Source organism: Streptococcus sp. Marseille-Q8145, from assembly GCF_965112035.1.
Genome location: NZ_CBCOPQ010000003.1, coordinates 57,672 through 115,342 on the forward strand (window position 1 = coordinate 57,672; position 57,671 = coordinate 115,342).

Below are 57,671 nucleotides of genomic sequence, written 5' to 3' on the forward strand. Positions count from 1 at the left end.
GATTGACCATCCAAATGTGATTCAAGATGAGGAAAATCCAAATCTTGAGCGCTATATTCGAATCGAAAATGACCCTGCAATTGGTTGGTCTGTCGTCGGATCTGGTACTCGTCATAAATACCTTCTGTATTTCAATGGTCAGTTCCCATTTGTTCACCAAAACTTTGTTAGCTTGAACCTAGGAAACTCTTACCCTACTTATGCTAATACACCTGTACTTCAGGTTATCTCGCAAGGGCAAGGTCAGACTAAATCATCAGAAGTTCAATTCCCAACTGGTAAGAAAACTTCTTCCGTCAATATTTACTCTCGGACTTACAAGACACCAAGTAAGGCTGACTCTCAGGATATTGCCAAGTATGGTAAGGGAGATGCCTATACTGCAACTAAGAACAACTATCAAAATCCATCAATGATCACCAGTTCAGCTATTATTGGTCTGATTGGTGTAGCTCTTTCTTATTTGATTGCGGTCCCACTTGGATCATATATGGCTCGTTTGAAAAATACTTGGTTTGATAGTATTTCAACAGCTGCCTTGACCTTTATGATGTCCCTACCAACGATTGCCCTTGTCTACATCGTTCGTCTGGCTGGTTCTACTCTAGGTCTTCCGGACTCCTTCCCAATTTTGGGAGCAAGTGATTGGCGTTCTTATGTTCTACCATCTCTTATCCTTGGTCTTTTAAGCGCGCCGTGGACAGCTGTCTGGATCCGTCGTTATATGATCGACTTGCAATCTCAAGACTTTGTCCGCTTTGCCCGTGCTAAAGGTCTTTCTGAGAAAGAAATTTCTAACAAACATATTTTCAAAAATGCCATGGTACCATTGGTATCTAGTATTCCAGCCTCTATCGTTGGTGTCATTGCCGGTGCGACTCTGACAGAAACTGTCTTTGCCTTTCCTGGTATGGGTAAAATGCTGATTGATTCTGTTAAGGCATCAAATAACTCAATGGTAGTTGGTCTTGTATTCATTTTCACCTGTCTTTCAATTTTTGCCCTCTTAGTTGGTGATATCTTGATGACAATGCTTGACCCACGTATTAAATTAACATCTAAAGGAGGTAAATAATGGCTACAATTGATAAAAGTAAATTCCAATTTGTCAAACGTGACGATTTTGCCTCTGAAACGATTGATGCTCCGGCTTATTCATACTGGCGCTCTGTTATGCGTCAATTCTTGAAAAAGAAATCAACGACGGTCATGTTAGGGATTCTGATTGCCATCGTTTTGATGAGTTTCATTTATCCAATGTTCTCGAATTTCGATTTCAATGATGTCAGCAAGGTAAATGACTTTAGTATGCGTTATATCAAACCAAATGCTGAACACTGGTTTGGTACAGACAGTAATGGTAAATCTTTGTTTGACGGTGTTTGGTTTGGTGCTCGGAATTCTATTCTGATTTCGATTATCGCAACACTCATTAACCTGATTATCGGAATTATTATTGGTGCTATCTGGGGAATTTCCAAAGCGGTTGACCGTGTTATGATGGAAGTCTACAATGTTATTTCAAATATTCCAGCACTCTTGATTGTCATTGTCTTGACTTACTCTATCGGTGCTGGTTTCTGGAACTTGATCTTCGCCATGACCATCACTGGCTGGGTAGGGATTGCGTATACGATCCGTATTCAAATTATGCGTTACCGTGATTTGGAGTATAACTTGGCATCGCGTACCTTGGGGACACCGACATATAAGATTGTGACCAAGAATATCATGCCCCAGTTGGTATCTGTTATCGTGACGACAACTTCTCAAATGCTTCCAAACTTTATCTCTTACGAGGCCTTCCTATCCTTCTTTGGACTTGGTCTTCCTGTAACAGTACCAAGTTTGGGACGCTTGATTTCCGACTATTCACAAAACGTAACAACCAACGCTTACCTTTTCTGGATTCCATTGACAACCCTGATCTTGGTATCCCTGTCCTTCTTCGTAGTTGGTCAAAACTTAGCCGATGCAAGTGATCCACGGACACATAGATAGGAGTAAATATGACAAAAAATAAAAATGTAATATTGACTGCTCGCGATATTGTCGTGGAATTTGACGTTCGTGACAGAGTATTGACTGCCATTCGAGGCGTTTCCCTTGACCTAGTTGAAGGTGAGGTTCTGGCTCTGGTTGGAGAATCTGGCTCTGGTAAATCTGTTTTGACAAAAACATTTACTGGAATGTTGGAAGAAAATGGCCGTGTAGCTCAAGGAACGATTGATTACCGAGGAACCGATTTGACTGCTCTAAAGAGCAACAAAGACTGGGAACCCATCCGTGGTGCTAAAATTGCGACTATTTTCCAAGATCCGATGACTAGTCTAGATCCGATTAATACAATCGGAAGTCAAATTACCGAAGTTATCATCAAACACCAAGGAAAAACAAGTAAAGAAGCCAAAGAAATGGCAATTGACTACATGACTAAAGTTGGAATTCCAGACGCTGAAAAACGTTTTGAAGAGTATCCATTCCAATATTCTGGTGGGATGCGCCAACGGATTGTTATCGCGATCGCCTTGGCTTGTCGTCCAGATATTCTGATCTGCGATGAGCCAACAACGGCCCTCGATGTGACGATTCAAGCCCAAATCATTGACTTGCTCAAGTCATTGCAGGCAGAATACCATTTTACGACTGTCTTTATCACCCACGACCTTGGTGTTGTAGCAAGTATTGCTGATAAAGTGGCGGTTATGTATGCTGGTGAAATCGTTGAATATGGAACAGTTGAGGAAATCTTCTACGATCCAAAACATCCATATACATGGAGCCTGCTGTCTAGCTTGCCGCAGTTAGCTGAAGCAAATGGTGAACTCTACTCGATTCCAGGTACACCACCGTCGCTATATACTAGCATTAAAGGGGATGCTTTTGCACTTCGTTCGGACTATGCAATGGCTATTGATTTCGAAGAAAAGCCTCCTGCCTTTCAGGTTTCCGATACGCATTGGGCTAAGACCTGGCTCTTGCACGAAGATGCACCAAGAGTTGAGAAGCCAGCTATTATCGAAAACCTTCATGATAAAATTCGTTCAAAAATGGGCTTCAATCACTTAGAAGCTTAGGAGGAAGGAAATGACTGAAAAATTAGTTGAAATTAAAGATTTAGAAATTTCCTTCGGCGAAGGAAGTAAGAAATTTGTAGCTGTAAAAAATGCAAATTTCTTTATCAATAAAGGAGAAACTTTTTCCCTAGTAGGTGAATCTGGTTCTGGTAAGACAACCATCGGCCGTGCTATCATCGGCTTGAACGATACCAGTGCAGGGGACATCTTATACGAAGGTAAAAAGATCAACGGGAAGCAATCTAAAGCTGAGGAAGCTGAATTGATCCGTAAGATTCAAATGATTTTCCAAGACCCAGCTGCCAGTTTAAATGAGCGTGCGACGGTTGACTATATCATTTCAGAAGGTCTTTATAACTATCATCTTTTTGAAAATGAAGAAGACCGTCAGCAAAAGGTTAAGAATATCATTCGTGAAGTTGGTCTTTTAGCTGAGCATTTGACACGCTATCCCCACGAATTTTCTGGTGGTCAACGTCAGCGGATTGGGATTGCTCGTGCCCTAGTCATGGAGCCAGATTTCGTTATTGCGGATGAGCCAATCTCTGCCTTGGACGTTTCCGTCCGTGCGCAAGTCTTGAATCTTTTGAAAAAATTCCAAAAAGAACTTGGCTTGACCTATCTCTTTATCGCCCACGACCTATCAGTAGTTCGCTTTATTTCAGATCGAATCGCTGTTATCTATAAAGGGGTTATCGTTGAGGTGGCAGAGACAGAAGAACTGTTTAATAATCCAATTCACCCGTATACGCAGTCCCTTTTGTCTGCTGTGCCGATTCCAGACCCAATTTTGGAGCGCAAAAAGGTCTTAAAGGTTTACGATCCAGAGCAGCATGACTACTCAGTGGATCAACCTAGCATGGTTGAGATCCGGCCTGGTCACTATGTCTGGGCTAATCAGGCAGAAGCTGACCGCTATAAAAAAGAATATAAATAAAAAAGAAGCTGTAGAAACATAGAATTGAATGTTTCTCGGCTTTTTTATTGTCATTTCAGCAAATTTATGGAAATATACGCAATCGCTTGCATACTAAAATTTCACCTTATTCTATATATTATTCCACTAAATATAGGAAAAAGTTCCAAAATAATTTTTATAAAAGCCTTTACAAAATTAAAAATAGTGGTATAATAGTATTATTCAATGCAAACGATTTCATCAAGGGGTGGTTTGTGAAAATATAAGGAGGTCTGGATGATGAAAGATTCATTCAAAAACATTTTTAGCTTTGAATTTTGGCAAAAATTCGGTAAAGCTTTGATGGTGGTTATTGCGGTTATGCCCGCAGCAGGTTTGATGATCAGTATTGGTAAGTCAATTCCGATGATCAACCCTGAACTAGGTTTTCTAGTGACTACTGGTGGCGTTTTAGAACAAATTGGTTGGGGGATTATCGGAAACCTGCATATCCTCTTTGCTCTCGCTATTGGAGGTAGCTGGGCGAAAGAACGTGCTGGTGGTGCCTTTGCGGCAGGTTTATCCTTCATTTTGATTAACCGTATCACTGGGGTTATGTTCGGTGTATCAAGCGATATGCTGAAAGATTCTAAAGCAGTGGTTAGCACTCTCTTAGGAGGAAGCATCAAGGTTTCTGACTACTTTATCAGTGTCCTTGAGTCTCCTGCTTTGAATATGGGGGTTTTCGTCGGAATTATCGCTGGTTTTGTCGGAGCAACAGCTTATAACAAATACTACAACTTCCGTAAATTGCCAGATGCTTTGTCATTCTTCAATGGTAAGCGTTTTGTACCGTTCGTTGTTATCTTGCGTTCAGTAATCGTAGCAATTGTTTTGTCATTTGTATGGCCAGTTGTTCAAACAGGTATCAACAACTTTGGTATTTGGATTGCTAACTCACAAGATACTGCTCCAATCTTGGCACCGTTCTTGTACGGTACTTTAGAACGTCTCTTGCTTCCATTCGGTTTGCACCACATGTTGACGATCCCAATGAACTACACACAACTTGGTGGTACTTATGAAGTATTGACTGGTGCTGCTAAAGGTACTCAAGTATTTGGTCAAGATCCACTCTGGTTGGCTTGGGTAAATGACTTGGTTGGTACTAAGACAGCTGATCCTACTGCTTACCAAAACTTGCTTGATACAGTTCACCCAGCTCGTTTCAAAGTTGGACAAATGATCGGTTCATTTGGTATCCTTATGGGTGTTGCCGCAGCTATTTACCGCAATGTTGATGCTGACAAGAAACATCAATACAAAGGTATGATGATTGCGACTGCTTTGGCAACCTTCTTGACAGGGGTTACTGAACCAATCGAATACATGTTCATGTTCGTGGCAACTCCACTTTACTTGATTTACTCATTTGTACAAGGTGCTGCCTTTGCTATGGCGGACATTGTTAACCTTCGTGTGCACTCATTCGGGTCTATCGAATTCTTGACTCGTACTCCAATGGCTATCAATGCTGGTTTGGGTATGGATATCATTAACTTTATCTGGGTAACAGTTCTCTTTGCAGTAATCATGTACTTCATTGCGAACTTCATGATTCAAAAATTCAATTATGCAACTCCAGGACGTAACGGTAACTATGAAACAGCTGAAGGTTCAGAAGCTGCTTCATCAGAACAAGGTGGTGCAAAAGTAGCTGCTTCTTCTCAAGCAGTGAATGTCATTAACTTGCTAGGTGGCCGTGCTAATATCGTTGATGTTGATGCATGTATGACTCGTCTCCGTGTGACTGTTAAGGACGCAACAAAAGTTGGTTCTGAAGAAGAATGGAAAGCTGAAGGCGCTATGGGCTTGGTTATGAAAGGTCAAGGCGTTCAAGCAATCTACGGACCAAAAGCTGACGTTCTTAAATCTGATATTCAAGACTTGTTGGATTCAGGAGAAGTGATCCCTGAAACTTTGCCAAGTCAAAAAGCTGAGTCTGCAGCTGCAGCAGTTAGCTACAAGGGTGTGACAGAAGCAATCGAAACAGTTGCTGATGGTGAAGTTGTTAAGTTGGAAGATGTTAAAGATCCAGTCTTCTCACAAAAAATGATGGGTGACGGATTTGCAGTTGAACCAGCAAATGGCAAGATCTATTCTCCAGTAGCTGGTAAAGTGACAAGCGTCTTCCCTACAAAACATGCTCTTGGTCTTTTGACTGAAGCTGGTCTTGAAGTGCTTGTTCATATCGGTCTTGATACTGTTAGCCTTGAAGGCAAACCTTTTGAAGTACATGTAGCAGAAGGACAAACAGTTGCTGCAGGTGATCTTTTGGTAACAGCAGATTTGGCGGCTATTAAAGAAGCGGGTCGTGAAACAACCACTATCGTTGTCTTTACAAATGCTCCAGCAATCAAATCAGTAGCAGTTGAGAAATTCGGTAAAGTCGCTGCTAAGACAGTTGTGGCTAAAGTAGAATTGTAAGATAGAAAAGAGAAATCATGGCAAAATTCCTGACTTTAAATACTCATAGTTGGATGGAAGAAGAGCAAGAAAGCAAGCTAAATCAGCTAGCTGAGCGGATTCTTCAAGAAAAATATGATGTCATTTGCCTGCAGGAAGTCAATCAATTAGTGGAGTCTGAACAGGTTGTTCAGGCTCCATTTTATTATGCGGTAGATGGCGCCATTCCGATTCACCAGGACCACTATGCCCTACGTCTGGTTGAAAAGCTAGCTGAGGCAGGTCTGGACTATTACTGGTCTTGGGCTTATAACCATATTGGATTTGATATTTATAATGAAGGGGTTGCAATTCTGTCCAGAAAGCCCCTGAAGGCAAGAGAGCTCTTGGTATCTGATGTCAATGATCCAAGTGACTACCATACGCGTAAAGTCTTACTGGCAGAAACAGAGCTTGATGGTCAACTCATCACGGTTGCTTCTTGTCACTTGTCTTGGTGGGATAAAGGTTTCCAAGGAGAGTGGGCTAAGTTTGAATCTGAACTCTTGCAAGTTGAGACTCCGCTAGTTCTCATGGGTGATTTTAACAATCCCGTTGATTACGAAGGCTATCAACACATTATCCAAAGTCCACTTGCTCTCCAGGATAGCCATAAGGTGGCTGACCAAACAATTGGTACAGCGACAGTTGAAGGCGATATTGCTGGATGGGCAGGAAACAAAGATGCTCTAAAAATTGATTATATCTTTACAAGTAAAGATTTCAATATTGAAAGATCTGCTGTTGTTTTTGATGGGCAACGTGGTCCAGTCGTTAGTGACCATTTTGGCTTGGAAGCTCAAGCCCATTTCTAAGCTTGTCTGAACAATACAAATAAACTAAAAAATCGTTTTAAATGTTTGTTTTGCTTAAACAGCATTTGAAGCGATTTTTTGCTTTTTAGAGGAAAAGTGCAAAGAAGTCTAGAGCCTAGAAGTTCTGCTGCTAAAGATAGGATAATCTTTCCATTTCATGCCTTAGACGGAGGTTTTTTTGCTTAATTTTGTTACAATAGAGATGTAAGGAAGGGAATAGCTATGTGGAAAGTTCAATTATTCATCTTTGTTGAAGCGATTCTATTATCAATGGCGCTGGTTACCATGCTGGCTGCCGATTTTTCGCGTGTTGTTCTCATCATGCTACTCTTTCTCTTGTTTTTATATTATTATTTCGGCAAGCAGAGAGGCAATTCGCTGTTAGTCGCGACTATGATTGTCTTCTTTTTCATTGTCATGCTCAATCCTTATATTATTGCTGCTGTCCTTTTTGCCTTGATTTACGGCATGATTGTGGCCTATCCTTATCTTTACAAAGAAAATCAAGAGACCCACCTTTTCTTTGAAGATGCGACCGAAGTTCGAGCTGAAAAAAATCGTTGGTTGGGAGATTTACAGCATTTTTCAAAGGATGATTGCCAGTTTCATGATATTAATCTCTTGAGAATGATGGGAAAGGACACTATTCACTTAGAGGATGTCATTGTGGTCAATCATGATAATGTGATTGTGATTCGTAAGGGCTTTGGGGATACCAAGATTGTCATCCCTTTAGATGTAGAAATCCAGCTTCAGATTAACACTTTGTATGGAGATTTGAATTTTTTAAATCATCCACCACGCAAGCTGCGCAATGAAACGATTTCTCTGACGACGCCTGACTATAAGCGCGCCAGCAAAACTGTAAAAATTGTCTTGGTCAGCTTTTTAGGAAATGTGGAGGTTGTTAGAAAGTGAAAAAAACAAGTTATTTGGTCATTTTTCTCTATACCTTCTTCGTTTTAGGGATTATCTTTCATTATATTTTTAATCTTTTTAATTTAGAATGGCAAAAGCTGCTGGATAATCTGGAACTGCTCCAGTCCTTTGCCTTTTTTGTTCTGGTTTTGGGCTTAGCGCTGACTATTTTCTTGGCCGCTGCTGCGCGCTTTCTTCAGCATCTGTCCCTTTCTCAAGTTCAAAAGAATTTAAAAGCTATTTTAGAAGGCAGGGGCATACAAGAAACCGGGCAGGCAGAATTGGATGATTCTTTCGTCCACTTGAAAGAAAAGTTGGATAGTTTAACCGAAAATTTGCAGAAATCTGAGAATCAGGCCTTGCAGGCGGAAGAGAAGATTATTGAAAAAGAACGCAGGCGGATTGCTCGCGATTTGCATGATACGGTCAGTCAGGAGCTATTTGCTGCTAATATGATTCTCTCAGGTGTCGCTGGAAACGTGGAGCGTCTGGATAAAGACAATCTCCAGCAGCAGTTAAAGGGAATTGCAGACATTCTAGAGACAGCGCAAAAAGATTTGCGGATCTTGCTTTTACATTTACGGCCGACAGAGTTGGAAAATCGGACCTTGGTAGAGGGCATGAATGTCTTAATCAAAGAATTGACAGATAAGTCGGACTTGACTGTCCAGTTTAAGCATGAGGTGGTCAGCCTGCCCAAGCAGATAGAGGAGCATATTTTTAGGATTATCCAAGAAATCATCAATAATACCTTGCGCCATGCTCAGGCCAGTCGTCTGGACATCTATCTCTATCAGACGCTAAATAGATTCAAACTCAAGGTTTCTGATGACGGAATCGGTTTTGATCCAGCTAGCTTGGCTGACATGAGTTATGGTTTGAAAAATATTGAAGATCGAGTGCATGATATGGCTGGCACTTTGAAGATTCTGACGGCTCCCAAAAAAGGAGTTTCTATTGAAATCAGTGTTCCATTGTTAGAAGGGGAAAAGGATGAGAATATTACTAGTGGATGACCATCAAATGGTCAGATTGGGCTTGAAAAGCTTTTTTGAATTACAGGACGATATTGAAGAAGTGACAGAGGCTACCAATGGTAGAGAAGGTGTCGAAAAGGCTTTGGAAAGCCGTCCAGATGTGATTATGATGGATATTGTTATGCCAGAGATGAGTGGCATTGATGCTACCTTGGCTATCTTGAAAGAATGGCCAGAGGCAAAGATTTTGATTTTGACATCCTATCTAGACAATGAAAAAATCTATCCGGTGTTGGATGCGGGTGCTCGTGGCTATATGTTGAAGACTTCTAGTGCGGATGAAATTCTCCATGCCGTCAGAAAGGTTGCAAAGGGTGAATTTGCCATTGAAACAGAAGTCAGCAAGAAGGTCGAATACCATCGGAATCATATAGAGCTTCACGAGGATTTGACAGCGCGGGAGCGGGATATTTTGGGGCTTCTAGCCAAGGGCTATGAAAACCAGCGGATTGCTGACGAGCTCTTTATTTCCTTGAAAACGGTCAAGACGCATGTGTCCAATATTTTGTCTAAGCTAGAAGTGAGCGATCGGACCCAGGCAGTTGTCTATGCTTTTCAGCATCACCTTGTTCCGCAAGACGACTTTTAATGATATAATAAAGAAGATTAAATTGAAAGAGGAAGATATGAAGGCAAAATTAAAATATAAGGCGAAAAAGATTAAGATTGTTTTCTTTGATATCGATGATACCTTGCGGGTCAAGGAAACGGGCTTCATCCCAGAATCGATCAAAGTTGTATTTAAGCAACTGAGAGAAAAGGGAATTCTGACAGGAATTGCTTCTGGTCGTGGCATTTTTGGAGTTGTTCCAGAAATTCGTGACTTGGATCCTGATTTTTTTGTTACCTTGAATGGGGCTTATGTTGAAAATAGAAAGGGCGAAGTCATTGCAAAAACGGTCATTCCGCAAGAATGCGTGGAATCCTATATTTCTTGGACCAAGGAAGTGGGAATTGAGTACGGTTTGGTAGGCAGTCACGAAGCGGCTTTGTCTGTTCGTAATCCTATGATTTCGTCAGCAATTGATATCATTTATCCAGATCTGGCTGTCAATCCTGATTTTTACCAAGATCATGAAATCTATCAAATGTGGACTTTTGAGGATGTAGGTGACAGTTTGCAGTTGCCAGAAGATTTGGCCAAATCTCTCCGTATGGTGCGTTGGCATGAGCATTCATCGGATGTCGTACCGAAAGAAGGTTCAAAGGCAGCTGGCGTTGCCAAGGTAGTGGAGCACCTAGGCTTCAAACCAGAAAATGTTTTAGTTTTTGGTGATGGACTTAATGATTTAGAGTTGTTTGACTATGCAGGACTCAGCATTGCTATGGGAGTTTCCGATGAAGAGCTAAAGAAAAAAGCTGATTTCGTCACAAAAACGGTCGAAGAAGACGGCATCTTTGACGCCTTAGAGCAATTGGGCATGGTGGAGAAAGAATTGACCTTCCCACAGCTCCATCTTGATGAGGTTCAAGGCCCAGTTGCAAAGATCAAGACAAATCATGGTGAACTGAAGATTCAACTCTTACCAGACCAAGCACCCAAAACAGTTGCTAACTTCATCGCCTTATCAAAGGATGGCTACTATAACGGAGTAATCTTCCACCGAGTTATCAAAGATTTTATGATTCAAGGTGGCGATCCGACAGGTACTGGTATGGGCGGAGAGTCTATCTACGGCGAACGCTTTGAAGATGAGTTTTCACCGGAACTTTATAACATTCGTGGGGCTCTTTCCATGGCGAATGCTGGACCGAATACCAATGGCAGTCAGTTCTTTATTGTCCAAAATAGTAGTCTTCCTTATTCAACCAAGGAATTGACTCGGGGAGGATGGCCGAAGCCGATCGCTGAAGTTTATGCTAGCAAGGGCGGGACACCACATTTGGACCGCCGACATACTATATTTGGTCAACTGGTGGATGAGCCATCTTATGAAGTTTTGGATAAAATCGCAGCGGTTGAGACAGCTTCAATGGATAAACCGCTTGAGGATGTTGTCATTGAGACGATTGAGGTTATAGACTAATGAAAATCGGAGATAAGTTAAAGGGTAAAATTACAGGGATTCAGCCCTACGGTGCCTTTGTTGAACTAGAAAGCGGTCTGATCGGCCTCATTCATATTTCTGAGATTCGGACGGGCTATATTGACAATATTCATGATATTTTGAAAATCGGGGATCAGGTTCTTGTGCAGGTGGTGGATTATGATGAGTTTTCTGGTAAGGCCAGCCTGTCCATGCGGACTTTAGAGGAAGAAAAACATCGTTTGCCGAGACGGCATCGCTTTTCAAACGATCGTTGCAAAATTGGATTTGCACCTTTAGGTAGGCAATTGCCAATCTGGATAAGGGAAGCCAAAGCTTTTCTGAAAGAACAAAAAGAGTAAAAAATTCCTACCCAAACGGGTAGGAATTTTGTTAACTCTTTTCAGGATTAAGCGTCAAATTCGTAGAGAGCGGTAGATAGGTAACGTTCACCATTATCAGGTGCTAGGGCAAGGACTTTCTTGCCAGCTCCTAGTTTTTTAGCGACTTCAATGGCTGCAAAAATAGCCGCAGCAGATGAAATTCCGACTAGGAAACCTTCCTGACCGCCAATGTAGCGTCCTAATTCTAGCGCTTGATCAGAAGTCACGCGGACAATACCATCATAGGCTGCTGTATCCAAGGTTTCTGGAATGAATCCAGCTGAAAGTCCTTGGATTTTGTGAGGACCTGGTTTCTCACCAGAAAGGATAGCAGATTCGTCTGCTTCAACCGCATAGATTTGGACATTTGGATTCGCTTTTTTAAGAGCATGAGAGACACCAGAGATAGTCCCACCAGTTCCGACACCACCGACAAAAGCGTCCAGTCCAGTTTCACCGAAAGCAGCGATAACTTCTGCTCCTGTTGTTCGTTCGTGAACCTCTGGATTAGCCGGATTGTTGAACTGCAGTGGCAACCAGCCATTTCGCTCTTGGGCAATTTCTTCTGCCTTGGCAATAGCCCCTTTCATTCCTTCGCTACCCGGAGTCAAAACTAGCTCCGCTCCATAGGCTTGAATAATCTTGCGGCGCTCCACACTCATGGTTTCTGGCATGACAATGACAACCTTGTAGCCTTTAGCTGCTCCAACCCATGAAAGGCCAATGCCAGTATTTCCGCTGGTTGCTTCCACGATAGTATCGCCAGGCTTGATAAGGCCATCGCGTTCAGCGGCCTCAATCATACTGAGAGCAATCCGGTCTTTGACAGAAGAGCCAGGGTTGAAGGCTTCTAACTTGACATAAACTTCAGCGGCTCCTTCAGGAACGATATTATTAAGTTTAACAATTGGCGTTCTTCCAACTAATTCTGTGATGTTTTGATAAATGTTTGCCATTTTTTCTACCTCAATACTTTAATGAGACTAGTATAAGCTGAAAGTGGCACTTTGTAAAATATAAAAAAGCTATGACCACGATAAAAATTCTTTATCACTAGGCCTACTGTTAAGATTATTCAACTGTTAAAGGAATTTCAACCTCGCGCAAACCTTGATCATCAATTTGGATTTTGCCATTGAAAAACTCGATTAATTTCTGCTCTAGCGTTTCTTTCTCTTGTTTGTCAATATAGATGGTTGTGGCAACTAGATCTGTGAACTCTGTATCAAATTCGATCAGATCTTCGGCTTTCAAAAAGTTATCGAAATTTTGGTACTGGCTGTAAGACATTTTAAGGCGCAAGCCCGCCTGTTCCTTAATTTCAATGAGACCAATTTCTTTGATTGCCAAGGCAACGCTGCCTGCATAAGCCCGAATGAGCCCACCAGCTCCTAGCTTAATCCCACCAAAATAGCGCGTGACCACAAAGCAGACATTGGTCAGCTGGTGATTTTCCATGACACCGAGCATAGGGACGCCCGCTGTACCGCTGGGCTCGCCGTCATCACTGGTTCGTTTGATCTCACTTTTCTCTCCGACAATAAAAGCAGAGCAATTATGAGTGGCCTTGTAGTGCTCTTTTTTGATGGCAGCAATAAAATCCCGAGCTTCCTCTTCTGAGTAAACGCGCTTGGCGTGGCAAATGAAACGAGATTTTTTAATTTCTTCCTGGGCTTGGCCGTCTTGTCTAATTGTTCTATATTCCATAGTTTTATTGTACACAAAAAAATAGATTTTTCCAAAAGTTTTACGAATAAAAAAGTATGTTAGAAAGAAAAGATTGCCTAGGTAGAATATTTACAGAAGATCAGCTCAGTCCCGAACTGCGTATGCAGGCTCAGCAGCTGCCCAGTATGCGAGAGGAAAGGAAGAAGTTGTTTTGCGGCCGCTGTGGTTCTCAAGTGGACAAGGAGAACTACCAGCTACCTGTCAATGCCTACTATTGTAGGGGATGCGTGATTTTGGGGCGAGTTCGGAGTGATCAAGAACTCTACTATTTTCCACAGGAAGATTTTCCAGAAAATCAGGTACTCAAGTGGCAGGGACAATTAACGACCTTTCAAGAAAAAGTTTCTCAGGGACTGTTAGAGTCAGTTGCTCAAAAGCAGAATAGCCTAGTCCATGCAGTGACGGGGGCGGGCAAAACGGAAATGATTTATCAGGTGATTGCAGAAGTGATTGATCGCGGAGGTGCCGTTTGCCTAGCCAGCCCTCGGATTGATGTCTGTTTGGAGCTTTATCGCCGGCTCAAGCTGGATTTTGCCTGCCCTATTTCACTTTTGCATGGGGAATCCGAGCCATATTTTCGCAGTCCCTTGGTCATTGCTACTACCCATCAGCTTCTTAAATTTTATCAAGCCTTTGATTTGCTGATTGTGGACGAGGTAGATGCTTTTCCTTATGTGGACAATCCTGTGCTCTATCATGCTGTGGAGCAGTCGGTCAAGGAGGAGGGAACCATTATCTTCTTAACTGCCACTTCGACGGATGAGTTGGATAAAAAAGTCCAAAAAGGAGAATTAAAACGCCTTAGTCTTCCTCGTCGCTTCCATGGCAATCCTTTGATAGTACCCCAAAAAGTTTGGTTGGCAGATTTTCAAAAATATCTAGCGAAAAAGAAACTACCGCCTAAATTGAAGAAGTATATCGAGAGACAGAGAAAAACAGGCTTTCCTTTGCTAATCTTTGCCTCGGAAATCAAAAGAGGTCAGGAATTTGCACAAGTTTTGGAGAAGGTTTTTCCAGGGGAAAGAGTTGGCTTTGTGGCTTCGACAACTGAAAATCGTTTAGAAATCGTTGAAGAGTTTCGCAAGCGAGAAATTACCATTTTGATCACAACGACCATCTTAGAGCGTGGTGTGACCTTTCCCTGTGTAGATGTCTTTGTTCTAGAGGCCAACCATCGTCTCTTTAGCCGTAGCGCCTTGGTGCAGATTTCTGGTCGAGTGGGACGTAGCATGGAGCGACCGACGGGAGATTTATTCTTTTTTCACGACGGCACTACACGTTCAATAGAAAAAGCGATTCGTGAAATCAAACTGATGAACAAGGAGGCCGGCCTATGAGAAATTGCCTGTTATGCAGCCAAGTAGTCGAAGAAAATAGGACCTTTTCTTCCTTGATTTTATTACAAAAAGAGCAAAATACAATTTGTAAACATTGTCGAGCAGGATTTGAAGCGATTTCCTCTATCCATTGCCCACGTTGCTGGAAGGAGGAAGAAACGGAAATTTGCTCGGATTGTCAAACCTGGGAAGCGCAAGGTTACTTGGTGCAGCATCAGGCTTGCTTTCTTTATAATGATTTGATGAAGGATTTCTTCAGCAAATACAAGTTTCAAGGGGATTATCTTCTAAGATTTGTTTTTGCAGAAGTTCTCAAAAAAAGCCTCAGAAACTTCAAAAAATATACTCTGGTTCCTATTCCAGTCAGCCCTGAAAAATACCAAAATCGAGGTTTTAATCAGGTAGAAGGCTTCTTGCAAGCTGCTGGTTTGCCTTATAAACATTTGCTTGAAAAGCAGGATGCGCTTGCCCAATCCAGTAAAAATCGCGAAGAACGATTAAACAGTCAGCAATGTTTCACATTGGTAAAAGATGTCCGTATGCCAGAAAAAATTCTTCTGATAGACGATGTGTATACGACTGGAAAAACCTTACAATTGGCTCGAGAATTATTGCTGGAAGCAGGTGTGAAAGAAGTTTTGACATTTTCACTCGCAAGGTAAGAAAATATTTGCAAAAAAGAAATGAAAGCGTTATAATGATATTGTAAATAAAACATTTATGTTTAGAAAGAAGGTACTTATATGCTTAAATATAGTATCCGTGGTGAAAACCTAGAAGTAACTGATGCTCTCCGTGACTACGTAGTTTCTAAACTTGAGAAGATTGAGAAGTATTTCCAAGCAGAGCAAGAACTTGATGCACGGGTAAATTTGAAAGTGTACCGGGAGAAGACGGCGAAAGTCGAAGTAACGATTCCTCTTGGTTCTATTACCCTTCGGGCAGAAGATGTTTCGCAAGATATGTACGGGTCTATCGACCTAGTTATCGATAAGATTGAACGTCAGATTCGTAAGAATAAGACAAAGATTGAAAAGAAAAACCGGAACAAGGTTGCAACTAGCCAGTTGTTCACTGATGCTTTAGTAGAAGAAGCTGATGCAGCATCTTCAAAAGTAGTACGTTCTAAGCATATTGACTTGAAACCAATGGATCTAGATGAAGCTATTTTGCAAATGGATTTGTTGGGACATGACTTCTTCATCTATACAGATGTTGAAGATAGTACAACGAATGTTATCTATCGTCGTGAAGATGGAGATATCGGTTTGTTAGAAGTAAAATAATGTAAAAGAGCCGTCCAATGGACGGCTTTCTGTTGTAGAGAAAGCTCTCGCTCATTCTACTTCAAAGAATGTTTACGAATAAAGAAATTCTATTTTATTTTTATAGCTGTCCTATGGTATAATAAAGGGATAAATGTTAGGTGGTAGGTATGGCTAAATTAATTCCTGGTAAAATTCGAACGGAAGGAATTGCCCTCTGTGACAGCAAAAAAGTCGAAATTCTTGAAGTTAAGGATTCCTTTTTATACACGCGCGTGGATCAGTACAATCTACGTTATAGTCTAGATGATGATGCAGTTTTCTGCTCCTGTGATTTTTTTCAAAAGAAGAAGTACTGTGCCCATCTGGCTGCCTTGGAATATTTTTTGAAAAATGATTCGGTGGGTAAAGATCTGCTGGCGAAGATGACAGACAAAGAGTCTTCTAGTCAGGAAGCCCAGAAATTGGTTTCTTTTGGTAGCCTTTTTTTGGATAAGATTTTGCTAGATAAATCCAATCAGCAAATCCGTTATGAGCTATCAGCGACTGGACAGGAAGATACTTACACAGGACAATTTTTATGGAGTCTGCGGATTAGCCGGTTGCCGGATGAGCGCTCTTATGTAGTGCGTGATATTTTGTCCTTTTTGAGAACCTTGAATAAGGGTGGGCATTATCAAATCGGTAAGAACTACTATGAGCCTATTCGAATGGAGAATTTTGATGAAGCTAGTCAAGACCTATTAGAATTTTTACGAGGCTTGGTGACGGATTATAAGGGGCAGGACTCTTCGTTGGTCTTTCCCAATGCTGGGCGGCACCTTTATTTTCCAGCCAGTCTTTTTGAGGAAGGCGTGACTCGCTTGATGAATCTCACTTCGTTTCGTTTGGAATATAGCTTTTATGATTATGCTGAGGTATTTTTCCAAGACTTGCATGAAGAAGCGGGGATTTATCAGTTTGAGGTGCAAGAGCGTGAAAACTTTTTTGAGCTGCTGATATCTGAAAAGAATTATAAGCTGCTCTATGGAGGTCAATTTCTTTTTCATAATCAGACCTTCTATCAGCTGACGACTGAGCAGACCAAGTTAATCAAGGCATTACAGGAATTGCCGATTGAGCAAGAGCGCGTCAAGCGCCTGCAGTTTGATGTGTCTGAGCAGTCCAAACTGGCAGTGAGTCTGCTTGAGTTTAAAAAAATTGGCCGTGTGACAGCACCTGAGCGACTGTTCATTCATGATTTTACCGTGGATTTCGATTTTAATTTGGAGGCTGACAAGCAAGTATTGCTGGATCTTGTCTTTGATTATGGTAGTCAGACTGTCACCAGTCGTGAAGAGCTGAGAAACCTACCTTTTGCCAGCAATTTTGAGCGGGAACAGCAAGTTTTTAAAGCAATGCTGGAGGCAGGTTTTGCAGATGATTTTATCAGCCAGCGTCCGCCTTTACGACCCGAAGAAATTTACCGTTTCTTCTCTGTCTTGATTCCACGCTTCAGAGCACTAGGCAATGTCTACTTGTCAGATGAGCTGCAGAGTCTATTACAAACAGCACCTCCGAAGGTTTCCATCAGTATGAATGGTGGGCTCTTAGATATTGGCTTTGATTTTACTGGTATCGACCAGTCTGAGGTAGATGATGTCCTAGATTCGCTGATGAGCCAAAAGGATTACTTTATCAGCAAGACGGGTCAAGTTGTGATTTTTGATGAGAATAGTAAGCGAATCAGCCAGACCTTGCAACAATTGAGAAGCAAACATTCTAAAAATGGGGTTATCCAAACGTATAGCTTGGCTGCCTACCAACTCTCTGAATTGTTCAAAGATCAGGAAAGAGTTGACTTGTCGGAGGATTTTCGCCAGCTGGCTTATGATTTGACCCATCCTGAGGATTTTCCTCTGCCTAAGCTGAAAGTTCAGGCCGAGCTTCGAGATTATCAGGAGACAGGAGTGAAATGGTTATCCATGCTGAATAAATATGGATTTGGCGGTATTCTAGCCGATGACATGGGCTTGGGAAAGACCATTCAGACCATTTCTTTCTTGACTGCTCATTTGACCAAGTCTAAGAAAGTTTTGATTTTGGCGCCGTCGAGTCTAATTTACAACTGGAGTGATGAGTTTACCAAATTTGCTCCAGACTTAGATGTGGCCGTTGTCTATGGACTGAAAAATGCTCGAGATGCTGTGATTGCAGAAGACCATCAGATTACCATTACCAGCTATGCTTCCTTTAGACAAGATGTTGAAGAGTATAAAGGACTTCATTTTGACTATTTGATATTGGACGAAGCACAGGTCATGAAGAATGATCAGAGCAAGATTGCTCAATATCTGAGAGCATTTGAGGTGGAACGGACTTATGCCTTGTCTGGTACACCGATTGAAAATCATCTCGGCGAGCTTTGGTCTATTTTCCAGATTGTCCTTCCGGGCTTATTACCGAGCAAGAAAGCTTTTTTGAAGATGCCGGCAGAAACGGTTGCGCGCTATATCAAACCCTTTGTCATGAGGCGTAAGAAAGAAGAAGTCTTGCAGGAGCTTCCTGATTTGATTGAAGTCTCTTACCGTAATGAACTTGCAGACAGCCAGAAAACGATTTATCTAGCACTGCTCAAGCAAATGCAGGAGCGAATTCTCCATGCAACGGAGGAAGAAATCAATCGTAGCAAAATTGAAATTTTATCAGGTCTTATGCGACTCCGTCAAATTTGTGATACTCCCAAGTTATTCATGGAGGATTACGATGGAGAAAGTGGCAAGCTGGAAAGTTTGCGGGAGCTGTTAGAGCAGATCCAAGACGGTGAACATCGTGTTCTGATATTTTCACAATTCCGTGGCATGCTGGATATTATCGAGCAGGAACTGAGCCAGATGGGAATGGAGTCCTTCAAAATCACAGGCTCAACTCCAGCAAAAGAACGTCAGGAGATGACCAAAGCCTTTAATCAAGGAGAAAGATCAGCCTTTCTGATTTCTCTTAAAGCTGGTGGTGTCGGTCTCAATCTAACTGGTGCAAATACTGTTATTTTAGTGGATCTTTGGTGGAATCCTGCAGTAGAAGCCCAAGCTATTGGTCGGGCTCATCGTATTGGGCAGGAACGGAATGTAAAAGTTTATCGTATGATTACACGGGGAACTATTGAAGAAAAAATTCAGGAATTACAGGATACTAAACGAAATCTGGTTTCAACAATTCTGGATGGCGCTGAGTCTCGCTCCAGTCTTTCGATGGAAGAAATTCGAGAAATTCTTGGAATTTCATCTGAATCGCTTGAAAAATAGTTTGAATAGTTTATAATAATGAAGAGTTGAAAGGACATGCTATGACAAATACTAAATTTCCTATAATTGCTGATGACGAAATCATGTTGACAGAAATGCCACACATGAATTTGTACGATGAGTTGGATCTGATTAGCAACATTAAAGGGGACTATCAGGACCGTAATTATTTAGAATGGATGCCGATTGCTAAGCCAGAAAGTCCTGCTGCTCCTAGTCAAACTGTAAGTAAAGCTAGAAAGAAGCAAGCTCCAGTTACGGACTTTAAAAAGCCAATTGATAAGAAAGATCCAGCTATTCGCTATGCTGAGCAAGCACGAGAGGAAGCTCGGGCTGATCTGAGGAAAAAACGTTCGGCTGCTTATTTGACGAGCAAGCTCCCAAATAAGGTTCGTAGTCGGAAGGTGGCACCTCCTTTTGAGGGGAATCCAGTTAAACCAACAGCCCCTTTCCAAAAGGAAAATCCGGGTGGGTTAACGAAGTTCAGTGATAAGCTAAAGCAAGATAGCTACATATTAGCAGATGTTCAGTCTCAACCTCTCATAGAAGTACCAACGAATCCAGAAAAAAAGAAAAAGAATAACTACGATTTTCTCAAAACCAGCCAAGTCTATAACAAGGGCAAGAAGCGAGAAAAACACAATAAGCATAAAAAGGCACAGGAATTGGACATCACCAAGTTGAGTTCAGATGCCCAAGGGTAATAAGGCTTCAGTTGTTTAAGATTTAAGGAGTAATCATGACGAAAACCTATCATTTTATCGGAATTAAGGGCTCAGGTATGAGCGCTTTGGCTTTGATGTTGCATCAGATGGGCCATAAGGTTCAAGGAAGCGATGTTGATAAATATTATTTCACTCAGCGTGGTCTGGAGCAGGCTGGGATTCCCATTTTGCCTTTCGATGAGAAAAATCTCCAGTCAGATTTTGAAATTATTGCCGGTAATGCCTTCCGTCCAGATAACAATGTGGAAATTGCCTATGCAGATGCCAATGGTATTAGCTACAAGCGCTACCATGAGTTTTTGGGTAGCTTTATGCGTGACTTTGTCAGCTTAGGAGTGGCTGGTGCCCACGGGAAAACTTCTACAACGGGCATTCTTTCTCATGTTCTGTCTAATATCACAGATACTAGCTATCTAATTGGGGATGGTACAGGTCGCGGTTCTGCTAATGCCAAGTATTTTGTCTTTGAATCAGACGAGTACGAACGTCATTTTATGCCTTATCATCCGGAATATTCGATCATCACCAATATTGACTTCGATCATCCGGATTATTTCACAAGCTTGGAAGATGTCTTTAATGCTTTCAATGATTACGCCAAGCAGATTACAAAAGGGCTCTTCGTTTATGGAGAAGACGAGCAACTACGCCGCATTACTTCAAATGCACCGATTTACTACTATGGTTTCAAGGAAGAAGGCAACGACTTTGTTGCTCACGACCTCTTGCGCTCTACCAGTGGTTCAGGATTTAAAGTTTCTTTCCGTGGGCAAGAGCTGGGTGAGTTCCAGATTCCAAGCTTTGGCCGTCACAACATTATGAATGCAACAGCGGTCATCGGTCTCCTCTACATTGCAGGTATTGACTTGAATCTAGTAAGGGAACATCTCAAGACCTTTAGTGGGGTCAAGCGCCGCTTTACAGAAAAGATTGTCAACGACACAGTCATTATTGATGACTTTGCCCATCATCCAACGGAAATTATCGCGACTCTGGATGCAGCTCGTCAGAAGTATCCAAGCAAGGAAATCGTGGCCATCTTCCAGCCGCACACCTTCACTCGGACTATTGCTCTCTTGGACGAATTTGCAGAAGCCCTCAATCAGGCTGACTCAGTCTATTTAGCCCAGATTTACGGATCTGCGCGTGAGGTGGATAAGGGCGATGTCAAAGTCGAAGATTTGGCTGAAAAGATTGTGAAGCGTGCCAAGGTTATTGATGTGGACAATGTTTCTCCGCTTCTTGATCACGATAATGCGGTTTACGTCTTTATGGGAGCTGGTGACATCCAGACCTATGAGTATTCCTTTGAACGTCTCTTGTCCAATCTGACCAGCAACGTTCAGTAGGAGGCGCCTGGATGGAAGCACCGATTCGAATCAGACAGGCTGAATTGAGCGACTGGGAGGAAATTCTTGCAATCGAGCAGCTGAATTTTCCAGCAGCAGAAGCGGTCAGTGCAGAAGTTCTAAAAGAGCGGATTGAACGCATCCCGGATACTTTTTTGCTGGCAGAGCTGCATGGTCAGCTGGCGGGTTATATTGTTGGACCAGCTGTTCAAACGCGATATTTGACAGATGACCTCTTTAGCAAGGTGGGTGCTAATTCTCCAGAAGGTGGCTTCATTGCCGTCCAAAGTCTGTCCGTCCATCCTGATTTTCAGAGGCAGGGAGTCGGAACCTTATTGCTTGCAGCTCTCAAGGAAATAGCTGTTCAGCAAAATCGAGAGGGCATTAGCCTAACCTGTCATGATGAGCCGATACCTTATTATGAGATGAATGGTTTCGTCCACGAAGGGATTTCTGACTCAACTCACGGTGGGACTATCTGGTCAAATATGGTATGGAAAAATCCTGATTTTAAGGAGAAAGAATGATTATCCGTCAAGCTCAAATGGCTGACTTAGATGCCATTTATGCCATCGAATTGGAAAATTTTAGTCCAGAAGAGGCTATTAGTCGTGAAATACTGGCGAAACACATTGAAAAGATTTCCTCAACTTTTTTGGTCGCAGAAAAAAATGGCAAGATTTTGGGCTATTTAGAAGGTCCTGTCCGACCAGAACGCTATTTAAAAGATATCTCCTTTACAGAGGACGTTGAAGATTATAGCTATCTGGCTGGCGGATTTATCTCTGTGACTAGTCTATCTATTTCTAAAGAAGCACAGGGTTTAGGTGTAGGAAAAGCCTTGTTGGACACTATGAAGGAAATTGCGATTGCTGATGAACGCCACGGTATTAATCTCACTTGTCATGATTATTTGATAGCCTATTATGAGAAGCATGGCTTCGGCAATGAAGGACCTTCGTCCTCAACTTATGCAGATGAAGTATGGTTTGATATGGTTTGGGAAAATCCCCAGATATAACTTTCATAAATAATATAGTTTTAAAAGTCGGAGATGATTGCATTTATCTGACTTTTAAGATATAATGTTAGGGATTATGGAAGAAGGAGATCAAGTTTTTGACTGAAAATTCACAGGATAACGAAAAGACGCTGAGTTTTAAAGAGAAGATTTTGAATGAGTTGGCAGCAGCCAATGGTACCCAAAATCACTCAGTTCAGGAAGAAGCGCAGCCTCTTTTAGGTAAAGAAATGGAATTGGCGGAGAGCTTGGAATCTCTCGTTTCTGCTGTTGAAAAATCTCATGAGGTTCTAGAGAAGGATACTTCAGTAGAGGAAGAACCTAGTAAGATCAAAGTAGAAGAGCCAATGGGAAAAAGCGATCCTACTGTTCATACTCAGGCAGATGTGCTAGAAAATATAGTTCGTAATTCTACGATTTCGGAAGTTCCATCAAATGTTGATGGACCAGGACAAGCTGATGTTGCTAAGAAGGAAAGTATAGAGTCTGGAGAAGTTCAAACTTCTGTGGCTCATTCAGAAGCTTATCAAGAAAAGGTAGCACCAGTTGCAGATGAGATAAAAGAAACAGTGTTACCTGATTCAAACACTACAGATGAAAGAGAAGCTAAAAAAGACTTTTCTACTGCAGAACCAACGCTAAGCCGTAGAGATGTTGCTCATGGAAAGAAACGTTCTCGTGCGGATCGTACCAATAGTAGTAAAAAGAAAAAACGTAAAAACGGCCTAGCCAATCGAATCGTGATGACAGTCTTGGTACTTTTCCTATTGGGCCTTGGTATTACTGGTTTTGTAGGATACAATTATGTCTCTTCAGCGCTGAAACCAGTAGATGCCAAATCAACAGAGTATGTGACAGTGGAAATTCCTGCCGGTTCTAGCACCAAACAAATCGGAGAGATTTTAGAAAAGAAGGGCCTGATTAAGAACGCTCAAGTCTTTAATCTTTATTCAAAAATCAGAAGTTATGGTAATTTCCAATCTGGTTACTATAATCTTCAAAAGAGTATGGACTTAGACACGATTGCTAAGCAATTACAAGAAGGTGGAACAGATACACCACAGCCTCCAGTTCTTGGCAAGATAACAATTCCTGAAGGATACACCTTGGAGCAGATTGCCGAAGCAACTACTGTCAATGCTGCAAAAACTGCGAACAAGAATACTAAAACACCATTCAGCAAGGAAGATTTTCTAAATAAAGCTCAAGATGAAGATTTTATTGCAAAAATGGCAGCTAAATATCCGCAGCTTCTAGCAACTTTGCCGAGCAAGGATAGTGGTGTTAAATATCGTCTTGAAGGTTATCTTTTCCCGGCTACTTATGATTATGGAAAAGAAACCACGGTTGAAGAACTGATTGACCAAATGTTGGCTGCTATGAATACAAATCTATCGCAGTATTACTCAACAATTGAGTCTAAGAATCTGACGGTCAATGATGTTTTAACCCTCGCCTCTTTAGTTGAAAAAGAGGGATCAACTGATCAGGATCGCAAAGATATCGCGAGCGTCTTTTATAATCGTTTGAACCAAGCTATGCCACTTCAGAGCAATATTGCGCTTCTTTATGCTCAAGGAAAACTTGGTCAAAAGACAACTCTTAAAGAAGATGCTGAAATCGATACAAATCTTGACTCGCCTTATAATGTGTACAAAAAGCAAGGTTTGATGCCTGGTCCAGTAGATAGTCCAAGTCTGTCTGCTATCGAAGCTACTATTAATCCAAGTAAGACAGAGTACTTGTATTTTGTAGCAAATGTGGAGACAGGGGCTGTATATTTTGCAAATACTTACGAAGAACACGCTAAGAATGTGGAAGAACACGTTAATAGCAAATTAAACCAATCAGGTGAAAGTTCTAACTAAATTATGTGGTTTTCCACATAATTTTGTTTTATCAAAAAAATAGAAAGAAGAGAGAAAATAAAGTAATGGCTGAAAAAACTTATCCTATGACCCTTGTAGAAAAGGAGAAATTAGAACAAGAATTAGAAGAATTGAAATTGGTTCGACGTCCAGAAGTAGTAGAACGTATTAAAATTGCTCGTTCTTACGGAGATTTATCAGAAAATAGTGAATATGAAGCAGCAAAGGATGAGCAAGCTTTCGTTGAAGGACAAATTTCAAGTCTAGAGACTAAAATTCGCTATGCTGTGATTGTTGATAGCGATTCAGTTGCTAAAGATGAAGTTGCCATCGGTAAAACTGTTACTATTCAAGAAGTCGGTGAAACTGAAGAAGAAGTATACATTATCGTTGGTTCAGCTGGTGCGGATGCTTTTGCTGGAAAAGTTTCAAATGAAAGTCCAATTGGTCAAGCATTGATTGGTAAGAAGACTGGTGATATTGCAACAGTAGAAACACCAGTTGGCAGTTATGACGTCAAAATACTAAAAGTTGAAAAAACAGTCTAAGAAAGGTCGAGCACGCTCGGCTTTTTCTTTATCAATTTATGCTATAATATAGAACAAGCAAAGGAGATTGTATACTGATGGTTTTATCAAAAAAACGAGCACGCCATGTCATCGAGGAGATTATTGCCCTATTTCCCGATGCCAAACCAAGTTTAGATTTTAGAAATCACTTCGAGCTACTCGTGGCAGTCATGTTATCCGCTCAAACGACAGATGCTGCAGTCAATAAAGCTACACCGAATCTATTTTTAGCTTATCCTACTCCAGCAGCTATGGCAGCAGCATCCGAGGCAGATATTGCCAAGCACATTTCGCGTTTAGGACTTTATCGAAATAAGGCCAAGTTTCTAAAAAAATGCGCCCAGCAACTCTTGAGCGATTTTAATGGACAGGTGCCTCAGACTCGGGAAGAATTAGAAAGTTTAGCTGGGGTAGGGCGTAAGACAGCTAACGTGGTCATGAGTGTAGGGTTTGGTATTCCAGCTTTTGCCGCTGATACGCATGTTGAACGCATTTGTAAACACCACGATATTGTCAAAAAGTCAGCAACTCCTTTAGAAGTTGAAAAACGTGTTATGGACGTTATCCCACCTGAACGCTGGCTAGCTGCGCATCAGGCTATGATCTACTTTGGTCGGGCTATTTGCCATCCCAAAAATCCAGAGTGTGATCACTATCCTCAACTTTACAATTTTGATCATGTTTAAGATAGAGTCTTTAGATACAAATTTTTACTAGGCGGCGAACGTTTTAAGGGGCGTAAAAGACTGTTGCGAGAGTTAGAGGAATATTTAATAGACTTTAGCAGCACGGTGATATAGAGAATAAGGGAGAGGGAAGAAGAGGTTACCTTTCCCTTTTAGTTATTGATTTATCAGTGATATTGATTGTGTTAGGAAATAAAATTGAAAAAAAGATAAAAAAATTTCAAAAAAGTGTTGACAAGGTAATGGATAGGTGATATACTGATATAGTTGTCGCTTGAGAGAGCGATAAAGACCTTTGAAAACTGAACAAGACGAACCAATGTGCAGGGCGCTACAACAAATGTTGTAGTACTGAACAAAGAAAAAACAATAAATCTGTCAGTGACAGAAATGAGTGAGAACTCAAACTTTTAATGAGAGTTTGATCCTGGCTCAGGACGAACGCTGGCGGCGTGCCTAATACATGCAAGTAGAACGCTGAAGGAGGAGCTTGCTCTTCTGGATGAGTTGCGAACGGGTGAGTAACGCGTAGGTAACCTGCCTGGTAGCGGGGGATAACTATTGGAAACGATAGCTAATACCGCATAACATTGACTATTGCATGATAGTCAATTGAAAGGTGCAAATGCACCACTACCAGATGGACCTGCGTTGTATTAGCTAGTTGGTGGGGTAACGGCTCACCAAGGCGACGATACATAGCCGACCTGAGAGGGTGATCGGCCACACTGGGACTGAGACACGGCCCAGACTCCTACGGGAGGCAGCAGTAGGGAATCTTCGGCAATGGACGGAAGTCTGACCGAGCAACGCCGCGTGAGTGAAGAAGGTTTTCGGATCGTAAAGCTCTGTTGTAAGAGAAGAACGAGTGTGAGAGTGGAAAGTTCACACTGTGACGGTATCTTACCAGAAAGGGACGGCTAACTACGTGCCAGCAGCCGCGGTAATACGTAGGTCCCGAGCGTTGTCCGGATTTATTGGGCGTAAAGCGAGCGCAGGCGGTTAGATAAGTCTGAAGTTAAAGGCTGTGGCTTAACCATAGTACGCTTTGGAAACTGTTTAACTTGAGTGCAGAAGGGGAGAGTGGAATTCCATGTGTAGCGGTGAAATGCGTAGATATATGGAGGAACACCGGTGGCGAAAGCGGCTCTCTGGTCTGTAACTGACGCTGAGGCTCGAAAGCGTGGGGAGCAAACAGGATTAGATACCCTGGTAGTCCACGCCGTAAACGATGAGTGCTAGGTGTTGGGTCCTTTCCGGGACTCAGTGCCGCAGCTAACGCATTAAGCACTCCGCCTGGGGAGTACGACCGCAAGGTTGAAACTCAAAGGAATTGACGGGGGCCCGCACAAGCGGTGGAGCATGTGGTTTAATTCGAAGCAACGCGAAGAACCTTACCAGGTCTTGACATCCCGGTGCCCGTCCTAGAGATAGGATTTTGCTTCGGCACACCGGTGACAGGTGGTGCATGGTTGTCGTCAGCTCGTGTCGTGAGATGTTGGGTTAAGTCCCGCAACGAGCGCAACCCTTATTGTTAGTTGCCATCATTTAGTTGGGCACTCTAGCGAGACTGCCGGTAATAAACCGGAGGAAGGTGGGGATGACGTCAAATCATCATGCCCCTTATGACCTGGGCTACACACGTGCTACAATGGCTGGTACAACGAGTTGCAAGTCGGTGACGGCAAGCTAATCTCTTAAAGCCAGTCTCAGTTCGGATTGTAGGCTGCAACTCGCCTACATGAAGTCGGAATCGCTAGTAATCGCGGATCAGCACGCCGCGGTGAATACGTTCCCGGGCCTTGTACACACCGCCCGTCACACCACGAGAGTTTGTAACACCCGAAGTCGGTGAGGTAACCTTTTAGGAGCCAGCCGCCTAAGGTGGGATAGATGATTGGGGTGAAGTCGTAACAAGGTAGCCGTATCGGAAGGTGCGGCTGGATCACCTCCTTTCTAAGGAAAAACGGAAGCCATTGGTCGTCATGTTTAGTTTTGAGAGGTCTTGTGGGGCCTTAGCTCAGCTGGGAGAGCGCCTGCTTTGCACGCAGGAGGTCAGCGGTTCGATCCCGCTAGGCTCCATTAGGATAGTGATAACTATTCTAAACTTGTCCATTGAAAATTGAATAACTATATCAAATAGTAACAAGAAAATAAACCGAAACGCTGTGAATATTAATGAGTTTAAGACTGAAAGGTCAAAAATAAGGTTAAGTTAGTAAGGGCGCACGGTGGATGCCTTGGCACTAGGAGCCGATGAAGGACGTGACAAACGACGAAATGCCTCGGGGAGCTGTAAGTAAGCGCAGATCCGGGGATGTCCGAATGGGGGAACCCAACAGGTACTACCTGTTACCCATCTCTGTTAAGGAGATGAGGAGGAAGACGCAGTGAACTGAAACATCTAAGTAGCTGCAGGAAGAGAAAGCAAAAGCGATTGCCTTAGTAGCGGCGAGCGAAACGGCAGGAGGGCAAACCGAAGAGTTTACTCTTCGGGGTTGTAGGACTGCAATGTGGACTCAGATTTTATAGAAGAATGACATGGGAAGGTCAGCCAAAGAGAGTAAGAGCCTCGTATTTTAAATAGAATCTGTACCTAGCAGAATCCTGAGTACGGCGGGACACGTGAAATCCCGTCGGAATCTGGGAGGACCATCTCCCAACCCTAAATACTCCCTAGTGACCGATAGTGAACCAGTACCGTGAGGGAAAGGTGAAAAGTACCCCGGAAGGGGAGTGAAATAGAACCTGAAACCGTGTGCCTACAACAAGTTCGAGCCCGTTAATGGGTGAGAGCGTGCCTTTTGTAGAATGAACCGGCGAGTTACGTTATGATGCGAGGTTAAGTTGAAGAGACGGAGCCGTAGGGAAACCGAGTCTGAATAGGGCGTCTTAGTATCATGATGTAGACCCGAAACCATGTGACCTACCCATGAGCAGGTTGAAGGTGCGGTAAAACGCACTGGAGGACCGAACCAGGGCACGTTGAAAAGTGCTTGGATGACTTGTGGGTAGCGGAGAAATTCCAAACGAACTTGGAGATAGCTGGTTCTCTCCGAAATAGCTTTAGGGCTAGCGTCGACATAGAGATTCTTGGAGGTAGAGCACTGTTTGGGTGAGGGGTCCATCCCGGATTACCAATCTCAGATAAACTCCGAATGCCAATGAATTATGGTCGGCAGTCAGACTGCGAGTGCTAAGATCCGTAGTCGAAAGGGAAACAGCCCAGACCACCAGCTAAGGTCCCAAAATAATTGTTAAGTGGAAAAGGATGTGGGGTTGCACAGACAACTAGGATGTTAGCTTAGAAGCAGCTATTCATTCAAAGAGTGCGTAATAGCTCACTAGTCGAGTGACCCTGCGCCGAAAATGTACCGGGGCTAAAACAATTTACCGAAGCTGTGGATACCTTTATAGGTATGGTAGGAGAGCGTTCTATGTGTGGCGAAGGTGTACCGTGAGGAGCGCTGGAACGCATAGAAGTGAGAATGCCGGTATGAGTAGCGAAAGATGGGTGAGAATCCCATCCACCGTAAGACTAAGGTTTCCAGGGGAAGGCTCGTCCGCCCTGGGTTAGTCGGGACCTAAGGAGAGACCGAAAGGTGTATCCGATGGACAACAGGTTGATATTCCTGTACTAGAGTATGAAGTGATGGAGGGACGCAGTAGGCTAACTCGTGCGTACGAATGGATGTACGTCTAAGCAGTGAGGCGTGGTATGAGTCAAATGCTTATACCTGTAACGTTGAGCTGTGATGGGGAGCGAAGTTTAGTAGCGAGTGAGTGATGTCACACTGCCAAGAAAAGCTTCTAGCGTTGTATCATACTCTACCCGTACCGCAAACCGACACAGGTAGTCGAGGCGAGTAGCCTCAGGTGAGCGAGAGAACTCTCGTTAAGGAACTCGGCAAAATGACCCCGTAACTTCGGGAGAAGGGGTGCTGACATAGGTCAGCCGCAGTGAATAGGCCCAAGCAACTGTTTATCAAAAACACAGCTCTCTGCTAAATCGTAAGATGATGTATAGGGGGTGACGCCTGCCCGGTGCTGGAAGGTTAAGAGGAGTGCTTAGCGGTAACGCGAAGGTATGAATTGAAGCCCCAGTAAACGGCGGCCGTAACTATAACGGTCCTAAGGTAGCGAAATTCCTTGTCGGGTAAGTTCCGACCCGCACGAAAGGCGTAATGATTTGGGCACTGTCTCAACGAGAGACTCGGTGAAATTTTAGTACCTGTGAAGATGCAGGTTACCCGCGACAGGACGGAAAGACCCCATGGAGCTTTACTGCAGTTTGATATTGAGTGTCTGTGCCACATGTACAGGATAGGTAGGAGCCTATGAGATCGGGACGCCAGTTTCGATGGAGGCGTTGTTGGGATACTACCCTTGTGTTATGGCCACTCTAACCCGGATAGGTGATCCCTATCGGAGACAGTGTCTGACGGGCAGTTTGACTGGGGCGGTCGCCTCCTAAAAGGTAACGGAGGCGCCCAAAGGTTCCCTCAGACTGGTTGGAAATCAGTCGCAGAGTGTAAAGGTATAAGGGAGCTTGACTGCGAGAGCTACAACTCGAGCAGGGACGAAAGTCGGGCTTAGTGATCCGGTGGTTCCGCATGGAAGGGCCATCGCTCAACGGATAAAAGCTACCCTGGGGATAACAGGCTTATCTCCCCCAAGAGTTCACATCGACGGGGAGGTTTGGCACCTCGATGTCGGCTCGTCGCATCCTGGGGCTGTAGTCGGTCCCAAGGGTTGGGCTGTTCGCCCATTAAAGCGGCACGCGAGCTGGGTTCAGAACGTCGTGAGACAGTTCGGTCCCTATCCGTCGCGGGCGTAGGAAATTTGAGAGGATCTGCTCCTAGTACGAGAGGACCAGAGTGGACTTACCGCTGGTGTACCAGTTGTCTCGCCAGAGGCATCGCTGGGTAGCTATGTAGGGAAGGGATAAACGCTGAAAGCATCTAAGTGTGAAACCCACCTCAAGATGAGATTTCCCATAACGCAAGTTAGTAAGAGCCCTGAGAGAAGATCAGGTAGATAGGTTAGGAGTGGAAGTGTGGCGACACATGTAGCGGACTAATACTAATAGCTCGAGGACTTATCCAATTTTCATTGAGCGCAGCTTTTGGCAAGTATTGTGAGGTTTGAGTAGTTATTCAATTTTGAGTTGACAAGGCAACAAGATGTTGTAAGTTAATTCAGTTAGTTAAGTGACGATAGCCTAGGAGATACACCTGTACCCATGCCGAACACAGAAGTTAAGCCCTAGAACGCCGGAAGTAGTTGGGGGTTACCCCCTGTGAGATATGGTAGTCGCTTAGCAGGATAGGAAGTCGGAGTGCTTCCTTTTTGGGAGTTTAGCTCAGCTGGGAGAGCATCTGCCTTACAAGCAGAGGGTCAGCGGTTCGATCCCGTTAACTCCCATATAGGTCCCGTAGTGTAGCGGTTATCACGTCGCCCTGTCACGGCGAAGATCGCGGGTTCGATTCCCGTCGGGACCGTTGAAATTGTTAGACAGTTTCAAGAAGAAAGACTCGTTAGCTCAGTTGGTAGAGCATTTGACTTTTAATCAAAGGGTCACTGGTTCGAGCCCAGTACGGGTCATAAGCGCGGGTTTGGCGGAATTGGCAGACGCACCAGATTTAGGATCTGGCGCTTTAGGGCGTGGGGGTTCAAGTCCCTTAACCCGCATAGAAATATAAATGAGCCGGCTTAGCTCAGTTGGTAGAGCATCTGATTTGTAATCAGAGGGTCGCGTGTTCAAGTCATGTAGCCGGCATTTTTTTTGGATAGAGATGCGAACGTAGTTCAGTGGTAGAACACCACCTTGCCAAGGTGGGGGTCGCGGGTTCGAATCCCGTCGTTCGCTTTGAGGCCGGGGTGGCGGAACTGGCAGACGCACAGGACTTAAAATCCTGCGATTGGTAACGATCGTACCGGTTCGATTCCGGTCCTCGGCATAGCGGATATGCGACAGGGCACCCTTAGCTCAACTGGATAGAGTACCTGACTACGAATCAGGCGGTTAGAGGTTCGACTCCTCTAGGGTGCATGAAGGGAGACGAGGTCATATGACTCCGTTTTTACTTATGATCGGGAAGTAGCTCAGCTTGGTAGAGTACTTGGTTTGGGACCAAGGTGTCGCAGGTTCGAATCCTGTCTTCCCGATATGCTAATTTATAAAAGACAACGGCTATATGCTGTTGTTTTTTATATTTTATGGGTTCTGGTTTTTTACTTTTCCACAATATCTCTATAATTTATAAGTTTTCGTAAATTAGATAGTATCCATATAGGATCTGGTCTTTTTACTTTTTGATTAAAGTATTTGGCTTACTTCATATTTTTTGCTATTTATGCGTGCCTATTGCCTTGATTGAATTTTTACCTGATTTTTTGTATACTAATATTAGGATAATCATTTATTGATGGGAGATTTTTATATGTTAAAGCAAGATTGGCTCGAATATTTTGAAGCTGTGAATGGCCGTTCAGCAACGGATGCGGAAATTACTCAAGCTTTGCTGGCTGGTGAATTTGTTGATTCTGAGGTGACAAGTACGAACCAAGTTGGAAATGAATCTGGCTCAATCATATCAGACTCTGTTCCAGAACAAGGAGTTGCTTCAAACGGCGAATACTATGCTCAGCTGCAAAATGCTTTTCAGGAACAGAATGGGCAAGCACCGTCCGCTCAGCCAACTGGGCAGCAATATCAAGAGCTTCCTCAGCAACAGCCTGACCAAAATCATTTTGCTAATCAAACACAATCATTTGCCCAGCAGGGATATCCTTATCAACAGCCAAATGGTGGGCAATCTAACCAGTTTGTTGCTCAGCCTCAATCTTCTGGTCCGCAAGGCTTCAATCAACAAGCTTATCAAAACAATCCGCAAGGCCAGTTCAATGTGCAGAATTTCCAGCAAGGACCACAGGCCTACTACAGTCAGCAACAGCCGGCGCAACCAAGTGAATTTTCTAAAACAATGAAAGGTTTCTGGGCTTGGCTTGTTTCTGCTTGGAAGTCGCCAACTTCAGAAGTTGAAAGTAGCAAATTAAATGGCTATCTTTCTCTAGGATTGACTGTTTTCTTTGCAGCTATTGTAGTGAATTATAACTTTTATAATATTATTTCTCCGGTGAGTTTTGGCTTTTATAGTGGTCCGACTTTTGACTTTAGACTTTTCTTAGTCTCACTGATAGCGGCTGCTCTCGTTCTTTTCTCCATTATTTTAGGAGGCTTTGCTGTAAAACGCATGGTCTATAAGGATGGAAGCTTTGGCTTTAATAAGGCATTTGACTGGTATGGCAGACTCTATGCGATTGTCTTACCTTTTGTGGCTCTTTCTGCTTTATTTAGCTTACTTGGGATTATGTCTGTTTCCCTCTTCCTAGCATGGATCGGCTTAGTGTTAATTGGGGTCGGAGCAACCTTTGCTTTGATTTATTCAAAATCTAGCACGTCAATGGATCCTTTTTATAAATATTTACTAGCAATTATTGTCAATGGTGTGATTACATTTATCTTTACTTTCATCGCTTTCTCATTGCTGATGAGTCTTATGATGATGTAAGGTTCTTGGAGGTGATTTATGACAACGAAAGAAAAGTGGGTTGAGCTTTTTGAGCAAGTGATTGGTAGAAAGCCAACCGCAGATGAGTTTTTAGAAGGAAAACGTTCTGACTTTGATCCCAAGAAGATTATTTCTATTGCGGCTTCAGCAGGACAAAGTAACGATGGGCCAGCTGAAGAGAAGCAAAGCTCGGTGACTCAGGAAGAAAATTTGGGGCAAGAGGAGCCTGCCCTAGAGTTTCTCAAAGAAGAATTTGTTGAGGCTTCTCCTAAAGAAGAAAAGCAAGAGATTTCAGAATCGGATCAATACCAAGAGCAACGGGAGAATTGGCTGCAAGCTTTCGAGACGAATATTGGTAGAAAGCCGACTAAAGAGGAATTTTTAGAAGCAAGAAATCAAGGTTTTCTTAATCTGCCTATTCGCTCTGAATTATTGGAATCGGAATTGCCTCAAAAACCAATACAAAAAAGAAGGTCGAAGAAGAAGGTCGTGATGATTGCTTTTCCTCTTATTCTACTTTCTGTTTTGGTGGCAGCCTTTCTTTATTTGAGCTCAGTGACAGGTGTTAAAGTTGTTACGGATAATTTTGCAAAAGCGGTTACTAAAAAGGATTATGATGGAATCGCAGATCTGCTCTCTTCTAACTCAGATAAGTGGACACGTGCAGACGCGAGGGCTTTGGTCGAGCACTTAGAGAGTCAAGAAATCAATATTGAGACCGAGCTGGACAACATTGCTAAGTCAAAGGGTAAATCAGCCTATATTGATGACAATCAGAATAAACTTTTAGGTGTAACTGAAAAAAGCAAGAAATTTGGGATTTTTCAGGAATATCAAATAGTGGCCTATCCAGTAGAGGTGAAGGTTAACACGAACTTAGACAATGCGAGCATCAAAGCAGGAGATAAGAAAAGCCTTCCTTTGAGTAAGAATGCTGAGACGAATATTGGCAAATATCATTTTATCAAGCAGGAATTTACCCTGAAAGGGAAGACGGAAGTCGGAGAAATTGAGAGTAAGATCCAGCTTGATTTAGCAACTGCTAAGAATAATGAAATTAAATTGGATCTTAAGTCTGAAAAGAAACGATTGAAGGTTACTATGCCAGCAGAAGCTTCAAATGCAACAGACCTTAAAATTGTTGTAAATGGCAAGGAAATTGGTAGTAGCTTGGAAACAGATATTCAAGTTGTACCACATCAAGAACTGGAAGTTTATGCTAAGTTTGTTGTTGCTGATAACACTTTTGTAACCAACAAGGAAAGTATTGTTGTCAAGGGAGACACGCTTGATGTTGCTTTATCTTTACCTAAAGAAGTGACAGATAAGATCAAAGAAAAGGACGAAGAAGCTAAAAAGGTAGAAGCTAACAAGGCAAAAATCACTAATTTCCTTAGCGAATATCGCACGGCTATTTTCAGATCGGTCTCTAATCGTTCTAATTATTATGCTCAATATTATGACACTTCTAGTCCAGCATACAAAGAGATGGTTGAATGGACTACAGGTGGTGGTGTCAAGAAGGCGAAAATTGATTATTACGATCCAGGAGCTTTGGATATCCGTGAAGTGAGAGAGGAGAACGGCTCCTATATTGTGACGACTTATGAAGACTATACAGTTCACTATATTGATAGTACTCCAAATAGTGTCAATAGAAAAAATAAAACTTACTATTTGAAGCCGACCGGAAATTCCTTTGCAATCTACAATATTGAAGTTTCAGAAAGTTAGTGGAATACAATGAAATATAATAAACTTATTTTTCTAGCAATGGCAGTCTTGCTTTTAAGTGCTTGCTCAGCAGCTAAAGACAAGACTGAAAGTAGTACAAACAAGCAGGCAAGTAGCTCAAAGGTATCTGTTGAAAAAAAAGAGGCTGAAAAAGATCGGTCATCTAGCCAAGATACAAGGAGTGAATCGGATAGTGCGGAGTCTAAGAAGGAGCAGAAACAGGACGTAACTGTTGATAAAAATGTTTCTTACAACGGAAGCTACTATAGCGTTCAAGGGAAATATGACGAAATAGTCATCGCCAATAAACACTATCCATTATCAGCTGACTACAATCCAGGTGAGAATCCGACTGCTAAAGCAGAACTACTTAAGTTAATCGCAGATATGCAGTCCAAAGGTTATCCTATCAGCAACCAATATAGCGGTTTTCGTAGCTATCAAACTCAGGTCGGCCTTTATCAAAGTTATGTGAATCGAGATGGACTAGCTGCGGCTGATCGTTATTCGGCAAGACCAGGCTATAGCGAGCACCAAACTGGTTTAGCATTTGATCTGATTGATAGTAGCGGCAATCTGGTTGAAGAAGCGGGAGCTAGTCAGTGGCTCTTGGACAATGCCTATAAATATGGTTTTGTAGTACGCTATCCTGTTGGCAAGGAGGGGTCTACTGGCTATGTGCCTGAAAGTTGGCATCTACGCTATGTAGGAAAAGAGGCCAAGGAAATTTCCGAATCTGGCCTCACACTGGAAGAGTATTATCATTTTACAGGTGGTAATTATGCCCAGTAAAATCTAATTGCAGACTCAGCATCTACCTTATTCTCAAAAGTTAGAAGCTACATATCTCACTTTAAAAGTGGAGTTGAACTGCTGGATGATTAGAAAAATGCATAGTAAAACCAGTCCTCTTTTTGGGACTGGTTTTTTCTTTTGTTGATGCTAAGACATAACTCATAAGATGACTAGAACTCGAATTGACTCTGGTCCTATTCTTTTATAATTTCAATCTTTTCGATTTTAATATCTGTTTTGGGTTTATCTTTATCGCCAGTTTCTGTGGCAGCAATTTTATCTACCACGTCCATGCCTTCAATGACTTGACCAAAGACGGTATAGCCGCCGTCAAGGCTTGGATTTCCGCCGTTCTTGTAAGCTTCAATGATTTTAGCTGGGAAGGTGTCGGTTGGTAATTGTTTGGATAAATCTTTCTTGCTTTGGTTGATGAAAAATTGACTGCCGTTGGTGTCTTTTCCAGCATTGGCCATGGCTAGTGCACCGCGCAAGTTGTAGAGGTAAGGAGAATATTCATTCTTGAAGCCATTTCCTGAGTCAATAGACTCATTCTTGCCTTTCCAAATGGATTCGCCACCTGTGCCATCTCCTTTAGGATCGCCGGTCTGAATCATGAAGTCATTGATAACGCGGTGGAAAATCACCCCGTTATAATAGCCTTCCTTTGCATGTGTCAGAAAATTTTCGACAGCTAAAGGAGCGTATTTAGGAAACAGCTTGAGGCGAATGTCTCCTTGTGTTGTGATAATCTTGACTTCAGCCTCATCTTCGGCAACTTCTGTAGATAGTTGTGGGAAGTTGGCATTTTCATTGGTCATGGCATCCTTGTATTGTTCACGGAGTTTTTGAACTTCAGCTGCCTCAGAGCTGGTATCGGTAGCAGAAGACTGCTTAGGAGCGCTGGAGGACTTGGTAGTAGAATCTTCTTTAGTGGAGCAGCCTGTCAGAGCAAGTGCAGATAAAAGACTAAAAAGAATGATTTTTTTCATAAATAACCTTTCTATGCATAAGTTTATGAACTATTGCTATTTTACTATAAGTGCTTTAGTTTTTCAAACTTTCCTGCGTCAGAAATTCCAAGAGCAGGGATTTGAGGCTTTCTGGACGCAAATTGTGGTTGTAAAGTTCTTGCAAGCTGACCCATTCGGGCTGGTAAATGTTTTGGGGACCACTGCGCTCGAGCTCCTCGCCCTGCATGAGTGGAGTCTCATCCGTACTTAGACTGGTGTAAAAATAATACTCCTCTTCTCCCTGATTGTTAAAGGAAAAAGCTGTGTGCAGCTGGTCAGCAGAAAAGTTAAGATTGACTTCTTCTTTCATTTCCCGTAAGGCGGTTTCTAAAGGTCCTTCTCCAAGTTCGATAGTCCCACCGGGAATTACCAAATACTCTTGTCCATTCTTCCAGCGGTGAATCAGCAAAATCTTGTCTAAGAAAGGATTGTAGACAATCACACCTGCTCGCATACTCTTCTCCTTTCTGCTGTTTTCTTCTAAATAGTCTAGCAAAAATAGATAAAGATTACCAATCTGAGCTATAGAAACACTTTCTTGAAATTTCCGCTTTCTATAAAAATATATATGCTAGAATGAATGTTATACTTCAGAAATGGAGCACTTGTGCCTATAAATTTTAAGGAAGCTATCTTGTTCATCTGGTTTTATAACGGTCTTTCTAATAGATGTTCTTTTAGTAGGCCCCTTGGTAAAAGAACTGGTCTTTCGTTTTTTGAAAGATCATCATAAGCGCTGACAAAATATTAGGGCGCATCCTTGTAAATGGAACGTTATTTGGGAGCTTGGGGAGCAAATTTTGTAATGGCTGTTTCCCTTAACATTCTCTTGGTTGGTTCGTTCTCGAGTTTTATACTAGGGTATGTCCAGAAACTTTTCTCGAGTGAAGAAAGGATCGGAAATTTTGAGGACGATGATGAACCTTCGAAAATTATTTTAGGGAAAATTATGGTAGAATAAGATAAGAATCGTTCGTTTAATCTAACAAAAACTTGTAATGTAGTTGAAGGGAGTTTGATTATGGCAAGACGTTTAACAAAAAGTGCTGATGATAAAATCATTGCAGGAGTTTGCTCCGGGCTAGCTCGGTATTTTAATATAGATCCGGTCATTATCCGTGTTATCTGGGGAGTTTCCTTTTTTGCTTATGGGATTGGACTTCTTCCCTACCTCATTTTCTGGGTGATTTTGCCAGAAGAATAAGGCAGAAACTAGTTGCAAAAGGCAGCTAGTTTTCTGTTTAGAAGATCTTAAAATATGGTATAATGAAATTTATGGCAAATAAGAAAAATACAAAAAACAGTCGAACTACGAGACGGCCGACAAAAGCGGAATTAGAAAGACAAAAAGCGATTCGACGGATGATAGTCACCTTTGTTTTGGCTATCGCTTTGTTGTTTGCTGCTTTGAAGCTGGGGGCTTTTGGCGTCACCATTTATAACTTAATTCGGATTTTAGTAGGGAGTCTGGCTTATGTGGCGATTCTAGCTGCCTTGTTTTATCTCTTTTTCTTTAAGTGGCTGCATAAACATGAAGGGAAGATTTCAGGCTTTATCAGCTTTTTCTTAGGACTCAGCTTAATTTTTCAAGCCTATTTTGTTCATGTTTTGCATTTGAAAGGACAGGTTTTATCCACGACGCTTACGCGAGTCTTGACAGATTTGATGGCCTTTAAAGTGACCTCATTTGCTGGTGGCGGGTTGATTGGGGCGGCTCTTTATGCTCCGATTTCTTTTCTTTTTTCAAATATCGGCTCTTATTTCATTGGTCTGCTCCTGATTTTGCTGGGAGTCTTGCTCATGAGTCCATGGTCGCTTTACGATCTTGCCGAGAAATTTAGCATGGCTTTCCAAAACTGGAGAGAAAAAGAGGAAGAAAAACGTCAGCTTCGTTTTCTTGAGCAGGAGGAGAAAGCTGCACAGGTAGCTATGCAAGCCATTGAGGTAGAGCAGGCAGAGACTGAAGTGGATCCTGAAACGGGGGAGATTTTAGATGGTGAGGACTTGTCTTACTCGCCTATGGACTTTGATGAGGCGGAATATGCTGAATCGGGAGAGTATGATCCTCATGAGCCCCTGGACTTTGACCGCGAAGAGGAAATAGAAGAAGCAGAGGCAGATACGGATGTAGAAGTGGATTTTACAGCTAAAGAAAATCTAGACTATAAACTACCGACTATCAATCTCTTTGCGCCTGACAAGCCCAAAAACCAGTCCAAGGAAAAGAGGATTGTCCGAGAGAATATCAAAATTTTGGAAGAAACATTTGCTAGTTTTGGGATTAAGGTTACTGTCGAGCGGGCTGAAATCGGGCCTTCTGTCACCAAGTACGAAGTCAAGCCAGCTGTCGGTGTTAGGGTCAATCGGATCTCCAATCTGGCGGACGATCTGGCTCTGGCCCTAGCTGCTAAGGATGTGCGGATCGAGGCACCCATTCCTGGAAAATCCCTGGTCGGGATTGAGGTACCTAACTCTGAAATTGCGACCGTGACCTTCCGAGAACTCTGGGAGCAGTCCAAGACAGATGCTAGCAAGCTCTTAGAAATCCCTCTAGGAAAAGCTGTTAATGGCTCTGTCCGTTCCTTTGACTTGGCTAAGATGCCCCATCTCTTGGTGGCGGGCTCTACTGGCTCTGGTAAATCTGTGGCCGTCAACGGCATTATCGCCAGCATTCTCATGAAAGCCAGACCGGATGAAGTCAAGTTTATGATGGTGGATCCTAAGATGGTGGAGCTATCTGTTTATAATGACATTCCCCACTTGCTTATCCCCGTTGTGACCAACCCTCGCAAGGCTAGTCGTGCATTGCAGAAGGTCGTGGATGAGATGGAAAACCGCTATGAACTCTTTTCCAAGGTCGGTGCTCGTAATATTGCTGGTTATAATGCTAAGGTCGCTGAGTACAATGCCCAATCGGAGTACAAGCAGGTTCCCCTGCCTTTAATCGTCGTCATCGTGGACGAGCTGGCTGACCTCATGATGGTGGCCAGCAAGGAAGTGGAAGACGCTATTATACGTCTGGGACAAAAAGCGCGTGCGGCTGGGATTCACATGATTCTGGCTACCCAGCGGCCATCTGTAGATGTTATCTCGGGTCTGATTAAGGCCAATGTGCCGTCTCGAATTGCTTTTGCAGTCTCCAGTGGGACAGACAGTCGGACCATTCTAGACGAAAATGGAGCAGAAAAGCTCTTGGGACGAGGAGATATGCTCTTTAAGCCGATTGATGAAAACCACCCAGTCCGTTTGCAGGGCTCCTTTATCTCGGATGAAGATGTGGAGCGAATCGTAGCCTTTGTCAAGAATCAAGCAGAAGCTGATTATGACGATAGTTTTGATCCAGGCGAAGTATCTGAAAGTGATTTGGATACTGGCAGAGGCGATGATGAAGGCGATCCCCTCTTTGAGGAAGCCAAGGCCTTGGTTATCGAGACTCAGAAAGCCAGCGCTTCGATGATCCAGCGGCGACTCTCGGTCGGCTTTAACCGCGCCACCCGTCTTATGGAAGAACTGGAAGCGGCAGGCGTTATCGGACCAGCCGAAGGAACCAAGCCGAGAAAGGTTTTGCAGACGAATTAAACATTTTCCCGAGCAGTTGGTTAACAAGAATAATATCTTGTAATGCAAATCTGCCAGCAGTTAGCCGGCAGATTTTCTCTACTGAAGAATGAAAGGAAAAAAGTTATGAAACTAGATAGCATTCACCATATTGCGATTATTGGCCATGATTATGACAAGACTAAGGATTTTTATGTGGAAAAGCTGGGCTTTGACATGCTGGATGAGCACCATCGACCCGACAAGCAGGACATTCTCTTTAATGTCCGCAAGGGTAATCTGACGCTGGAAATTTTTATCAAGGAAGAAGCTCCCAAGCGGCCAGCCCTGCCTGCTCCAGAGCATACTGGCCTGCGGCATCTGGCTTTCCGGGTGGCGAATGTTGAAGAAACACTAGAGGAATTTGACCGATTGAAGATTCCCCATACCGAGCTGCGCTGTGATGACTTTGACGGCCGTAAGATGGCTTTCTTCTTTGATCCCGATGGCCTACCTCTAGAGATTCACGAATAAGACTAGGAGCATCGGGAGGTCCTTCTTTCACGGCAAAAGAACGACTTGTAGATTCCGCATATGAAAAACCCATCGGCTATCTCATAACCGATGGGTTGTGTTTTGTATTTATAAAAAGAGGGCGATGACCATGGCTAGGTACATAAAGAAGGTCAAGATAAAACCAGCCCGCCAGAAGAATTTAAAGAACTTGGGATAGTAGAAAGTCCGTTTTTTTCTGAGAAAATAGGCTGTGATGGCAATAGCTAGGCCAGACAAGACGAATAATAGGTGAGGCAAAAGACTGTGGTAGAAGGCCTTGTCTGAAATGATATAAAACTCCATGGCAAAAAAAGGGAAAGCCAAATCTGCAAAATTCAAGCCAAATTTTCTTAGCTTGAAGACCTTCACCGCGATAATCGATAAGATAAGTGTTAAAAAGATAAATAATACAGAAGCAATTTTTAATAATATCATACAACCATTTTACCATAAAAATGAGAAAAGACGAGAATTTTTTCTTGCATTTTGAAAAGATTAGTGTATAATAGAAAAGTATGCAAAAAGCATACTTGTGGGAGGTAAAAATCTCTAATTACCGCCAAAACCACAAAGGAGGATTTAAAAATGGCTAAAAAAGTCGAAAAACTTGTAAAATTGCAAATCCCTGCTGGTAAAGCTACTCCAGCTCCACCGGTTGGTCCTGCGCTTGGTCAAGCGGGTATCAACATCATGGGATTCACAAAAGAGTTCAACGCTCGTACAGCTGACCAAGCTGGTATGATCATTCCAGTTGTTATCTCAGTATACGAAGACAAATCATTTACTTTCGTTACAAAAACACCACCAGCTGCTGTTCTTTTGAAAAAAGCTGCAGGTGTTGAAAAAGGATCAGGTACACCTAACAAAACGAAAGTTGCTACAGTTACTCGTGCACAAGTACAAGAAATTGCAGAAACTAAGATGCCAGATTTGAACGCAGCAAACATTGAGTCTGCAATGCGTATGATCGAAGGTACTGCTCGTTCTATGGGATTCACTGTTGTTGACTAATCAATAACACCCCCAATATAACCCGCAAGACTTCATCATTTCGAGGAGTGACGTGGGAGATGAAAATCGATTGAACCACTTACAAGGAGAATAGAAAATGGCTAAAAAAAGCAAACAACTTCGTGCTGCTCTTGAGAAAATCGACAGCACAAAAGCATACAGTGTAGAAGAAGCTGTAGCACTTGCAAAAGAAACTAACTTTGCAAAATTTGACGCAACTGTAGAAGTTGCTTACAACTTGAATATCGACGTTAAAAAAGCTGACCAACAAATCCGTGGCGCAATGGTATTGCCAAACGGTACTGGTAAAACTTCACGCGTTCTTGTTTTCGCACGTGGTGCAAAAGCTGAAGAGGCAAAAGCTGCTGGTGCAGACTTTGTTGGTGAAGATGACCTTGTTGCGAAAATCAACGACGGTTGGTTGGACTTCGACGTAGTTATCGCTACACCTGACATGATGGCTCTTGTTGGACGTCTTGGACGTGTCCTTGGACCACGTAACTTGATGCCAAACCCTAAAACTGGTACTGTAACAATGGATGTTGCTAAAGCAGTTGAAGAGTCTAAAGGTGGTAAGATCACTTACCGTGCTGACCGTGCAGGTAACGTTCAAGCAATCATCGGTAAAGTATCATTTGAAGCTGAAAAATTGGTTGAAAACTTCAAAGCGTTCAACGAAACAATCCAAAAAGCGAAACCAGCTACAGCTAAAGGAACTTACGTAACAAACTTGACGATCACAACTACTCAAGGTGTTGGTATCAAGGTTGACGTGAACTCACTTTAAGAATTGAACTTGAGCTACCTATGGGTAGCTCTTTTTTTGGACAAAATATGCTGAAGACGGTTACAAAAATATAAAAATATGGTATAATTTTACGGAGCTATTTATTTTATATTCAAAGGAGATGAATGATGAAAAAAGATCAGAACCAGCTGACTTGGCTGATGGTGTCCCTGATTGCCTTTAATATGGTTTGGGGTCTGGGAAATGTGGTCAACAACTACTCCCAACAAGGGATTTCGGTCGTTGTTTCTTGGATTCTTATCCTGGCCATTTACTTTATTCCCTATGCCCTCATCGTGGGACAGTTAGGCTCGACTTTTAAGGAGAGCGGAGGTGGTGTCAGCGACTGGGTGGAGAAGACTTCTACCAAGCGCTTGGCTTATTTCGCGGCTTGGACTTACTGGGTGGTGCATATTCCCTACTTGGCTCAAAAGCCACAGGGAGTTCTGATTCCTTTAGGATGGGCTATCCAAGGAAATGGCGATTTTTTGAGCAGTCTTGATATTCACTGGATTGTTATTCTTAGTTTGCTGATTTTCGGTGCCTTTCTCTACTTGTCTACCAAGGGTCTATCCACGCTCAAGGTCATTGGCGGTCTAGCTGGAAGTGCGATGCTGATTATGTCCTTCCTTTTTGTTCTATTAGCGGTTGGTGCGCCTTTTATCAAGCCGGATATGCAGTTTGCAACGGCTAATATGGACAAGCTCAGCACTTACATTCCTAATTTTGATTTTTCATACTTTACGACTATCTCACTTTTGGTCTTTGCGGTCGGTGGGGCTGAGAAAATTTCGCCTTACGTTAACCAAACTCGCAATCCAGCCAAGGAATTTCCAAAGGGCATGATTATCATGGCTATCATGGTTGGTGCATCTGCTATTCTAGGCTCTCTAGCCATGGGTATGCTCTTTGACGGTAGCAATATTCCTGAAGATTTGATGCGTAACGGTGCTTATCAAGCCTTCCAAATGCTGGGTAACTACTGGGGTGTAGGTAATGTACTGGTCGTTATCTATGCCCTGACTAATATGGTCGGACAGATTGCAGCCTTGGCCTTCTCAATTGATGCGCCTCTGCAAATCTTGCTCAATAATGCCGATGAGGAATTTGTTCCAAGCTGGCTGCGTAAGCGGACATCAAAAGGTGTGCTGATTAACGGTTATATCCTGACAGGGATTTTGGTAAGCTTCTTGATTGTCCTACCAATCTTTGGAATCAAAGAAATTGATGGTCTGGTTAAATGGATGACTAATCTCAACTCCATCGTTATGCCGATGCGTTATCTTTGGGTATTCGTGGCTTATATGTTGCTCAATAAAGCTTGGAAGAAATACAAGGATGCGGAATACAAACTTACTAAAAATCCAAAATTTGGCTTTATCATCGGAGCTTGGTGCTTCCTTTTCACAGCTTTTGCTTGTATTTTAGGTATGGTTCCCAAAGTAGATTATGCAGTTGATCCAGCTGGTTGGCGCTTCTCTCTGATGACAAATATCTTGACACCGATTGTCTTGATTAGTTTAGGTGTCATCTTGCCTCTCTTGGCTAAACGGGAGAAGAGACAGTCACTTAAATAGTGGTGACAACCGCCTCTATCGCTAACTTGATAAATTTTTCAGTCCTATCTTATGATAGGGCTGTTTTTTAGGAAAAAATTCCTTTCATAGGAAATAAAAATGATAAGGCAAGTATTTCTTCTGGGGACTTTCATCAGAGATGATACTTGTATCGACGGTTAAGGTTGGATGATTATTTTGAAGGTTCAGCTCAGACCTCTATTGCAAAGCTACAATTTTTCTCAAGAAAATATCCTTCTCCTTTTGTGAAATACCTATAATTGTGGTAAAATAAGTGGAATAAATATTATTAAAAACAAAGAGGTATTATCATGTCTAAGATTCTAGTATTTGGTCACCAAAATCCAGACTCAGATGCCATTGGGTCATCTGTAGCCTTTGCTTATCTTGCAAAAACAGCTTACGGTTTGGATACAGAAGCAGTAGCTCTTGGGACTCCAAATGAAGAAACAGCCTTTGTATTGAACTATTTTGGTGTAGAAGCACCGTGCGTGATCACATCTGCTAAAGCAGAAGGTGCAGAGCAAGTTATCTTGACTGACCACAACGAATTCCAACAATCTGTTTCAGATATTGCTGAAGTGGAAGTTTATGGCGTTGTGGATCACCACCGTGTAGCTAATTTTGAAACTGCAAGCCCACTTTACATGCGTTTGGAACCTGTTGGGTCAGCGTCTTCTATCGTTTATCGTATGTTTAAAGAACACGGTGTGGCAGTTCCTAAAGAGCTTGCTGGTTTGATGTTATCTGGTTTGATTTCAGATACACTTCTCTTGAAATCTCCAACGACACACCCAAGTGATAAGGATATTGCTCCTGAGTTGGCTGAGTTAGCAAGTGTGAACTTGGAAGAATACGGTCTCGCTATGCTGAAGGCTGGTACAAACTTAGCCAGCAAGTCTGCAGAAGAATTGATTGACATTGATGCTAAGACTTTTGAACTCAACGGAAACAATGTTCGTGTAGCCCAAGTCAACACTGTTGATATTGCTGAAGTTTTGGAACGTCAAGCAGAAATCGAGGCAGCAATGCAAGCGGCTATTGCAGCAAATGGCTATTCTGACTTTGTTTTGATGATTACAGACATTGTTAATTCAAACTCAGAAATCCTTGCAATTGGCGCAAACATGGACAAGGTAGAAGCAGCTTTCAACTTCAAACTTGAAAATAACCATGCCTTCTTGGCTGGTGCCGTTTCACGTAAGAAACAAGTCGTGCCTCAGTTGACTGCAAGCTTTAACGCTTAATTTCCTGAGTGGCAGCTCAAAATAGGAAACACTGGTTTTCCGCACATGTAAAGGAGTTTCGGCTCCTTTTTTGATAGACGAGAGAAATGAAGATTCAAGATTTACAAAATGGTGACCTGCTGTTCACAGTCGGTCAATCCGAGATGGCAGCAGCGATTCGGACAGCAACGGGCTCCTATAGCCATGTGGGTATCTTTTTTGATGGTGAGATTTACCATGCAACGCTGGAAAAGGGAGTGGCCCATCAGCCCTTGAGCCAGCTTTTGGAGGAAGGGGACATGCATCATGTCTTTGCTTATCCAGAGATAGATGCCTCTGCCGCCTTCAAAGAAGCCAAATCCTATCTGGGCAAGTCCTATAATGCTAGTTTCTATCCTGAGAGCGAGGGCTTTTACTGTTCGGAATATATTGCTCAGATTTTGCCAATTTTTGAGACCATTCCCATGCAGTTTGCTGATGGTGAAAATGTGGTTTCTGCGTTTTGGCAGGCTTATTATGAGGACTTGGGCTTAGCAGTACCCGTAGGGCAGCCTGGAACCAATCCCAGTCAGTTGGCTCAGTCAGCCAAGCTCATTTATAAAGGAGAGCTCCATGATTAAAATTATCAATCCGACTCGGCTGACGCGACAGCCTTTATTTGAGAAACTAATCACTTATCTGGATCAGCATAATGATGTGATTTTAAGAGAAATCAAACGTGAATTTGCGGGCTTTCCCAATCTAGATCGCTTCATAGAAGAATGTATCAAGGCGGGCTATATTCGGCGGGAAAATAAGCGCTATTATCAGCAAGTCCCGCTTTTGGAGAATCTAGAAAGTCTAACTTTGGATCAGGAAGTTTTTATCCGAGATGATAGTCCGTTTTATCAGGAATTGTTGAATTTGCGCTTTGAGACTCAGCTTGCTAATCAGACTAATGCGGCTATTCTGCTGGAAAAGACCGATTTTCAGAGAGATAAACTGACCTTGTCCAATTATTTTTATAAAATGCAGCGACAGTATCCGCTGTCTGAGGAGCAGAAGCCCCTTTACGCTATCTTGGGAGATGTGAATCCAGAGTATGCCCTCAAGTATATGACGACTTTCCTCCTCAAGTATGTCCGAAAGGATGAGCTCCTGCAGAAGCGCCGAGACATTTTTGTCGATAGTCTGGTGATTCTAGGTTACATTCGTCAGAATGAAGCTGGTAAGTATGAGTTGCAGGCTAGCTTTGACAAGGAACGCCTAATGTTCCAATTGGACTGATAGTTTTTAGAATGAGGGAAAAATTAGACAGACCCACCTGTTATTTTGCCATATTCTGTGCTATAGTAGTATATAGAATTTGGGAAAGGAATATGAATGACAATGTTGAAAAAAATCTATCCCGAGCAACCACTGGAGAACCTTAGATGGTTCGATATGTTGATTTTAGCAATTATTATGTTTGGTCAATTTATTTACTCCTCAACAATAAATTGGCTTACGATGTCCAGCTCTGTAGGACAAGCAATCGTGCCTAGGCCAGAGGATGAAAATTTTGCCTTGCTGAGCAATTTGAAATTGCAAGTTTTCCTGCTGGTGTTGGCTCTGCTCTATTTGGGAATTCGTCATTATGATTTCAAACAGCTGAAACTACGCTTGTCTTGGTCTATTCTTTGGGCGCCCTTGATTTTTGCGGTTGTTGGTCTGACTTCTGATGTGATAGCAGCTTTAGTCGGTTCCTATAATTATTTTGACTTAGAAATCTTGCAGCATATCGACTGGACCTTTGTCGAAGTTTTTCGCAAACTAGCTGCGCTAGGACCTGTCGTCATTCTTTATTCTCTATTCAATGGTGTCTATGAGGAATTCTTTTTCTTAGGCTTGCTCACATCGGTGAAAGAAGAAAGCAAATGGTGGGTTTTAGGCTTTTCAACGCTGGTTCGCTTTTCTGTCCATACCTATCAGGGGCTAGTCTCTGCTTTTCTGATTGGCGTGGTCTTCGGTCTGTTCTATTATTTCTTTTATAAATACAAGGTTAAAAACTTGTTGCCTTTCTTTTTGGCACATGCCTTTGCGGATATGGTAGGTAGTAGCTTGCTCTACGTCTTAGTGATGTGGAATGGATAATAAAAAGGACTCGAAAGTCCTTTTTTATATGTATTTTTCTGCCAGTGCATAATCACCGGGATAAGGGACCTTTTGGTCATTGATGATTTGGTAGGCATCCGCTCCCTTGCCAGCTAGAATGACTGCATCGCCTTTAGCATTGGTTAGGCTGAGGGCTTTTTTGATAGCTTCTTCGCGGTCAGCAATCATATCCACCTCAAAGGAAATGTAGCTAGCAATTTCTTTTGCGATAGCAATCGGATCTTCACGATTTGGATCATCTGCGGTTAAAATGACTTTGATTTCAGGATGCTGATTGAGTAGGAGGCCAAAGTCCTTACGTCGACTTTCTCCCTTATTGCCAGTAGCTCCTAGTACAAGAACGGTCTGCCCTTTTTGATGCTCTTGAACGACGGACAGCAACTTAGCCAAACTGTCGCCGTTGTGGGCATAGTCTACGAAGACCTTGGCACCGTTTGACTGGGTCAAGACCTCCATGCGGCCCGGCACTCGTGTCTGGGCAATACCAGCTTGAATATCTTCCAATGAAGCTCCAAGTCGTAGGCAGGCTAGACCAGTAGCAATGGCATTTTCTTGATTGAAGCGACCAATCAGCTGGATATCGTAGGAACCAGCCAACTTTCCTTGCGCTTTAAAGGAGAAGGCTTGCGATTCTTGAATACTATTGGCGGAGTCTGCTCCATAGAAGTCGTGGTCGTAGCTAGCCACTTGCTCAGCCAAAACTTGAAAATGATCCATGCCACTATTGACGACAACAGCTCGGCTATTGTCCATCAAGAGTCGCTTGTGGTAGAAGTAGTCTTCAAAAGTCGGATGCTCAATCGGGCCGATATGGTCAGGGCTGATATTGAGGAAGACACCTACATCAAAGGTCAGGCCGTAGACTCGCTTTTTAAGATAGGCTTGGCTGGAGACTTCCATGATGAGATGGGTACGACCATTGGCTACAGCTTGAGACATCATCTCAAATAGGTCTAAGCTTTCAGGAGTGGTCAGGGCTGACTTAAAGAAAGTTTCGCCGTCCAGAGTGGTATTCATAGTAGAAAGCAGGGCTGGTTTGTGGCTTTGTTTTAAAATATTATAAGCGAAATAAGCCGATGTGGTCTTACCCTTGGTACCAGTGAAGGCCAGAAGTTTGAGTTTTTGCTCTGGGTGACCGTAAAATTCCATAGCAATGAGGCTCATGGCTTGTTTAATATCATTGACCAAGAGTACTGGAATTCCGACTTCGAAGTCAGTTTCACTCAGGTAAAACCCTAGTCCAGCTGCTACAGCCTTCTCTAAAAATTCCCGCTTGAAATGCTCGCCCTTGACAAAAAAGAGAGTTTTGCTATCTGCTTTGCGACTATCATAGCTAATCTTGTCAAAGGTTAAGCCCTGATAGTTGAAATGGTAGCGTCCATCAGCGATGATTTCACGAAAATTCTGGTCTTTTTTTAAAATATCTAGTATAGTTTCAATTTTTATCATATCTCTATTGTAAACCGAAAGGCTATGTTTTACAAGAGGCAAGGAAAAGTTTATAATAAAAGAAGAATAAATAGAAGAGGTTTTCTATGAGCCAAGAAACAACAAGCCAGCAGCAACAAATGCTAAGAGGCACTGCCTGGCTGACTGCTAGTAATTTTATCAGCCGCCTTCTTGGGGCTGTCTATATCATTCCTTGGTATATCTGGATGGGCCAGCACGGAGCAGAGGCCAATGGTCTCTTTACCATGGGGTACAATATCTATGCTTGGTTCCTTTTGGTTTCCACAGCAGGAGTGCCGGTAGCTGTGGCCAAGCAGGTTGCCAAGTATAATACCATTGACAAGGAGGAACACAGCTTTGCTCTCATTCGAGAGTTCCTCAAGTTCATGCTGGTATTGGGATTGATCTTTGCAGTCATCATGTACTTGATGGCACCGGTTTTTGCCTCAATGTCTGGTGGCGGGGCTGACTTGATTCCAGTCATGCAGAGTTTGTCTTGGGCTGTGCTCATTTTCCCGTCTATGAGTGTCATTCGGGGTTTTTTCCAAGGTTTTAACAATCTGAAACCGTATGCCATCAGCCAGATTTCGGAGCAGGTGATTCGGGTTATCTGGATGCTACTGACGGCTTATTTCATTATGAAAATCGGTTCAGGTGACTATGTTGAAGCTGTGACCCAGTCTACCTTTGCCGCCTTTGTCGGGATGCTGGCAAGTATGCTCGTTTTACTTTTCTATCTAGCAAAAACGGGAATGCTGCGCTCTATCCTGAGAAAGCCCAAAAAATCTGCGGGAATTAGTGGCCGTTCTCTCCTCTGGGATACGATACGAGAAGCCATACCCTTCATCATTACAGGCTCTGCCATTCAGCTTTTCCAGATTATTGACCAGGCGACCTTTATCAATATCATGACCCAGATTAGCGATTATACGAAATCAGAGCTCCTAGTGCAATTTGCCTACTTCTCAGCTAATCCAAATAAAATCACCATGATTTTAATTGCGGTTGCAACTTCTATCGGTGGTGTCGGGATTCCTCTCTTGACCGAAAATTATGTCAAGGGTGACTTTCGCTCAGCTGCTCGCCTAGTGCAAGATAATCTTAGCATGTTGCTCTTCTTTATCTTTCCGTCAACAGTGGGAGCAGTTCTGGTGGCTAGTCCTCTCTATACCGTTTTCTATGGTAAGCCAGATAGTCTAGCACTGGGGCTCTTCATCTGCGCTATGCTGCAGACGATCATTCTCAGCACCTATACAGTTCTGGCTCCGATGATTCAAGCTCTGTTCCAAAACAAGAAAGCCATTCTCTACTTCTTTTATGGGGTTCTTGTCAAGCTCAGTCTGCAGGTGCCGATGATCAATCTCTTCCATGCTTATGGTCCCTTGATTTCAACGACTGTCGGCCTTTTACTGCCAATCTTCTTCATGTTTAGAGAAATTCGCAAGGTTGTTGGTTTGAATCCTAAGAACCTCTTGAAGCGCCTGCTGTTGAGTATGATTCTCACAATTGCCATGGTGATCTTGGTTCTGCTTGTCGAGTATCTACTAAGCTTTATCTTCCAGCCAACTAATCGGATGTACAGCTTTATCTATGTCGCTGCTGTTGGAGGAGTCGGAATGCTCGTCTATATCGTACTGTCTCTCAAAGTTCGGCTCATAGACCGTTTTATCGGACAAAAGGCAGATAGTTTACGCCAACGCTTTGGAATTAGATAAATTTAACAAGAGTTGTCTGGTAACTCTTGTTTTGCTATAAAAAAATATCATACAAAAGGCTGTTTTATTTAGTTTTGTCTTTCAATAAAATAGAAATAAGAGTTATTTCTAGGAGGAAATAATGCTTTTATACATACTAGTTTTTGTCCAAAGTATGCTTTCTTATATTCTGATTCCTCTATTGATAGAGTCTGTCCTCGTTCTTTATTATGTAAAAGGAGGAAAGAGGAGTATTTTTGCATACGGTAGTTTTATTCTCTGGGGCTTTACTTTTATTAGACTCTATTTCTTAGATTATATACTTTGTTTCGTTTGTATTTTTGTTCTTCCGGTTTGGTTTTTACTACTGAGGAAGGAAAATAGAGGTTGGATGTTTTTTATTAACTTAATATTAACTTTAACTGGGATTATAGCAAGTTTTGTTTTAACTATAGCTCTTTTACTAGTCTCAGAACACCATCGTATAACTTACTTTGAACATGGACAAGACAGTTATACCATTGTAACCAATCAGGTTATTTCCTCTGGTCTATTACGTAGTAGCTCAGATACCCATATCAAAGTTTATATAAACAACCCATTTGTTGCTAAGGAAGAATACCATGAGCATGTTGATGAGTATCAGTCTGACGTGAATAACATTCCCTCTTTAGAGACTTATGACGAATATCATACCTATAAGAAGAATTATAAGATAGAGTCGAAATCCTAAATAGACGCTTTCATATCTATTAAAAAGCCACTAGGCTTTTTAATTTTTAGCTTTGTTTTTCTAAAACATTAACATTATAGTTTCAGACTATAGCTAGCTCTTGAAAAGAAAAAAGCTCATGATTTTCTTAAGATGTTACAATAGAGAGGTAGAATATTTAAAAAAAGAGGAACGGTTAAATGGAGAGAGAACGGAAATTAAATACCTTGTTGGCTCAAGCGGGAGTGAAAGCAGACACAACAACGGGTGCCTTAACAACACCCCTGCATTTTTCAACGACTTACCAGCATCCAGAGTTTGGCCAGTCCACAGGATATGACTATACTCGAACCAAAAATCCTACACGGGCTAGCTTGGAAGAGACTCTAGCTGCTATCGAAAGTGCAAATTATGCTCTAGCGACTAGCTCTGGTATGTCGGCTATTGTGCTGGCCTTTAGTGCCTTTCCAGTTGGTAGCAAGGTTTTGGCTGTTCGGGATCTCTATGGCGGCTCTTTCCGCTGGTTTGCTCAGGTCGAAGCGGAAGGACGCTTTAGCTTTACCTATGCTAATACGGAAGAAGAACTCCTGAACAAGCTAACAGAGGATATAGATATTGTCTATATCGAGACACCGACCAATCCTCTTATGGTAGAGTTTGACATTGCCCGCATTTCCCAAGCGGCTCATGAGCGAGGAGCAGCTGTCATTGTGGACAATACCTTCTACAGTCCGATTTACCAAAGACCGCTGGAGGATGGAGCTGACCTTGTCTTGCACTCTGCGACTAAGTATCTGGGCGGACACAATGATGTCTTGGCTGGAGCTATCATGACCAATGATACTGCCATCTATGACAAGCTTTTCTATAATCTCAATACAACTGGAGCAGTCCTATCTCCATTTGACAGCTATCTGCTTTTGCGTGGTCTCAAGACCTTGGCTCTTCGCATGGAGCGCTCTACTCAGAATGCACAAGAAGTAGTCGCATTTCTGAAGTCATCTCCTGCGGTAAAAGAAGTTCTCTATCCAGGTAAGGGTGGTATGATTTCCTTTAAAGTTGTGGACGAAGGGAAGATTCCTCATCTCTTAAATAGCCTGAAAGTCTTTACCTTTGCAGAAAGTTTAGGTGGAGTAGAGAGTTTGATTACCTATCCGACGACCCAGACTCACGCAGACATTCCAGTTGAAGTGCGCCATTCTTATGGCTTGACTGATGATTTGCTGCGTCTGTCGATTGGGATCGAAGATAGTCGAGATTTGGTAGACGATTTACGAGCAGCCTTGGAGGACTAATATGGGAAGTTATAACTTTGAAACAGCGCCCAATCGGATTGGTCAGCATACTTATAAATGGAAAGAGGCGGAGAAAGACAGCCAAGTCCTGCCAGCCTGGATTGCGGACATGGATTTTGAAGTCTTGCCTGAAATCAAGCAAATAGTGCATGATTACGCTGATCAGTTAGTCTATGGCTATACCTATGCTAGTGAAGAGTTGATCAATGCTGTTCTAACTTGGGAGCGGGATGAGCATGGCTACACATTTGACAAGGAAGCCTTGGTCTTTATCGAGGGGGTTGTCCCTGCTATTTCGACGGCTATCCAAGCCTTTACCGAAGAAGGCGATGCCGTTCTGATCAATACTCCTGTTTACCCGCCTTTTGCTCGCAGTGTCAAGCTAAATAATCGTCGGTTGATTACTAATTCCTTGATAGAACAGGACGGTCTTTTTCAGATTGACTTTAAGCAACTGGAGCAGGACATCGTAGACAATGAAGTTAAGATTTACGTGCTGTGCAATCCGCATAATCCTGGCGGTCGAGTTTGGGAACGGGAAGTGTTAGAGAAAATTGGTCGTCTCTGCCAAAAGTACGGTGTTCTCGTGGTCTCAGATGAAATTCACCAAGATTTGACGCTGTTTGGCCATAAACACCAGTCTTTCAATACGGTCTCGCCTGACTTCAAGGACTTTAGCCTGATTCTAGCCAGTGCGACTAAAACTTTTAATATTGCTGGAACTAAAAATTCCTATGCAGTGATTGAGAATCCTAGCTTGCGACAAAAGTTTCAAAAGCGCCAACTGGCCAATAACCAGCATGAAATTTCGGGTCTTGGATTTTTAGCGACGGAAGCTGCCTACCGTCATGGCAAAGCTTGGTTGGCTGAGCTCAAGGTTGTCTTAGAGGAAAATATCGATTTTGTAGTCGATTATTTTGCTAAGGAAGCGCCACGTCTGCGGGTCATGAAGCCCCAAGGGACTTATCTGGTTTGGCTGGACTTTTCAGATTATGGACTGACAGATGATCAGCTCTTCCACTTGCTTCGAGAAGAGGCTAAGGTTGTCCTGAATCGGGGAAGTGATTTTGGCCAAGAAGGCAAAGGACATGCTCGTCTCAATACAGCTGCGCCGAAGACTATGATCAAAGAGATTTGTCGACGGATTGCGGAAGTTTTACCAAAATAAAATAAAAATAGCTCTCTTTATTGACAATCTTTCTAAAGAGGAGTATAGTAGTAGTGTCAATCGGTAGGTGAGGCTACCATAAGGATACGGATGACTACCGCAAAGCAGTGGAGACACTACTCGTTGGTCAACAGTCCTGATCGCAAAGGTCAAGACTAAGCTCATTTCATCGCCTTATGGAGTTAAAGCTTGAACGGTGAATGCTTGTTTTATCTATGTTTAAAACAATGAAGCGAACAACCTGACATGCAAACAACCCTGTCGAGAAATTGGCAGGGTCTTCTTTTTGCTAAAAATATTTCAAGAGTACAAATAGTTGATTGCCTGCCTCTTAAGAAAAAGAAGGAGGAATAGTAATGAAATTATGGTATTCTAGTACCAGTCCTTTTGCGCGTAAAGTCTATGCTACAATTTTACACCATCATTTAGAGGAGCAAGTGGATATTCAGAAAGTTCAGGTGGCTTTCGACAAAAATTCACCGCACAATCAAGATAATCCTTTGGGTAGAATTCCTGCTTTTCAAGCTTCCAATGGAGAATGGTTGTATGGTAGTGATTTAATTTCCCAATATTTAGACGAGCTAGGTCAGGAAACTCCGCTTTTTCCTAATGGGATAGAGAAGTGGCACGTTTTAAACATACTGTCCGTTGCTGAAGGAATTTTGGAAAACACAATGCCGATGGTTGCGGAAAAAATTTTTCATGAAAAAGACCATTGGTGGAAAGACAGACATCAGCAAATTGAAGAGAGAAATGTCCGGAGTTTGGCCTTATTAGAGAAGTTGGCTACTGAGCAAGGGCTCTCTTTAAATATTGCAACAATCCAAATAGTTGCTCTTGTAGATTGGTGGAATTTACGTGAAGAAGTCATTGGATTTTCTTTGAAAGAAAATTTTCCTGACTTGCAAGAATGGACACAGAAGATGAATGCCACTTTTGATGTCTTGCAGGCATCTTGGGATTATTAACTGCTTTTATAAACTAAGAAAGGAGAAGTACGATGCAAATTGACGATCATCCGGAACCGCACATACACAGCCAATCGCTGATTTGTGTCGTTCTGTCCTCATAAAGTGATTGGTCCCTGTGTATGAAAATTATCAATCATACATAAAGGAGAAACCAATGAAAACAGTAAAAGAAAGATTAGTTGCTGCATTGCAGCTTCCTGTAAAAGAAACCCTGGCATTTTACAAGAGTTCCTTTCGGGGCCTGACAGAAGAGCAGGTCGAAGAAAATCGTGACCTCTATGGTGAAAATGTCATCACAAAGGGTCAGGAAGACTCTATTTTCAAGAAGATTTACGAGTCCATCATTAACCCCTTTACAGTCATCTTATTGGTGATTGCCCTCGTGTCTTTAGTGACTAATGTTTGGCTAGCTAAGCCTGGTGAGGAAGATCCGACGACTTCCATCATCATTGTTGTTCTGGTGCTGATTTCCGGCGGCATCCGTTTTATTCAGGAATTGCGGAGCGACCGCGCTGCTAGCAATCTGTCTCGACTGATTGTCAATACAGCTACAGTCATTCGAGAAGGAGCAGAGCAGGAACTGCCCATTGATGAGCTTGTTGTAGGAGATATCATCAAACTTAGTGCCGGAGACATGATTCCTGCAGATGTGCTGCTGCTGGACTCACGTGATTTCTTTGTTCAGCAGTCCGGCCTGACAGGGGAAAGTGATGCAGTAGAAAAGATCTGTTTGACCAAGGCGGATGGTCAAAATCTCGATAGCCTTTTAGAAACAGAGTCGCTGGCCTTTATGGGAACCAACGTTATTTCCGGGAGAGCTACGGCTCTGGTGCTGGTGGTTGGTGATGAGACCATGATGGGAGCCATTGAGCAGACGCTTAATACCTATGATGAGCCGACCTCCTTTGAGCGCGAGATGAATAGCATTTCCTGGCTCTTGATTCGTCTGATGCTGGTCATGGTGCCAGTCGTATTCTTTATCAACGGTCTGACAGACGGTGACTGGTTGGAAGCAGGTGTCTTTGCCCTCAGCGTTGGAGTCGGCCTGACCCCAGAAATGCTGCCTATGATTATCACGGCGAGCTTGGCTAAAGGTTCCATTATCATGGCTCAGGAAAAGGTCGTGATTAAAAAGCTGAACGCTATTCAGGACCTAGGAGCTATCGATATCCTTTGTACGGATAAGACGGGCACACTAACCCAAGACGAGATTGTCTTGGAATACCCGCTGGATATTCATGGTGATTTGGACTTGGCAGTACTCCGTCGGGCCTTTCTCAATTCCTATTATCAAACAGGCCTTAAAAATCTCATGGATCGGGCTATTATCAATCGGACGGAGAAAGAAGCAGAAAAGCATGAGATTGTTCGTAACTTAGACCAAACCTTTAAGAAAATTGATGAACTGCCCTTTGACTTTGAGCGTCGTCGCATGAGCGTCATCGTCAAGGATGATGAGGATGTTATCAGCATGGTGACCAAGGGGGCCTTGGAGGAAATGCTGGCCATCTCTAGCTATGTAGAATACAAAAATCATATTACAGAACTGACTGAGGAGATCCGTCAGGAAATCCTTGCGGAAGTGGCTCAACTTAATGAGCAGGGGTTGCGCGTGCTTGGTGTTAGCTACAAGTCAGACTTAGAAGAAGATTATGAGTATGAAGTGAAGGATGAGTCCGATATGATCTTGACGGGCTATCTAGCTTTTCTAGATCCACCTAAGTCATCTGCGGCTCCAGCTATTGAAACTCTGACCGAATACGGTGTTGCCACTAAGATTTTGACGGGCGATAATGATAAGGTAACTCAAGCAGTCTGTGAAAAGGTTGGGTTAGATGTAGACAATATCTTGCTAGGTGTAGAGATAGATGCTTTATCTAATGAGGAATTGAGCCAGGCGGTGGAGAACACAACAGTCTTTGCCAAGCTCTCCCCTGACCAAAAAGCTCGGATTATCCTCCAACTCAAGGCCAATGGCCACAAGGTTGGCTACATGGGTGATGGTATCAACGATGCGCCTTCTATGAAAGTAGCAGATGTGGGTATTTCTGTTGATACAGCTGTCGATATTGCTAAGGAAACGGCAGATGTCATTTTGCTGGATAAGGACCTTATGGTTCTGGAGAAAGGGCTGGTAGAAGGTCGCAAGGTCTATGCCAACATGACCAAGTATATCAAGATGACGGTCAGTTCCAATTTTGGGAATATCTTTTCTCTCCTCTTTGCCAGTATCTTTTTACCATTTCTTCCTATGGCACCAGTTCATCTGATTGTCCTCAATCTGGTTTATGACTTGTCCTGTATCGCTCTGCCATTTGATAATGTAGATAGTGAATTTCTCAAGAAGCCTCATATTTGGTCAGCCAGTTCCATTACCCGTTTTATGGCTTGGATTGGACCAATCTCATCCGTTTTTGATGTTTTGACCTATCTAGTGCTCTACTTTATTATCGTGCCTATGATCACAGGAGGCAGCTATCAAGCTGGTACTGAACAGGCAGTGACCTTTATCACTCTTTTCCAAACAGGCTGGTTTATTGAGTCTATGTGGACCCAGACCATGGTCATCTACATGCTACGCTCACCTAAATTGCCTTTTGTGCAAAGTCGTCCCGCTTTGTCTGTCATTGTGACGACCATGGCGGCAGCGCTCTTTGTCACTTCCTTGCCATATAGCCTCTTTGCGTCAGTTCTGAAGACAGCTCCGCTGAATGGCACCTATTTCCTTTGCCTTTTCTTGATTATCGTGCTTTATATGGTTAGCGTAACCCTTGTGAAAGGCCTTTATATCAAGCGTTACAAGGAATGGCTGTAATAGAAAGGCTAGCGGAGTGTTAAGAGTTAAAAAAAGATTGGAAAATTTTCCAATCTTTTTTGCATGTATTATTCTTTATCAGGTTGCCATTGCCAGCTTGCTCCAAATTGGGCGAGTAGCTCGAAGGAAGCTTCTG

At 42.7% G+C, this 57,671-nt stretch carries 48 protein-coding genes, 10 tRNA genes, 3 rRNA genes and 1 riboswitch (2 of these 62 cut by a window edge); of the genes, 54 read left to right on the forward strand and 7 right to left on the reverse strand.

Annotated features, from left to right (window positions below; all coding sequences use genetic code 11):
• The 11 genes from ACWPVL_RS06625 to ACWPVL_RS06675 form a co-directional block, all read left to right on the forward strand.
• Positions 1–1,075 carry the 3' portion of an ABC transporter permease gene (locus ACWPVL_RS06625; RefSeq protein ID WP_454387770.1) on the forward strand. Its footprint begins 422 nt before the window's first position, so the window shows 1,075 of its 1,497 coding nt (coding positions 423–1,497); its start codon lies beyond the left edge, outside the window; the stop codon is at positions 1,073–1,075.
• On the forward strand, positions 1,075–2,001 hold the full coding sequence (gene oppC, locus ACWPVL_RS06630) for an oligopeptide ABC transporter permease OppC (RefSeq protein ID WP_454387772.1): 927 nt from the start codon (positions 1,075–1,077) through the stop codon (positions 1,999–2,001). Before ACWPVL_RS06625 ends, oppC begins: the two co-directional genes overlap by 1 nt.
• An 8-nt stretch (positions 2,002–2,009) precedes the next feature.
• Positions 2,010–3,077 carry an ABC transporter ATP-binding protein gene (locus ACWPVL_RS06635; protein WP_454387774.1) on the forward strand — a complete coding sequence of 356 codons (1,068 nt, stop codon included), beginning with the start codon at positions 2,010–2,012 and terminating at the stop codon, positions 3,075–3,077.
• A gap of 10 nt (positions 3,078–3,087) precedes the next feature.
• Complete coding sequence (locus ACWPVL_RS06640) at positions 3,088–4,014, forward strand: ATP-binding cassette domain-containing protein (RefSeq protein ID WP_061423515.1); 927 nt, start codon at positions 3,088–3,090, stop codon at positions 4,012–4,014.
• A 258-nt stretch (positions 4,015–4,272) separates the two neighbouring features.
• Positions 4,273–6,462: a PTS transporter subunit IIBC gene (locus ACWPVL_RS06645; protein WP_454387776.1), complete on the forward strand. Its 2,190-nt coding sequence runs from the start codon at positions 4,273–4,275 to the stop codon at positions 6,460–6,462.
• A 17-nt stretch (positions 6,463–6,479) separates the two neighbouring features.
• On the forward strand, positions 6,480–7,295 hold the full coding sequence (locus tag ACWPVL_RS06650; RefSeq protein WP_454387778.1) for an endonuclease/exonuclease/phosphatase family protein: 816 nt from the start codon (positions 6,480–6,482) through the stop codon (positions 7,293–7,295).
• Between the two features lie 222 nt (positions 7,296–7,517).
• Positions 7,518–8,213 (forward strand): cell wall-active antibiotics response protein LiaF, encoded by a 696-nt coding sequence (liaF, locus tag ACWPVL_RS06655; protein WP_454387780.1) that lies wholly within the window; start codon positions 7,518–7,520, stop codon positions 8,211–8,213.
• Positions 8,210–9,229 (forward strand): sensor histidine kinase, encoded by a 1,020-nt coding sequence (locus ACWPVL_RS06660; RefSeq protein ID WP_454387782.1) that lies wholly within the window; start codon positions 8,210–8,212, stop codon positions 9,227–9,229. The genes liaF and ACWPVL_RS06660 overlap by 4 nt, the downstream gene beginning before the upstream one ends.
• Positions 9,207–9,839, forward strand: a complete 633-nt coding sequence (locus ACWPVL_RS06665) for a response regulator transcription factor (RefSeq protein WP_045500904.1) — start codon at positions 9,207–9,209, stop codon at positions 9,837–9,839. Before ACWPVL_RS06660 ends, ACWPVL_RS06665 begins: the two co-directional genes overlap by 23 nt.
• A 37-nt stretch (positions 9,840–9,876) precedes the next feature.
• Complete coding sequence (locus ACWPVL_RS06670; RefSeq protein WP_454387784.1) at positions 9,877–11,277, forward strand: bifunctional Cof-type HAD-IIB family hydrolase/peptidylprolyl isomerase; 1,401 nt, start codon at positions 9,877–9,879, stop codon at positions 11,275–11,277.
• Positions 11,277–11,639, forward strand: a complete 363-nt coding sequence (locus ACWPVL_RS06675) for a S1 RNA-binding domain-containing protein (RefSeq protein ID WP_187421299.1) — start codon at positions 11,277–11,279, stop codon at positions 11,637–11,639. Before ACWPVL_RS06670 ends, ACWPVL_RS06675 begins: the two co-directional genes overlap by 1 nt.
• Before the next feature lie 47 nt (positions 11,640–11,686).
• Here ACWPVL_RS06675 and cysK read toward each other — a convergent pair whose 3' ends face one another.
• Both cysK and ACWPVL_RS06685 read right to left on the reverse strand, forming a co-directional pair.
• Positions 11,687–12,616: a cysteine synthase A gene (gene cysK / locus ACWPVL_RS06680; protein ID WP_454387787.1), complete on the reverse strand. Its 930-nt coding sequence runs from the start codon at positions 12,614–12,616 to the stop codon at positions 11,687–11,689.
• A 115-nt stretch (positions 12,617–12,731) separates the two neighbouring features.
• Complete coding sequence (locus ACWPVL_RS06685) at positions 12,732–13,367, reverse strand: YigZ family protein (protein ID WP_045500908.1); 636 nt, start codon at positions 13,365–13,367, stop codon at positions 12,732–12,734.
• A 56-nt stretch (positions 13,368–13,423) separates the two neighbouring features.
• Between ACWPVL_RS06685 and ACWPVL_RS06690 the strand changes: the two genes are divergently transcribed.
• From ACWPVL_RS06690 to ldcB, 27 genes are all read left to right on the forward strand, one after another.
• Entirely contained in the window at positions 13,424–14,725 is a 1,302-nt protein-coding gene (locus tag ACWPVL_RS06690) for a DEAD/DEAH box helicase (RefSeq protein ID WP_454387789.1), read from the forward strand.
• Positions 14,722–15,387, forward strand: a complete 666-nt coding sequence (locus ACWPVL_RS06695; RefSeq protein ID WP_454387791.1) for a ComF family protein — start codon at positions 14,722–14,724, stop codon at positions 15,385–15,387. Before ACWPVL_RS06690 ends, ACWPVL_RS06695 begins: the two co-directional genes overlap by 4 nt.
• An 81-nt stretch (positions 15,388–15,468) precedes the next feature.
• Entirely contained in the window at positions 15,469–16,011 is a 543-nt protein-coding gene (hpf, locus tag ACWPVL_RS06700) for a ribosome hibernation-promoting factor, HPF/YfiA family (RefSeq protein WP_045500914.1), read from the forward strand.
• Between the two features lie 149 nt (positions 16,012–16,160).
• A complete protein-coding gene (locus ACWPVL_RS06705; protein WP_454387793.1) occupies positions 16,161–19,274 on the forward strand; it encodes a DEAD/DEAH box helicase in 3,114 nt (1,037 codons plus the stop codon).
• A 41-nt stretch (positions 19,275–19,315) separates the two neighbouring features.
• A complete protein-coding gene (locus tag ACWPVL_RS06710) occupies positions 19,316–19,978 on the forward strand; it encodes a cystathionine gamma-synthase (protein ID WP_454387795.1) in 663 nt (220 codons plus the stop codon).
• Between the two features lie 35 nt (positions 19,979–20,013).
• Positions 20,014–21,348, forward strand: coding sequence for a UDP-N-acetylmuramate--L-alanine ligase (murC, locus tag ACWPVL_RS06715; RefSeq protein ID WP_005591898.1), 1,335 nt, complete (start codon positions 20,014–20,016; stop codon positions 21,346–21,348).
• An 11-nt stretch (positions 21,349–21,359) separates the two neighbouring features.
• Complete coding sequence (locus tag ACWPVL_RS06720) at positions 21,360–21,875, forward strand: GNAT family N-acetyltransferase (RefSeq protein ID WP_454387797.1); 516 nt, start codon at positions 21,360–21,362, stop codon at positions 21,873–21,875.
• Positions 21,872–22,369, forward strand: a complete 498-nt coding sequence (locus ACWPVL_RS06725) for a GNAT family N-acetyltransferase (RefSeq protein ID WP_454387799.1) — start codon at positions 21,872–21,874, stop codon at positions 22,367–22,369. The genes ACWPVL_RS06720 and ACWPVL_RS06725 overlap by 4 nt, the downstream gene beginning before the upstream one ends.
• 98 nt (positions 22,370–22,467) lie before the next feature.
• Positions 22,468–24,237 (forward strand): endolytic transglycosylase MltG, encoded by a 1,770-nt coding sequence (gene mltG, locus ACWPVL_RS06730; protein WP_454387801.1) that lies wholly within the window; start codon positions 22,468–22,470, stop codon positions 24,235–24,237.
• 65 nt (positions 24,238–24,302) lie between these two features.
• Entirely contained in the window at positions 24,303–24,785 is a 483-nt protein-coding gene (greA, locus tag ACWPVL_RS06735; protein ID WP_005592281.1) for a transcription elongation factor GreA, read from the forward strand.
• A gap of 77 nt (positions 24,786–24,862) precedes the next feature.
• A complete protein-coding gene (gene nth, locus ACWPVL_RS06740) occupies positions 24,863–25,492 on the forward strand; it encodes an endonuclease III (protein WP_454387803.1) in 630 nt (209 codons plus the stop codon).
• 409 nt (positions 25,493–25,901) lie between these two features.
• Positions 25,902–27,448: ribosomal RNA gene (locus tag ACWPVL_RS06745) — 16S ribosomal RNA — on the forward strand.
• 53 nt (positions 27,449–27,501) lie between these two features.
• Positions 27,502–27,574: transfer RNA gene (locus ACWPVL_RS06750), tRNA-Ala, on the forward strand.
• Positions 27,575–27,700: 126 nt separating this feature from the next.
• Positions 27,701–30,598: ribosomal RNA gene (locus ACWPVL_RS06755) — 23S ribosomal RNA — on the forward strand.
• Positions 30,599–30,698: 100 nt separating this feature from the next.
• Positions 30,699–30,814: ribosomal RNA gene (rrf, locus tag ACWPVL_RS06760) — 5S ribosomal RNA — on the forward strand.
• The 16S, 23S and 5S rRNA genes sit together here with 10 tRNA genes alongside, the layout of an rRNA operon.
• Positions 30,815–30,843: 29 nt before the next feature.
• Positions 30,844–30,916: transfer RNA gene (locus ACWPVL_RS06765), tRNA-Val, on the forward strand.
• A gap of 4 nt (positions 30,917–30,920) precedes the next feature.
• Positions 30,921–30,993 (forward strand) — tRNA-Asp (locus tag ACWPVL_RS06770).
• Positions 30,994–31,023: 30 nt separating this feature from the next.
• A tRNA-Lys gene (locus ACWPVL_RS06775) sits at positions 31,024–31,096 on the forward strand.
• A 5-nt stretch (positions 31,097–31,101) separates the two neighbouring features.
• Positions 31,102–31,183: transfer RNA gene (locus tag ACWPVL_RS06780), tRNA-Leu, on the forward strand.
• Positions 31,184–31,198: 15 nt separating this feature from the next.
• Positions 31,199–31,271, forward strand: a tRNA-Thr gene (locus ACWPVL_RS06785).
• A gap of 18 nt (positions 31,272–31,289) precedes the next feature.
• A tRNA-Gly gene (locus ACWPVL_RS06790) sits at positions 31,290–31,361 on the forward strand.
• A 5-nt stretch (positions 31,362–31,366) separates the two neighbouring features.
• Positions 31,367–31,452 (forward strand) — tRNA-Leu (locus tag ACWPVL_RS06795).
• A gap of 18 nt (positions 31,453–31,470) precedes the next feature.
• Positions 31,471–31,544: transfer RNA gene (locus ACWPVL_RS06800), tRNA-Arg, on the forward strand.
• Between the two features lie 42 nt (positions 31,545–31,586).
• Positions 31,587–31,660, forward strand: a tRNA-Pro gene (locus tag ACWPVL_RS06805).
• 275 nt (positions 31,661–31,935) lie between these two features.
• Positions 31,936–33,066, forward strand: coding sequence for a DUF6574 domain-containing protein (locus ACWPVL_RS06810; RefSeq protein ID WP_454387805.1), 1,131 nt, complete (start codon positions 31,936–31,938; stop codon positions 33,064–33,066).
• Positions 33,067–33,084: 18 nt separating this feature from the next.
• Positions 33,085–34,800 (forward strand): TcaA second domain-containing protein, encoded by a 1,716-nt coding sequence (locus ACWPVL_RS06815; RefSeq protein ID WP_454387807.1) that lies wholly within the window; start codon positions 33,085–33,087, stop codon positions 34,798–34,800.
• A 9-nt stretch (positions 34,801–34,809) separates the two neighbouring features.
• Positions 34,810–35,592, forward strand: coding sequence for an LD-carboxypeptidase LdcB/DacB (gene ldcB, locus ACWPVL_RS06820; protein WP_454387809.1), 783 nt, complete (start codon positions 34,810–34,812; stop codon positions 35,590–35,592).
• 197 nt (positions 35,593–35,789) lie between these two features.
• Here the strand turns inward: ldcB and ACWPVL_RS06825 are convergent, their stop codons facing one another.
• On the reverse strand, positions 35,790–36,584 hold the full coding sequence (locus ACWPVL_RS06825) for a peptidylprolyl isomerase (RefSeq protein WP_125370941.1): 795 nt from the start codon (positions 36,582–36,584) through the stop codon (positions 35,790–35,792).
• Between the two features lie 55 nt (positions 36,585–36,639).
• Positions 36,640–37,059, reverse strand: coding sequence for an NUDIX hydrolase (locus ACWPVL_RS06830; protein ID WP_454387811.1), 420 nt, complete (start codon positions 37,057–37,059; stop codon positions 36,640–36,642).
• 567 nt (positions 37,060–37,626) lie between these two features.
• Here ACWPVL_RS06830 and ACWPVL_RS06835 point away from each other — a divergent pair.
• From ACWPVL_RS06835 to gloA2, 3 genes are all read left to right on the forward strand, one after another.
• Positions 37,627–37,809: a PspC domain-containing protein gene (locus ACWPVL_RS06835; RefSeq protein WP_125370943.1), complete on the forward strand. Its 183-nt coding sequence runs from the start codon at positions 37,627–37,629 to the stop codon at positions 37,807–37,809.
• Positions 37,810–37,880: 71 nt separating this feature from the next.
• Positions 37,881–40,184: a DNA translocase FtsK gene (locus tag ACWPVL_RS06840; RefSeq protein ID WP_454387814.1), complete on the forward strand. Its 2,304-nt coding sequence runs from the start codon at positions 37,881–37,883 to the stop codon at positions 40,182–40,184.
• Positions 40,185–40,289: 105 nt separating this feature from the next.
• Positions 40,290–40,676, forward strand: coding sequence for an SMU1112c/YaeR family gloxylase I-like metalloprotein (gloA2, locus tag ACWPVL_RS06845; RefSeq protein ID WP_454387816.1), 387 nt, complete (start codon positions 40,290–40,292; stop codon positions 40,674–40,676).
• A gap of 108 nt (positions 40,677–40,784) precedes the next feature.
• Here the strand turns inward: gloA2 and ACWPVL_RS06850 are convergent, their stop codons facing one another.
• Positions 40,785–41,132 carry a DUF3397 domain-containing protein gene (locus ACWPVL_RS06850; protein WP_454387818.1) on the reverse strand — a complete coding sequence of 116 codons (348 nt, stop codon included), beginning with the start codon at positions 41,130–41,132 and terminating at the stop codon, positions 40,785–40,787.
• Between the two features lie 150 nt (positions 41,133–41,282).
• On the opposite strand from ACWPVL_RS06850, the gene rplK reads away from it, so the two are divergent.
• The 7 genes from rplK (at position 41,283) to ACWPVL_RS06885 (ending at position 47,410) form a co-directional block, all read left to right on the forward strand.
• Complete coding sequence (gene rplK / locus ACWPVL_RS06855) at positions 41,283–41,708, forward strand: 50S ribosomal protein L11 (protein WP_001085808.1); 426 nt, start codon at positions 41,283–41,285, stop codon at positions 41,706–41,708.
• A 97-nt stretch (positions 41,709–41,805) separates the two neighbouring features.
• Complete coding sequence (gene rplA, locus ACWPVL_RS06860) at positions 41,806–42,495, forward strand: 50S ribosomal protein L1 (protein ID WP_001085675.1); 690 nt, start codon at positions 41,806–41,808, stop codon at positions 42,493–42,495.
• A gap of 128 nt (positions 42,496–42,623) precedes the next feature.
• Positions 42,624–44,072, forward strand: a complete 1,449-nt coding sequence (locus ACWPVL_RS06865) for an APC family permease (protein WP_061910139.1) — start codon at positions 42,624–42,626, stop codon at positions 44,070–44,072.
• A 311-nt stretch (positions 44,073–44,383) separates the two neighbouring features.
• Positions 44,384–45,319: a manganese-dependent inorganic pyrophosphatase gene (locus ACWPVL_RS06870; RefSeq protein WP_454387820.1), complete on the forward strand. Its 936-nt coding sequence runs from the start codon at positions 44,384–44,386 to the stop codon at positions 45,317–45,319.
• Positions 45,320–45,405: 86 nt separating this feature from the next.
• A complete protein-coding gene (locus tag ACWPVL_RS06875; RefSeq protein WP_454387822.1) occupies positions 45,406–45,918 on the forward strand; it encodes a YiiX/YebB-like N1pC/P60 family cysteine hydrolase in 513 nt (170 codons plus the stop codon).
• Complete coding sequence (locus tag ACWPVL_RS06880) at positions 45,911–46,564, forward strand: DUF1803 domain-containing protein (RefSeq protein ID WP_454387824.1); 654 nt, start codon at positions 45,911–45,913, stop codon at positions 46,562–46,564. The genes ACWPVL_RS06875 and ACWPVL_RS06880 overlap by 8 nt, the downstream gene beginning before the upstream one ends.
• Positions 46,565–46,660: 96 nt before the next feature.
• Positions 46,661–47,410: a CPBP family intramembrane glutamic endopeptidase gene (locus ACWPVL_RS06885; RefSeq protein WP_414255525.1), complete on the forward strand. Its 750-nt coding sequence runs from the start codon at positions 46,661–46,663 to the stop codon at positions 47,408–47,410.
• Positions 47,411–47,434: 24 nt separating this feature from the next.
• On the opposite strand, the gene ACWPVL_RS06890 is transcribed toward ACWPVL_RS06885, so the two are convergent.
• Positions 47,435–48,880, reverse strand: a complete 1,446-nt coding sequence (locus ACWPVL_RS06890; protein WP_454387826.1) for a UDP-N-acetylmuramoyl-L-alanyl-D-glutamate--L-lysine ligase — start codon at positions 48,878–48,880, stop codon at positions 47,435–47,437.
• An 86-nt stretch (positions 48,881–48,966) separates the two neighbouring features.
• Here ACWPVL_RS06890 and ACWPVL_RS06895 point away from each other — a divergent pair, with 86 nt between their 5' ends.
• The 6 genes from ACWPVL_RS06895 (at position 48,967) to mgtA (ending at position 57,535) form a co-directional block, all read left to right on the forward strand.
• The gene (locus tag ACWPVL_RS06895) at positions 48,967–50,595 is read left to right on the forward strand and encodes a putative polysaccharide biosynthesis protein (RefSeq protein ID WP_454387828.1); all 1,629 of its coding nucleotides are present in this window, start codon (positions 48,967–48,969) and stop codon (positions 50,593–50,595) included.
• A 121-nt stretch (positions 50,596–50,716) separates the two neighbouring features.
• Positions 50,717–51,307 (forward strand): hypothetical protein, encoded by a 591-nt coding sequence (locus tag ACWPVL_RS06900; protein ID WP_454387830.1) that lies wholly within the window; start codon positions 50,717–50,719, stop codon positions 51,305–51,307.
• 179 nt (positions 51,308–51,486) lie between these two features.
• Positions 51,487–52,581 (forward strand): cystathionine gamma-synthase, encoded by a 1,095-nt coding sequence (locus tag ACWPVL_RS06905; protein WP_454387832.1) that lies wholly within the window; start codon positions 51,487–51,489, stop codon positions 52,579–52,581.
• Between the two features lies 1 nt (position 52,582).
• Positions 52,583–53,749, forward strand: a complete 1,167-nt coding sequence (locus ACWPVL_RS06910) for a MalY/PatB family protein (RefSeq protein WP_454387834.1) — start codon at positions 52,583–52,585, stop codon at positions 53,747–53,749.
• Positions 53,750–53,801: 52 nt separating this feature from the next.
• Positions 53,802–53,957, forward strand: a riboswitch (M-box (ykoK) riboswitch).
• Positions 53,958–54,105: 148 nt separating this feature from the next.
• On the forward strand, positions 54,106–54,717 hold the full coding sequence (locus ACWPVL_RS06915) for a glutathione S-transferase family protein (RefSeq protein ID WP_454387836.1): 612 nt from the start codon (positions 54,106–54,108) through the stop codon (positions 54,715–54,717).
• 157 nt (positions 54,718–54,874) lie between these two features.
• Positions 54,875–57,535, forward strand: a complete 2,661-nt coding sequence (gene mgtA, locus ACWPVL_RS06920; protein WP_454387838.1) for a magnesium-translocating P-type ATPase — start codon at positions 54,875–54,877, stop codon at positions 57,533–57,535.
• A 68-nt stretch (positions 57,536–57,603) separates the two neighbouring features.
• Here the strand turns inward: mgtA and zwf are convergent, their stop codons facing one another.
• On the reverse strand, positions 57,604–57,671 hold the end of the coding sequence (gene zwf, locus ACWPVL_RS06925; protein WP_454387840.1) for a glucose-6-phosphate dehydrogenase. 1,396 nt of this gene lie beyond the right edge of the window; only the last 68 of its 1,464 coding nucleotides appear in the window; its start codon lies off the right edge, out of view; the stop codon is at positions 57,604–57,606.

Bases quoted from the DNA above. Each gene is read 5' to 3' on its own strand.
- oppC (WP_454387772.1), top strand. From the start codon at position 1,075: ATGGCTACAATTGATAAAAGTAAATTCCAATTTGTCAAACGTGACGAT.
- ACWPVL_RS06635 (WP_454387774.1), top strand. From the start codon at position 2,010: ATGACAAAAAATAAAAATGTAATATTGACTGCTCGCGATATTGTCGTG.
- ACWPVL_RS06640 (WP_061423515.1), top strand. From the start codon at position 3,088: ATGACTGAAAAATTAGTTGAAATTAAAGATTTAGAAATTTCCTTCGGC.
- ACWPVL_RS06645 (WP_454387776.1), top strand. From the start codon at position 4,273: ATGATGAAAGATTCATTCAAAAACATTTTTAGCTTTGAATTTTGGCAA.
- ACWPVL_RS06650 (WP_454387778.1), top strand. From the start codon at position 6,480: ATGGCAAAATTCCTGACTTTAAATACTCATAGTTGGATGGAAGAAGAG.
- liaF (WP_454387780.1), top strand. From the start codon at position 7,518: ATGTGGAAAGTTCAATTATTCATCTTTGTTGAAGCGATTCTATTATCA.
- ACWPVL_RS06665 (WP_045500904.1), top strand. From the start codon at position 9,207: ATGAGAATATTACTAGTGGATGACCATCAAATGGTCAGATTGGGCTTG.
- ACWPVL_RS06670 (WP_454387784.1), top strand. From the start codon at position 9,877: ATGAAGGCAAAATTAAAATATAAGGCGAAAAAGATTAAGATTGTTTTC.
- ACWPVL_RS06675 (WP_187421299.1), top strand. From the start codon at position 11,277: ATGAAAATCGGAGATAAGTTAAAGGGTAAAATTACAGGGATTCAGCCC.
- cysK (WP_454387787.1), bottom strand. From the start codon at position 12,616: ATGGCAAACATTTATCAAAACATCACAGAATTAGTTGGAAGAACGCCA.
- ACWPVL_RS06685 (WP_045500908.1), bottom strand. From the start codon at position 13,367: ATGGAATATAGAACAATTAGACAAGACGGCCAAGCCCAGGAAGAAATT.
- ACWPVL_RS06690 (WP_454387789.1), top strand. From the start codon at position 13,424: ATGTTAGAAAGAAAAGATTGCCTAGGTAGAATATTTACAGAAGATCAG.
- ACWPVL_RS06695 (WP_454387791.1), top strand. From the start codon at position 14,722: ATGAGAAATTGCCTGTTATGCAGCCAAGTAGTCGAAGAAAATAGGACC.
- hpf (WP_045500914.1), top strand. From the start codon at position 15,469: ATGCTTAAATATAGTATCCGTGGTGAAAACCTAGAAGTAACTGATGCT.
- ACWPVL_RS06705 (WP_454387793.1), top strand. From the start codon at position 16,161: ATGGCTAAATTAATTCCTGGTAAAATTCGAACGGAAGGAATTGCCCTC.
- ACWPVL_RS06710 (WP_454387795.1), top strand. From the start codon at position 19,316: ATGACAAATACTAAATTTCCTATAATTGCTGATGACGAAATCATGTTG.
- murC (WP_005591898.1), top strand. From the start codon at position 20,014: ATGACGAAAACCTATCATTTTATCGGAATTAAGGGCTCAGGTATGAGC.
- ACWPVL_RS06720 (WP_454387797.1), top strand. From the start codon at position 21,360: ATGGAAGCACCGATTCGAATCAGACAGGCTGAATTGAGCGACTGGGAG.
- ACWPVL_RS06725 (WP_454387799.1), top strand. From the start codon at position 21,872: ATGATTATCCGTCAAGCTCAAATGGCTGACTTAGATGCCATTTATGCC.
- greA (WP_005592281.1), top strand. From the start codon at position 24,303: ATGGCTGAAAAAACTTATCCTATGACCCTTGTAGAAAAGGAGAAATTA.
- nth (WP_454387803.1), top strand. From the start codon at position 24,863: ATGGTTTTATCAAAAAAACGAGCACGCCATGTCATCGAGGAGATTATT.
- ACWPVL_RS06810 (WP_454387805.1), top strand. From the start codon at position 31,936: ATGTTAAAGCAAGATTGGCTCGAATATTTTGAAGCTGTGAATGGCCGT.
- ACWPVL_RS06815 (WP_454387807.1), top strand. From the start codon at position 33,085: ATGACAACGAAAGAAAAGTGGGTTGAGCTTTTTGAGCAAGTGATTGGT.
- ldcB (WP_454387809.1), top strand. From the start codon at position 34,810: ATGAAATATAATAAACTTATTTTTCTAGCAATGGCAGTCTTGCTTTTA.
- ACWPVL_RS06825 (WP_125370941.1), bottom strand. From the start codon at position 36,584: ATGAAAAAAATCATTCTTTTTAGTCTTTTATCTGCACTTGCTCTGACA.
- ACWPVL_RS06830 (WP_454387811.1), bottom strand. From the start codon at position 37,059: ATGCGAGCAGGTGTGATTGTCTACAATCCTTTCTTAGACAAGATTTTG.
- ACWPVL_RS06835 (WP_125370943.1), top strand. From the start codon at position 37,627: ATGGCAAGACGTTTAACAAAAAGTGCTGATGATAAAATCATTGCAGGA.
- ACWPVL_RS06840 (WP_454387814.1), top strand. From the start codon at position 37,881: ATGGCAAATAAGAAAAATACAAAAAACAGTCGAACTACGAGACGGCCG.
- gloA2 (WP_454387816.1), top strand. From the start codon at position 40,290: ATGAAACTAGATAGCATTCACCATATTGCGATTATTGGCCATGATTAT.
- ACWPVL_RS06850 (WP_454387818.1), bottom strand. From the start codon at position 41,132: ATGATATTATTAAAAATTGCTTCTGTATTATTTATCTTTTTAACACTT.
- rplK (WP_001085808.1), top strand. From the start codon at position 41,283: ATGGCTAAAAAAGTCGAAAAACTTGTAAAATTGCAAATCCCTGCTGGT.
- rplA (WP_001085675.1), top strand. From the start codon at position 41,806: ATGGCTAAAAAAAGCAAACAACTTCGTGCTGCTCTTGAGAAAATCGAC.
- ACWPVL_RS06865 (WP_061910139.1), top strand. From the start codon at position 42,624: ATGAAAAAAGATCAGAACCAGCTGACTTGGCTGATGGTGTCCCTGATT.
- ACWPVL_RS06870 (WP_454387820.1), top strand. From the start codon at position 44,384: ATGTCTAAGATTCTAGTATTTGGTCACCAAAATCCAGACTCAGATGCC.
- ACWPVL_RS06875 (WP_454387822.1), top strand. From the start codon at position 45,406: ATGAAGATTCAAGATTTACAAAATGGTGACCTGCTGTTCACAGTCGGT.
- ACWPVL_RS06880 (WP_454387824.1), top strand. From the start codon at position 45,911: ATGATTAAAATTATCAATCCGACTCGGCTGACGCGACAGCCTTTATTT.
- ACWPVL_RS06885 (WP_414255525.1), top strand. From the start codon at position 46,661: ATGACAATGTTGAAAAAAATCTATCCCGAGCAACCACTGGAGAACCTT.
- ACWPVL_RS06890 (WP_454387826.1), bottom strand. From the start codon at position 48,880: ATGATAAAAATTGAAACTATACTAGATATTTTAAAAAAAGACCAGAAT.
- ACWPVL_RS06895 (WP_454387828.1), top strand. From the start codon at position 48,967: ATGAGCCAAGAAACAACAAGCCAGCAGCAACAAATGCTAAGAGGCACT.
- ACWPVL_RS06900 (WP_454387830.1), top strand. From the start codon at position 50,717: ATGCTTTTATACATACTAGTTTTTGTCCAAAGTATGCTTTCTTATATT.
- ACWPVL_RS06905 (WP_454387832.1), top strand. From the start codon at position 51,487: ATGGAGAGAGAACGGAAATTAAATACCTTGTTGGCTCAAGCGGGAGTG.
- ACWPVL_RS06910 (WP_454387834.1), top strand. From the start codon at position 52,583: ATGGGAAGTTATAACTTTGAAACAGCGCCCAATCGGATTGGTCAGCAT.
- ACWPVL_RS06915 (WP_454387836.1), top strand. From the start codon at position 54,106: ATGAAATTATGGTATTCTAGTACCAGTCCTTTTGCGCGTAAAGTCTAT.
- mgtA (WP_454387838.1), top strand. From the start codon at position 54,875: ATGAAAACAGTAAAAGAAAGATTAGTTGCTGCATTGCAGCTTCCTGTA.